At 57.3% G+C, this 54351-nt stretch carries 62 protein-coding genes and 1 pseudogene (1 of these 63 cut by a window edge); 18 read left to right on the forward strand and 45 right to left on the reverse strand.

Translation table 11 applies throughout. From position 1 onward, the window contains the following. The 3 genes from BN1124_RS06910 to BN1124_RS06920 all read right to left on the reverse strand — a co-directional run. A protein-coding gene (locus BN1124_RS06910) for an SEL1-like repeat protein (RefSeq protein WP_042640321.1) crosses the window boundary here: on the reverse strand, window positions 1-1600 show its 5' portion. 305 nt of this gene lie to the left of the window's left edge; 1600 of the gene's 1905 nt are visible here — the first part of the coding sequence; the start codon lies at window positions 1598-1600; its stop codon lies beyond the left edge, outside the window. 178 nt (window positions 1601-1778) lie between these two features. After that, the gene (locus tag BN1124_RS06915; RefSeq protein WP_042640895.1) at window positions 1779-2411 is read right to left on the reverse strand and encodes a P22AR C-terminal domain-containing protein; all 633 of its coding nucleotides are present in this window, start codon (window positions 2409-2411) and stop codon (window positions 1779-1781) included. Window positions 2412-2845: 434 nt separating this feature from the next. Then, the gene (locus BN1124_RS06920) at window positions 2846-3271 is read right to left on the reverse strand and encodes a GIY-YIG nuclease family protein (protein WP_042640323.1); all 426 of its coding nucleotides are present in this window, start codon (window positions 3269-3271) and stop codon (window positions 2846-2848) included. A gap of 259 nt (window positions 3272-3530) precedes the next feature. Here BN1124_RS06920 and BN1124_RS06925 point away from each other — a divergent pair, with 259 nt between their 5' ends. Continuing rightward, a complete protein-coding gene (locus BN1124_RS06925; protein ID WP_456236303.1) occupies window positions 3531-3728 on the forward strand; it encodes a S24 family peptidase in 198 nt (65 codons plus the stop codon). Between the two features lie 85 nt (window positions 3729-3813). Here the strand turns inward: BN1124_RS06925 and BN1124_RS06930 are convergent, their stop codons facing one another. From BN1124_RS06930 to BN1124_RS07010, 19 genes are all read right to left on the reverse strand, one after another. Beyond that, entirely contained in the window at window positions 3814-4377 is a 564-nt protein-coding gene (locus BN1124_RS06930; RefSeq protein WP_156128123.1) for a hypothetical protein, read from the reverse strand. 317 nt (window positions 4378-4694) lie between these two features. Next, complete coding sequence (locus BN1124_RS06935) at window positions 4695-5018, reverse strand: type II toxin-antitoxin system RelE/ParE family toxin (RefSeq protein WP_042640327.1); 324 nt, start codon at window positions 5016-5018, stop codon at window positions 4695-4697. Further along, on the reverse strand, window positions 4993-5223 hold the full coding sequence (locus BN1124_RS06940; protein WP_042640329.1) for a TA system antitoxin ParD family protein: 231 nt from the start codon (window positions 5221-5223) through the stop codon (window positions 4993-4995). Before BN1124_RS06940 ends, BN1124_RS06935 begins: the two co-directional genes overlap by 26 nt. A 181-nt stretch (window positions 5224-5404) precedes the next feature. After that, complete coding sequence (locus BN1124_RS06945) at window positions 5405-5746, reverse strand: hypothetical protein (protein ID WP_042640331.1); 342 nt, start codon at window positions 5744-5746, stop codon at window positions 5405-5407. After that, window positions 5743-6090 (reverse strand): hypothetical protein, encoded by a 348-nt coding sequence (locus BN1124_RS06950; RefSeq protein WP_042640333.1) that lies wholly within the window; start codon window positions 6088-6090, stop codon window positions 5743-5745. The genes BN1124_RS06945 and BN1124_RS06950 overlap by 4 nt, the downstream gene beginning before the upstream one ends. A gap of 1 nt (window position 6091) precedes the next feature. Next, window positions 6092-6304 carry a hypothetical protein gene (locus BN1124_RS06955; RefSeq protein WP_048822932.1) on the reverse strand — a complete coding sequence of 71 codons (213 nt, stop codon included), beginning with the start codon at window positions 6302-6304 and terminating at the stop codon, window positions 6092-6094. Then, window positions 6301-7110: a hypothetical protein gene (locus BN1124_RS21650; protein ID WP_231553609.1), complete on the reverse strand. Its 810-nt coding sequence runs from the start codon at window positions 7108-7110 to the stop codon at window positions 6301-6303. The genes BN1124_RS06955 and BN1124_RS21650 overlap by 4 nt, the downstream gene beginning before the upstream one ends. Before the next feature lie 7 nt (window positions 7111-7117). Further along, a complete protein-coding gene (locus BN1124_RS06960) occupies window positions 7118-8842 on the reverse strand; it encodes a replication endonuclease (protein ID WP_231553610.1) in 1725 nt (574 codons plus the stop codon). Beyond that, window positions 8839-9552: a hypothetical protein gene (locus BN1124_RS06965; protein ID WP_042640901.1), complete on the reverse strand. Its 714-nt coding sequence runs from the start codon at window positions 9550-9552 to the stop codon at window positions 8839-8841. The genes BN1124_RS06960 and BN1124_RS06965 overlap by 4 nt, the downstream gene beginning before the upstream one ends. A 433-nt stretch (window positions 9553-9985) precedes the next feature. Further along, window positions 9986-10207 carry a hypothetical protein gene (locus tag BN1124_RS06970; protein ID WP_042640335.1) on the reverse strand — a complete coding sequence of 74 codons (222 nt, stop codon included), beginning with the start codon at window positions 10205-10207 and terminating at the stop codon, window positions 9986-9988. Then, on the reverse strand, window positions 10204-10521 hold the full coding sequence (locus tag BN1124_RS06975; RefSeq protein ID WP_042640337.1) for a hypothetical protein: 318 nt from the start codon (window positions 10519-10521) through the stop codon (window positions 10204-10206). The genes BN1124_RS06970 and BN1124_RS06975 overlap by 4 nt, the downstream gene beginning before the upstream one ends. After that, window positions 10518-10700 carry a hypothetical protein gene (locus BN1124_RS06980; RefSeq protein ID WP_042640340.1) on the reverse strand — a complete coding sequence of 61 codons (183 nt, stop codon included), beginning with the start codon at window positions 10698-10700 and terminating at the stop codon, window positions 10518-10520. Before BN1124_RS06980 ends, BN1124_RS06975 begins: the two co-directional genes overlap by 4 nt. Then, window positions 10697-10882: a hypothetical protein gene (locus BN1124_RS21240; RefSeq protein WP_156128125.1), complete on the reverse strand. Its 186-nt coding sequence runs from the start codon at window positions 10880-10882 to the stop codon at window positions 10697-10699. The genes BN1124_RS06980 and BN1124_RS21240 overlap by 4 nt, the downstream gene beginning before the upstream one ends. Before the next feature lie 62 nt (window positions 10883-10944). Continuing rightward, complete coding sequence (locus BN1124_RS06985; protein ID WP_042640343.1) at window positions 10945-11385, reverse strand: hypothetical protein; 441 nt, start codon at window positions 11383-11385, stop codon at window positions 10945-10947. A 15-nt stretch (window positions 11386-11400) separates the two neighbouring features. After that, window positions 11401-11622, reverse strand: coding sequence for a hypothetical protein (locus BN1124_RS06990; protein WP_042640345.1), 222 nt, complete (start codon window positions 11620-11622; stop codon window positions 11401-11403). Then, window positions 11619-11843, reverse strand: coding sequence for an Ogr/Delta-like zinc finger protein (locus BN1124_RS06995; protein ID WP_042640347.1), 225 nt, complete (start codon window positions 11841-11843; stop codon window positions 11619-11621). The genes BN1124_RS06990 and BN1124_RS06995 overlap by 4 nt, the downstream gene beginning before the upstream one ends. Before the next feature lie 10 nt (window positions 11844-11853). Next, complete coding sequence (locus tag BN1124_RS07000; RefSeq protein WP_042640349.1) at window positions 11854-12363, reverse strand: phage regulatory CII family protein; 510 nt, start codon at window positions 12361-12363, stop codon at window positions 11854-11856. A 33-nt stretch (window positions 12364-12396) separates the two neighbouring features. Next, window positions 12397-12759, reverse strand: coding sequence for a hypothetical protein (locus BN1124_RS07005; protein WP_042640351.1), 363 nt, complete (start codon window positions 12757-12759; stop codon window positions 12397-12399). Between the two features lie 10 nt (window positions 12760-12769). Further along, a complete protein-coding gene (locus BN1124_RS07010; protein ID WP_042640352.1) occupies window positions 12770-12961 on the reverse strand; it encodes a Cro/CI family transcriptional regulator in 192 nt (63 codons plus the stop codon). A 119-nt stretch (window positions 12962-13080) separates the two neighbouring features. Here BN1124_RS07010 and BN1124_RS07015 point away from each other — a divergent pair, with 119 nt between their 5' ends. From BN1124_RS07015 to BN1124_RS07035, 4 genes and pseudogenes are all read left to right on the forward strand, one after another. Further along, window positions 13081-13767, forward strand: a complete 687-nt coding sequence (locus tag BN1124_RS07015; RefSeq protein ID WP_042640353.1) for a LexA family protein — start codon at window positions 13081-13083, stop codon at window positions 13765-13767. A 147-nt stretch (window positions 13768-13914) separates the two neighbouring features. Further along, a complete protein-coding gene (locus BN1124_RS07020) occupies window positions 13915-15249 on the forward strand; it encodes a hypothetical protein (RefSeq protein ID WP_156128127.1) in 1335 nt (444 codons plus the stop codon). 20 nt (window positions 15250-15269) lie between these two features. Further along, window positions 15270-16325 (forward strand): annotated as a pseudogene (locus BN1124_RS07025) (phage integrase). 331 nt (window positions 16326-16656) lie between these two features. Then, window positions 16657-17280, forward strand: a complete 624-nt coding sequence (locus tag BN1124_RS07035) for a glutathione S-transferase family protein (RefSeq protein ID WP_042640358.1) — start codon at window positions 16657-16659, stop codon at window positions 17278-17280. A gap of 183 nt (window positions 17281-17463) precedes the next feature. Here the strand turns inward: BN1124_RS07035 and BN1124_RS21245 are convergent, their stop codons facing one another. After that, window positions 17464-17628 (reverse strand): hypothetical protein, encoded by a 165-nt coding sequence (locus tag BN1124_RS21245; RefSeq protein ID WP_156128129.1) that lies wholly within the window; start codon window positions 17626-17628, stop codon window positions 17464-17466. Window positions 17629-18383: 755 nt separating this feature from the next. Between BN1124_RS21245 and BN1124_RS07040 the strand changes: the two genes are divergently transcribed. Together BN1124_RS07040 and BN1124_RS07045 are read left to right on the forward strand one after the other, a co-directional pair. Then, a complete protein-coding gene (locus BN1124_RS07040; protein ID WP_082041474.1) occupies window positions 18384-19016 on the forward strand; it encodes an Ig-like domain-containing protein in 633 nt (210 codons plus the stop codon). Window positions 19017-19303: 287 nt separating this feature from the next. Next, the gene (locus BN1124_RS07045) at window positions 19304-19591 is read left to right on the forward strand and encodes a putative quinol monooxygenase (RefSeq protein ID WP_042640361.1); all 288 of its coding nucleotides are present in this window, start codon (window positions 19304-19306) and stop codon (window positions 19589-19591) included. 121 nt (window positions 19592-19712) lie between these two features. Here BN1124_RS07045 and BN1124_RS07050 read toward each other — a convergent pair whose 3' ends face one another. The 4 genes from BN1124_RS07050 to BN1124_RS07065 all read right to left on the reverse strand — a co-directional run bounded on the left by BN1124_RS07050 (window position 19713) and on the right by BN1124_RS07065 (window position 22000). Next, window positions 19713-19961 carry a GlsB/YeaQ/YmgE family stress response membrane protein gene (locus tag BN1124_RS07050; protein WP_042640363.1) on the reverse strand — a complete coding sequence of 83 codons (249 nt, stop codon included), beginning with the start codon at window positions 19959-19961 and terminating at the stop codon, window positions 19713-19715. 126 nt (window positions 19962-20087) lie between these two features. Beyond that, a complete protein-coding gene (gene lpxH / locus BN1124_RS07055) occupies window positions 20088-20813 on the reverse strand; it encodes a UDP-2,3-diacylglucosamine diphosphatase (protein WP_042640365.1) in 726 nt (241 codons plus the stop codon). Between the two features lie 13 nt (window positions 20814-20826). Beyond that, on the reverse strand, window positions 20827-21513 hold the full coding sequence (locus BN1124_RS07060; RefSeq protein ID WP_042640367.1) for a DUF4269 domain-containing protein: 687 nt from the start codon (window positions 21511-21513) through the stop codon (window positions 20827-20829). Continuing rightward, on the reverse strand, window positions 21503-22000 hold the full coding sequence (locus BN1124_RS07065; RefSeq protein ID WP_033131199.1) for a peptidylprolyl isomerase: 498 nt from the start codon (window positions 21998-22000) through the stop codon (window positions 21503-21505). Before BN1124_RS07065 ends, BN1124_RS07060 begins: the two co-directional genes overlap by 11 nt. Window positions 22001-22211: 211 nt before the next feature. Between BN1124_RS07065 and cysS the strand changes: the two genes are divergently transcribed. Next, window positions 22212-23588 (forward strand): cysteine--tRNA ligase, encoded by a 1377-nt coding sequence (gene cysS / locus BN1124_RS07070; RefSeq protein WP_042640369.1) that lies wholly within the window; start codon window positions 22212-22214, stop codon window positions 23586-23588. 670 nt (window positions 23589-24258) lie between these two features. Here cysS and BN1124_RS21250 read toward each other — a convergent pair. From BN1124_RS21250 to BN1124_RS07075, 3 genes are read right to left on the reverse strand one after another with little or no spacing between them, the layout of a single operon-like run. Beyond that, on the reverse strand, window positions 24259-24705 hold the full coding sequence (locus BN1124_RS21250; protein WP_156128131.1) for a hypothetical protein: 447 nt from the start codon (window positions 24703-24705) through the stop codon (window positions 24259-24261). After that, window positions 24692-26374, reverse strand: a complete 1683-nt coding sequence (locus BN1124_RS20795) for a UvrD-helicase domain-containing protein (RefSeq protein WP_197066178.1) — start codon at window positions 26372-26374, stop codon at window positions 24692-24694. Before BN1124_RS20795 ends, BN1124_RS21250 begins: the two co-directional genes overlap by 14 nt. Window positions 26375-26392: 18 nt before the next feature. Continuing rightward, window positions 26393-28588 carry an AAA family ATPase gene (locus BN1124_RS07075; protein WP_042640371.1) on the reverse strand — a complete coding sequence of 732 codons (2196 nt, stop codon included), beginning with the start codon at window positions 28586-28588 and terminating at the stop codon, window positions 26393-26395. Between the two features lie 1469 nt (window positions 28589-30057). Here BN1124_RS07075 and BN1124_RS07080 point away from each other — a divergent pair. Together BN1124_RS07080 and BN1124_RS07085 are read left to right on the forward strand one after the other, a co-directional pair. Next, window positions 30058-31074 carry a sensor domain-containing diguanylate cyclase gene (locus tag BN1124_RS07080; protein WP_042640373.1) on the forward strand — a complete coding sequence of 339 codons (1017 nt, stop codon included), beginning with the start codon at window positions 30058-30060 and terminating at the stop codon, window positions 31072-31074. Between the two features lie 146 nt (window positions 31075-31220). Continuing rightward, window positions 31221-31508, forward strand: coding sequence for a hypothetical protein (locus BN1124_RS07085; protein ID WP_042640903.1), 288 nt, complete (start codon window positions 31221-31223; stop codon window positions 31506-31508). Window positions 31509-31651: 143 nt separating this feature from the next. On the opposite strand, the gene BN1124_RS07090 is transcribed toward BN1124_RS07085, so the two are convergent. From BN1124_RS07090 to BN1124_RS07120, 7 genes are all read right to left on the reverse strand, one after another. Continuing rightward, window positions 31652-31927 (reverse strand): hypothetical protein, encoded by a 276-nt coding sequence (locus BN1124_RS07090; protein ID WP_042640375.1) that lies wholly within the window; start codon window positions 31925-31927, stop codon window positions 31652-31654. 289 nt (window positions 31928-32216) lie between these two features. Then, window positions 32217-32999, reverse strand: coding sequence for a substrate-binding periplasmic protein (locus BN1124_RS07095; protein ID WP_042640377.1), 783 nt, complete (start codon window positions 32997-32999; stop codon window positions 32217-32219). A gap of 130 nt (window positions 33000-33129) precedes the next feature. Continuing rightward, complete coding sequence (locus tag BN1124_RS07100; protein WP_042640379.1) at window positions 33130-33627, reverse strand: GDYXXLXY domain-containing protein; 498 nt, start codon at window positions 33625-33627, stop codon at window positions 33130-33132. A gap of 85 nt (window positions 33628-33712) precedes the next feature. After that, the gene (locus BN1124_RS07105) at window positions 33713-34720 is read right to left on the reverse strand and encodes a DUF4401 domain-containing protein (RefSeq protein ID WP_042640381.1); all 1008 of its coding nucleotides are present in this window, start codon (window positions 34718-34720) and stop codon (window positions 33713-33715) included. An 83-nt stretch (window positions 34721-34803) separates the two neighbouring features. Further along, the gene (locus tag BN1124_RS07110; protein ID WP_042640383.1) at window positions 34804-35742 is read right to left on the reverse strand and encodes a DUF2157 domain-containing protein; all 939 of its coding nucleotides are present in this window, start codon (window positions 35740-35742) and stop codon (window positions 34804-34806) included. A gap of 249 nt (window positions 35743-35991) precedes the next feature. Then, window positions 35992-36549 (reverse strand): TMEM165/GDT1 family protein, encoded by a 558-nt coding sequence (locus tag BN1124_RS07115; protein ID WP_042640384.1) that lies wholly within the window; start codon window positions 36547-36549, stop codon window positions 35992-35994. A gap of 254 nt (window positions 36550-36803) precedes the next feature. Further along, window positions 36804-37133, reverse strand: coding sequence for a translation initiation factor (locus BN1124_RS07120; protein WP_042640386.1), 330 nt, complete (start codon window positions 37131-37133; stop codon window positions 36804-36806). Between the two features lie 119 nt (window positions 37134-37252). On the opposite strand from BN1124_RS07120, the gene BN1124_RS07125 reads away from it, so the two are divergent. The 3 genes from BN1124_RS07125 to BN1124_RS07135 are packed head-to-tail and all read left to right on the forward strand — an operon-like array spanning window position 37253 to window position 40039. Continuing rightward, window positions 37253-37480 carry a FeoA family protein gene (locus tag BN1124_RS07125; RefSeq protein WP_033131211.1) on the forward strand — a complete coding sequence of 76 codons (228 nt, stop codon included), beginning with the start codon at window positions 37253-37255 and terminating at the stop codon, window positions 37478-37480. A gap of 49 nt (window positions 37481-37529) precedes the next feature. Beyond that, window positions 37530-39800 (forward strand): Fe(2+) transporter permease subunit FeoB, encoded by a 2271-nt coding sequence (gene feoB / locus BN1124_RS07130; RefSeq protein WP_042640388.1) that lies wholly within the window; start codon window positions 37530-37532, stop codon window positions 39798-39800. Continuing rightward, entirely contained in the window at window positions 39797-40039 is a 243-nt protein-coding gene (locus BN1124_RS07135) for a FeoC-like transcriptional regulator (RefSeq protein WP_042640390.1), read from the forward strand. Before feoB ends, BN1124_RS07135 begins: the two co-directional genes overlap by 4 nt. 81 nt (window positions 40040-40120) lie before the next feature. Here BN1124_RS07135 and glgC read toward each other — a convergent pair whose 3' ends face one another. The 3 genes from glgC to BN1124_RS07150 form a co-directional block, all read right to left on the reverse strand. Continuing rightward, on the reverse strand, window positions 40121-41395 hold the full coding sequence (gene glgC / locus BN1124_RS07140) for a glucose-1-phosphate adenylyltransferase (RefSeq protein WP_042640392.1): 1275 nt from the start codon (window positions 41393-41395) through the stop codon (window positions 40121-40123). Window positions 41396-41674: 279 nt separating this feature from the next. Further along, window positions 41675-42814, reverse strand: coding sequence for a type IVa pilus ATPase TapW (tapW, locus tag BN1124_RS07145; protein ID WP_042640394.1), 1140 nt, complete (start codon window positions 42812-42814; stop codon window positions 41675-41677). A gap of 58 nt (window positions 42815-42872) precedes the next feature. Next, window positions 42873-43229, reverse strand: coding sequence for a DMT family protein (locus BN1124_RS07150; RefSeq protein ID WP_042640396.1), 357 nt, complete (start codon window positions 43227-43229; stop codon window positions 42873-42875). Window positions 43230-43342: 113 nt separating this feature from the next. Between BN1124_RS07150 and BN1124_RS07155 the strand changes: the two genes are divergently transcribed. From BN1124_RS07155 to BN1124_RS07165, 3 genes are all read left to right on the forward strand, one after another. Next, window positions 43343-44092, forward strand: coding sequence for a substrate-binding periplasmic protein (locus BN1124_RS07155; protein WP_042640399.1), 750 nt, complete (start codon window positions 43343-43345; stop codon window positions 44090-44092). 87 nt (window positions 44093-44179) lie between these two features. Continuing rightward, the gene (gene btuC, locus BN1124_RS07160; protein ID WP_042640401.1) at window positions 44180-45181 is read left to right on the forward strand and encodes a vitamin B12 ABC transporter permease BtuC; all 1002 of its coding nucleotides are present in this window, start codon (window positions 44180-44182) and stop codon (window positions 45179-45181) included. Further along, window positions 45174-45944, forward strand: coding sequence for an ATP-binding cassette domain-containing protein (locus BN1124_RS07165; RefSeq protein WP_048822933.1), 771 nt, complete (start codon window positions 45174-45176; stop codon window positions 45942-45944). The genes btuC and BN1124_RS07165 overlap by 8 nt, the downstream gene beginning before the upstream one ends. Window positions 45945-46058: 114 nt before the next feature. Here BN1124_RS07165 and BN1124_RS07170 read toward each other — a convergent pair whose 3' ends face one another. Continuing rightward, window positions 46059-47123: a 3-deoxy-7-phosphoheptulonate synthase gene (locus tag BN1124_RS07170; RefSeq protein WP_042640403.1), complete on the reverse strand. Its 1065-nt coding sequence runs from the start codon at window positions 47121-47123 to the stop codon at window positions 46059-46061. A gap of 153 nt (window positions 47124-47276) precedes the next feature. Here BN1124_RS07170 and BN1124_RS07175 point away from each other — a divergent pair, with 153 nt between their 5' ends. After that, on the forward strand, window positions 47277-47657 hold the full coding sequence (locus tag BN1124_RS07175; protein WP_042640405.1) for a diacylglycerol kinase: 381 nt from the start codon (window positions 47277-47279) through the stop codon (window positions 47655-47657). A 267-nt stretch (window positions 47658-47924) separates the two neighbouring features. Here BN1124_RS07175 and serA read toward each other — a convergent pair whose 3' ends face one another. The 4 genes from serA to BN1124_RS07200 all read right to left on the reverse strand — a co-directional run bounded on the left by serA (window position 47925) and on the right by BN1124_RS07200 (window position 52637). Next, window positions 47925-49157: a phosphoglycerate dehydrogenase gene (serA, locus tag BN1124_RS07180; RefSeq protein ID WP_042640407.1), complete on the reverse strand. Its 1233-nt coding sequence runs from the start codon at window positions 49155-49157 to the stop codon at window positions 47925-47927. Between the two features lie 311 nt (window positions 49158-49468). Further along, the gene (rpiA, locus tag BN1124_RS07190; protein WP_042640411.1) at window positions 49469-50122 is read right to left on the reverse strand and encodes a ribose-5-phosphate isomerase RpiA; all 654 of its coding nucleotides are present in this window, start codon (window positions 50120-50122) and stop codon (window positions 49469-49471) included. Between the two features lie 196 nt (window positions 50123-50318). Beyond that, complete coding sequence (locus BN1124_RS07195; RefSeq protein WP_042640413.1) at window positions 50319-50927, reverse strand: 5-formyltetrahydrofolate cyclo-ligase; 609 nt, start codon at window positions 50925-50927, stop codon at window positions 50319-50321. A 363-nt stretch (window positions 50928-51290) separates the two neighbouring features. Beyond that, the gene (locus BN1124_RS07200) at window positions 51291-52637 is read right to left on the reverse strand and encodes a Na+/H+ antiporter NhaC family protein (protein WP_042640415.1); all 1347 of its coding nucleotides are present in this window, start codon (window positions 52635-52637) and stop codon (window positions 51291-51293) included. Window positions 52638-52963: 326 nt separating this feature from the next. Here BN1124_RS07200 and dapB point away from each other — a divergent pair, with 326 nt between their 5' ends. After that, on the forward strand, window positions 52964-53776 hold the full coding sequence (gene dapB, locus BN1124_RS07205; protein WP_042640417.1) for a 4-hydroxy-tetrahydrodipicolinate reductase: 813 nt from the start codon (window positions 52964-52966) through the stop codon (window positions 53774-53776). Window positions 53777-54351 lie beyond the last annotated feature (575 nt).

The following is a 54351-nucleotide window of genomic DNA, read 5'->3' on the forward strand; positions in this document are numbered from 1 at the left end:
GCAGATAGGGTAATGGCCCCAACAGCCACGACAGGTCCTGAAGCTTTTCCTTATCTGGGGTGGTACCCAGAAGATCGTTGACTGCGGTCTTTAACTCATCAAACAACTGCTTGAGGGGCCCTTCTTCATCTTCGCCATGAATCTGCATCTCAGCTTTGATATAGACGACGCGATAGAAAGCTGCGCTCTCTTGAGGTGATTTCCCCGAATTAAGGAATGCTTGGTTATTTGCATCATTTGGGGCATCACCTTGTTTTTTTGACAACAGGTCGAACTCAAAAAAGTTGTCGATATTAAAGGTAATGGCACAGCCGCAGGCGTCTTCTTTTTGATGGTCTTTGCTGTAAAACCGCCACATATTCAGGCTGTCTTCCTCTGGCAGGAAGCACCCGACAAAGGCCGGTTTGCTTTCAACTGGAGTATGGCCAAGATGACGCCAGAGCAGCTTCCCTTCATTGGGGTCATTGAGCGCATTGATATGCCCCAGTCGTAGAGGGCTTTGCTCCAGTAACAGCGCATTGCCCACCAGCAGAGAGGTGTAGTGGGTCATGGTGAGCCCTGCTTTGACTTTCAGCTCGGCCAGGATGCGTTCCCGTATGTTGGTTATCTGGGGTGAACGTGCATGGCGCTTAGCTTGGTCTTGAAGTTCAATGGCTTGAAAACGGATCTGGGGTGAGGTATTTCGGGTAGCTTTGCGAAAAAGGGCTTGTGCCTTTGCATAGCTCTGCTTAACACCATCTCCATTCATATACATCTGGCCAAGATTGATGGTGCCCTGTCCATCTCCTCCCTTGCTAGCCTTGCGAAACCACTCAACCGCCGTGCGATAGTTTTGCTCTACCCCTCTACCCTCAGTGTATATAACCCCCATGTTGCACTGGGCCCGTGCGTTCCCTTCTTCGGTGCCCTTGAGGTACAACTCGATCGCCTTGCTATAGCTCTGTTCTACCCCTCGGCCTTCATCGTACATCCATCCCAGATTACATTGGGCATCAGAATCCCCTTTTTCTGCGGCTTTGCGATAATACTCGAAAGCCTTGCTGTCGCTTTGCCCTACCCCACAGCCTTGTTCGTACATAAGTCCTATAATGAACTGGGCTTTAACATCCCCTTGTTCGGCGGTTTTGAGGTACCACTTGAAAGCCTTGATATCGCTTTGCTCTACGCCTATTCCCTTCCAGTACATTATTCCCAGATTATATTGGGCATCAGCGTCCCCTTGTTCGGCGGCTTTGAGATACCACTTGAAAGCCTTGATATCGCTTTGCTTGACGCCTTCTCCCTTCCGGTAAAATGACCCCATATTGAACTGAGCTGCGGCGTGTCCTTGTTTGGCGGCTTTGTAATACCACTTGGCAGCAGTGTGAGCGCTTTTCGTTACCCCTTGGCCATCCTCGTACATAACTCCCAGATTGAACTGTGCATCTAAATGGCCTTGTTCAGCAGCCCTCTGATACCACAAAAGAGCTTGGCTATCACTCTGCTCAATGGCTTGCCCAAAATCGTATCGTTCGCCCAGGTGAAATTGTGCAGCAACATCTCCCCCCTCGGCTGCCTTTATCAGTGCGGTGATATCTTCTGGTAGTTCTGACCTATCCATATTCGATTACCCATGCTTTGTTGTTATACCAATCTACACCGATTTCCATATGCTGATTGACCACAACCTGCTGAAAATGATGCATTTATTGTAAATGTGGTTATCTTGCCTTAAGCCCTAAATATTGTCGATTGAAGGGGGCCAAGGCCCCCCAAGAATTTCACTGACAGGGTTCACATTACCAACCTTTTGTCATCGGCAGGCGGTGCAGGTGGGGGAGCAACCTGTTCCAGTCGCGGTTGCCGTGGGTGACGGGCTGAATATGGCGGGTCTTGTCGGCCAGGATGCGCTGGGCGGCGGCCAGGGTCATTGGGTATTCGTGGATGATGGAGTAGTAGGTACCAGCTTCGCGGTGTTCGGCGACATCGAGCAGGGGGTAGATGGCCTTGGCGGCGATCATCATCCGGTCGGCGGCGCGCCAGAACCACGCCAAGGAATGCAGTTCGTCATCGGTCAGGGTGGTGAGGGGCTGCGGGTGAGTGGCGGTTTCGCGGTCCAGCACATCGAGCACCCAGCGGCGGAACTCTTTGGCTAGCGCCGTGCGGGAGAACATGGCGATCAGATGGGCTCCACGCAGAGAAAAGATCCGGACCTCTTTCTCGCTGTTCCCATTGCCGAACCCCTTGACGGTCAATTTGACCGTCAAGGTCATGCTGGGGGTAAATTCGTCCGCATTGCGGCGATAGATGCGGCTCACGGCATCGTCACTGGCATAACCAAGGGCTTGGGCGATTTGTGGTGCGGTCAGCCAGGGTTGGCCGTGATGAGGGATAACGGAGAAGTAGGTGTCATGGAAGCTGATGCTGTTCATGGCTTGGATTCCTTTGCTGTGAAGGTAATCGCCACCATCGACGCCAATCATCTGGTGACGAACTGAGCAAGGTTGGCGTACCGGCAGCAAAGACCCGGCGCCCCGAAGGGCCCCTGCCCAGCCCGCCATAACTGAGATTGCGGGTACTACTGGGCCGCACAAAAAAACACGCAGGCGCGTGTTGTGCGCTTCACTGAGCGGGACGCCAATCCCGACAACGGATTTTGCCGTTGCCCGTGCAGTATCGCGCAACGCCGTGCGACCAGCAACACCCAATCAGCCCCAATAAGGCGGGATAAGCCACAATCACCCCGTCCAGCAGCACAACACCGCCGGCAGGGTACCGGTTCTACACAGGGAAGGGGACGTTAGTTTTGGCAGGAAGCATACACAGGGCGCACTGAGCGCCCTGAATGACTGGTCATAAACCACTCTTAAGCGATGGTAGGTTCAACAGTGAACTTCGAGGTAAGACGGGCAGTTTTTCCGGTGAGAACAATGGACGTCTCAGGGAAGTTAAATTCCTTCTTGTACTCGATGTTTACAGGTGGCTGATGGTGGAAGATCAATGCGGATTCACAGCGGTCCAAATCGCTCTTGGAAACAGCACCAAAGGAATAGCAGAGCTTCTCTCCTTTGTTGAGTTGTGCTTTCCATTTTTCCAATTTTTCATGGTTGGCGAGCCTGGAGTTAACATCCTCAGCCTGACCTATGTAGATGAGCTCTTTTATCGTATCTTTGCCGGTTTCAGTATTTAGAAGATAGCTATACACACAATAGATACCAGACTCGGTGGGAATGCTGCTTTTATCTGAATCCCGCAAATAACTGTCAAAGTATATTTCATATTTTTTTGCCATTACTCTTTTCCTTATGGGGCATAGGATATGACCCAAGATGGTTTGCTTGGATCGTGCATAGGCTACCTCTTTATGGTGTGTGGGTCACTTGTGAGTCTTGCGCGCTCGGTCACAGTATGTGGTTTCTGTTGAGGCTTGATGTCATTGTGACTATCAGAGTTAGAGTCGTCAGTGAATGGAGGAGCCAAACGCCGAACGGTGATCCTCTCTGGACTGCTTGCCATACTGTGTTTTTATACAGTTAATCGAGATGTCCCGCATGTTCGCTCAACCCGCCCCTGATGCTCCCTTGTTGGAGTTCCCCCTATTTCTCTCCCCCGTGGCCTGTGGCTTCCCGTCGCCGGCGCAGGACTACACCGAGCAGACCATAGACCTCAACCAGCTGTGCATTGCCCATCCGGCGGCAACCTACTTTGTACGGGCGGCCGGTGATAACATGTTGAGTATCCCTAGTTAGCACTAGCCGCGCACACCACATCAAATACTCTCTCAGATTTGTATGCTGACATTGGATTGAAATTAAAAATTTAGGCTCTTAATTTTTACTGAGATATCAATTTCTTCTCTAGCTCAAGTATGCGAGTTTGGTATTCCAATGCTTGCCTTTGATAAAGAGGGATGCTTTCTTGATCAAGTGGATTATCTATGGCGGAATGTAATATCCGTTCGATATTTGTTTTTTTCTGCTCAATCTCACTTAACTTATCAAGGATATTAGCGTTGGACCTACAGTTGTTGAGCTCAGTATTTGTCATTTTATACGCATCCTTCCATTCATCTAAAGCCTTGCTCCATTGTTCAACCCTATCATTGCATGATGCCAATCTTGTCTCCAACACTTTGTTTTTCAGAGTGATATTTGTTAAGTTATCTTGAAATGGTTTCATTTCGCTGCTTATGGTTTTTATTTTTAATTCTTTTTCTGAGATCATATTGTTTAGATCTTTTATCTTGCTATTTAACAGCTGTATTTGATTGTCTTTGCTTTCAACTCTTACCATCTCGCTAAATCCAAGACCGAGTCCAAATCCAGATGAGCAGCTAGCAATAACTATACTGGCGATAGATAAAGCAAAGTTGTCTTCTATCATTTTTTTAATATTCATAAGCAACATCCCCTAGTGTTTGGTGAGGACTGGAGAATATTATCTAGCGGTGAAAATTGGAAGTGATTAATCGCATTGTAGGTCGAAATTTTCTTAAGAATATATTCATTAATATTATTTAAATCAGTTGGTAATTGGCTTTTTAATATTCATTTTGGCAGGAAACATACACAGGAGGCGGGCCTGATCCTGCTGGGACGGTCAATTTGACCGTCCTGGCCATGTGCACACCCTGACCCTTAACCGCCCAATTGACCGTCAAGGGTCAGATTGACCACCCCGAGATAGAGAAATGGGCCGAGAGGGCCCATTTATGGTCAGCCGATCAGCTTCAAATCGGCTTTGCGACGCTCTTTGAGGGCGTCATAGAAGTTCTCATGAGGGCCAACGCTCAGCAGGTAGAGCTGCAGTTCCGCGTCTTTCCAGGAGTAGCCCAGCAGCACCAGCTGCCCTTTGAGCTGGAACTTGTGCACCCGCAGGTACGACAGGTCCCCCTTCTTCTGTTCTCCGATCTCGGGGTCGTCAATGATCCGGTCGATCTCGTCTTCCACTGCTTTCAGATCATTCGTAGGGAGTTTTTTGAGCTGTTTGGTGAACAGGCCAGACTCAAAAACCTCAATCTCGTGTTGTTCTTCTGACATAGCGGGTTACTTGCCCTTCTTTGACTTGCTCCGCGGCGAGCATCACGTCTTTGATGAAGCTGAAAGGCAGGTCCGGGTTGTCCTCGACCATACGGCCGATCTTGGCCCAGTACTCAATCTGCTTCGGCAAAGAGCGATGTGCGGCAGACGCGTGGATCTTCACGTCGGCGATGAAGTCATCGTCTAAGCGTACTGTTTGAGCCATGTTCATTCCCTATTTTGGTGTCGAATCATCGGTAAGTTTGGTTGTCAATTAGTTGGTTGGTTTGCGATTAGTCAGCTCTTGGGCTCGTAGTGAGTATATCTTTTACTCAAAAACGAGCAACAAATTGTCGCGTTTGGTGATAATTTGCTTCTCGCTATTCCAATGACCACCTTGTGACCGGTCACAGCGCCAAGATTCTACCTCCAGCTGTGTGCCAGCAGGTGGCCTCGCCCTTGCAGGTGCCTCCGCAGCCCTCCGGCAAGGCATAGTCGCAATTCGGGCAGGTCTGCATGGCCAGCGCCGCCTGTTGCTGCTGCCAGCGTTCCCAGTCGCGGCGCAGCAGGGTGCTGATGTACTCGTCGACGGTGTCGGGCTCACCAGATCCGGCTCTGGCGCGGCGCAGGGTCTCCAGTTGTTCGCGCTCGCGGATGGAGAGCGTCACCTCCACCCGCTTGATGCCGAGAGCTGCCTGCCGTTTACGCTGGGCCTCTTTGTGAGCCCTAGCATCCTTGGCGAGGGTCATGATGACCTCCTGGCATAGATGCCTCGGCGTGCCCGGGTGTCTTTGCCGATCTGGCGGTAATCGGACACTGGCTCTACTGGTCGTCGCGCCTTCTTCGGTGGAGTGATTGTATCGAGCTCGCCCTGGTAGAACGGGAACCAAGCATCCTCGAACCGGATGACCCGCTCCATTCTGTCGAGCAGCCGATCGCAGAGGTGGCATTCGGCTGCCGGCAGCTCATCGAATTCTCGGGTGATGGCGGCACGACCTGCCGATCCTGGCGGGTGCTGCTGGATTATGGGCCAGAGCCGCAAACAGTGCCGTTGCAGGCGCTCGATGGTGGCGCGGGTAATGGAGTCCTGCACGTTATTCTCCCTCCGCATAGGGTGACCAAGTCGGTTTTGGTGGCGCGTCGCTCGGGAACTCGTACTCATTCCGCTTGAATGTGGGGTTGAGCCAGTCACGGGCACCGGGATTCGCTTTGTCATAGTGGCAGCCCTCTGCTATCCACAAGATCTTGCCGGTGGTGCCGCACAAAATGGTGCCGCCGTAGGCGACGACGACAGGTTTTTTCTTCATGACAAGGCGTCCTCTTCTTGCTGATAGGCCAGCGCAATGGTCAGCGCCCTTTGCTCTGTGTTCAGCCCCTCTAGGCGGGTCAGCCGCTGGGCATAGTTGTGATTGCGCAGCTCGGCAGCTTGCGACTTAAACGCTTCTTCGCTGAGCTGGCCTACGCGGTGGGCACTTTCGAGTAGCGCCACGGCTCGTTCGACGGCGCGCAGAACGGTGTTCTCGTCGTGGCCATCGCCAATCTGTTTAAACTCGTCGCCCAAGCGGTTGTTGAGGTGGAGCAGTGCATCAGGCCAGAGTGCCAACGGCACAGGGGCCAGCCAGTCAGTGACTCGCAGAGTGGTATCGGGGGTGAACAGGGGGGACAGATCCTGATAACAAACCGCGCGTTTCTTGGCGTTGGCCTTTGCCAGCGCAGCCTCAACCTCAGCCTCCACTGGTGTCAGCATTCCCTTGCTGCAGTGTCCCGGTGCACTGGTTGCCCCAGGCCAGTTGCGACTCACAATTAGCCGATCACCGACCAGCCGCACATACTGGCCGCCTGCATTGATGATGCTGCCGTGCTGCAACAGGGCGTCATTGCTCTCATCAAGCCCCATTCGGACCAGCTCCTTAGCCAGAGCGGATCCTTTAACCCCCAATTTGGATCCTTTCGTACAGTTATTGATAAAACTCCGAGGGGGGCAGCTGCCGCTGCCTGACTGCAACTCGCTGCGCTCGCAGACTGCATGCTCGCGTTGCTCGCCCAAACCAGACCCGGTGGCCCCTTTGCGCACTATTTGCCAACCCTCGGTGCGGGTGATGGCGGTGGTCATGCCGATGTCAGTGATCACCCCCCATGAGCCGCAGCACGTCCTCGCCGTATTTATTGGCGGCTTCGTCCAGCCGCTTGGAGAGGCGGATAAGGTGCTCTTTGCGGGGCAGGTTGATGCCTCCCATGGCGTTGATGAAGTCGCCCCAGCGATTGTTGTCGACGGCGTGGCGGGCCGCCTCCAAGATGCAATCCCACTCGATGACTTCGTCACCCAGGCGGCGGAGCTCGCGCCACACGCTCACGGCTGGGCCGCCAATCTGCTGGAACTGGCGGATACGCCAGCAGCTCGCCCAGGCCGCCACGGCGATGGTGGTGTGGTCGACTGGCGCTTCGGCCTCGAAATCCATCCCGACCTTGTGGCCGTCGATGTTCTTGGCGATGTACTTGGCTATATAGCCGGTGGCGCTGCCCTGGGTAGGGTCTATCTCTTTCCAGTTCACCCGTGGGTTGATGGCCTTGATCACTGCCGTGCTGCTCACGTCCAGCAGCCATTTGATGCGCGGGGCCTTGTTGCGGACTTTCAGCTTGGCCAACTGGTCGAGTTGGTCGCCGTTCGGCATCTTCAATTCACTGCGCTCGGCATCGGTGAAGTGGTAGGCGAGCAGGGTCAGGAAGTCGCGCTGATGCTCAGGGTTGATGAAAAGTAAGCAGTGCCAGTGCGGGGTGCCGTCGTGGTGCGGCTCTACCACCCGAAAGCCGAAGGCCATGATCCCCTCGCGGGCCAGTGCGGCCCGAAAGCGGGCCCACTGCTTACACAGCAGACGGTTGGTCTCGGTCGGACTAGCGCCGTTGAACTTCTCGTTTTGGTAGGTCTTGTTTGTGTCTTTGCTGCCCTGGCGCCATGCGTGATAGCTGGAAGGGGCGGTCAGGGTGAGGAACAGGCCCAGCTTGCCCTGCTCCTGCGCCATGTCTTCAAAGCCACGCATCCGCACCATCAGTTCATGACGGCGGATCTCTGGGTTGGCGACCGAGCCCATCACAGCGTCGACCAGGTCAATCTCTTGCCCCAGCTCCTCGTTGACGGCGCTCATACCTTCCATCCATGCCTGCTGGGCAGCCTTGCGCTGGGTGAACTCGCGCACCGCGTGGGCGCTGGCGTAGGGACTGACTCCCTTACGCACTTGGCCGGTGAGGATGGCGATCAGCTCGCAGTAGACGGCCCAGGCGCGGTTGATTTTGCGTAGCCACCAGGACTCATCAAGCAGGCGTACCAGCAGGCTGGCGGCAGCGCCTTCGAACTTTTCTACAGATGGGTCCATGTCGGCCCGCTCAGCTTCTGTCAACTGGCGGCACAGCAGGCGACGTGCTGTGCTACAGGGGTCGATCGGCAGAGGAGGGCAGAAGCTCCATGCTTTAGCCTGAGCTCCCAGATCGGCCAGCAGCTTCTCGGCGTCCCACTCATGCTCGGTGCCATTGTTCAGCATCTGCTGGCAGCGGCGGGCCCACTCGGCAGCGACCAGCTCGCGGCGAACATCGTTGCGCAGGTCGATGACTGGGACAGGGAACCGGCTCTGAGCTGCGGAACAAACGTCGACCATGCGGCGCAGCCAGATGTTGGCGGTCTTGGGGTTGGCTGGGTAGCGGTGCAGGTAGGTTTTGGCCAGCGGCTTGGCAACGTGCCACTCGATACGGGCCAGTTGCTCGGCGGCGCCGGCCATATTGTCGGCATGGACTCCGACCAGGTAGTGCTGGGGTAGTTGGATGCCCTGCAGGTTGGTGATGGGGTCGTTCATGCAGCCGCCTCCATTGCGACTGCCGCCGCGACAACAGGTCCCCATTGAGTTGCCATTGCATCAGCCCACCCTCGGTAAGTTTTAGCGCGTGCCATGGCACGACCATCCCTGGGGGGCAGCCTGTTCTGGTCGCTATCGGTTTGGTTACTCCAGCGAGGCAATGTCCTCCCGCTTGGTTGAAGCATCATGCTAGGTTCCACTAGGGATGTAGGTTGAAGGTCTGGCAGTCCCTTGAGGGCCAACCCGGTAGTCTTGCTGGCATCGTGCCCATACTGGTGGGGCTGAATGATTTGGGTTGGGAAGTTTGAGCGGAACCCAAACCGGATCAAATCGAGGTGTTTGTTGAGTGCGCCAATCGCTGGGTTCTCGATGGCGATAAAAGGGATTGGAGCCGCTGCCAGCGCAGCCACAAAAGCCAATGCTTGCTCTCGGGCTGCTCTGCGGGCCTCTCCAACAAGAGTGCCTGGCTTAACGTGCTGATGGTATGGACCATCCCCATATGCCCACGCTGCAGAGCGGGTCAGATAGGTGCAGTCCGGATGGGCAATCATGAGATCCCAGCCCCATTCCATCACGCTCAGGGCATCACCACGGATATGTGGTCCCGGCACTTCAGAATCCACCATATCGCACGACCACGCATCGTGGCCGGCATTGATAAAGGTGTCGCGAATAACACCAAAGCGTTCGCATGCAATCAGTACCTTCATCTGCACACCCCACATTTGCCACTCGTGTATTCGTTCGGCTGCAAATAGCGACCACACTGGGAGCAAGTCGGTACCAGGTTCATGGCTTCAAGTCGCTCAGACCAGCAGGTGGCCTCGCAGAAAAACAGGCTGGTCATACGACCGCCAGACAGAAAGACAGGGAGCACATGGGCGAACTCACCGCAGCAGCTGCAGCGCATCGAGGGGCTAACCGCAGAGGCGACCTTCACGACGGTTTCACTGGCGGCACGGGCCAGCGGCCAGCAGGTTTCGACACAATAGGGGTAAGATCGGCGGCCGTGACGGCCGGTTACTGGCATGCAAACGGCGGTCTGCTTGCACTTGGTGCAAGGCTCCAGAGTGACTGGATTGCTGTTTGCAGGGCGTACGAAGCCCAAAGCCGGGGCAAGCCCGGCTGGTTTTTGATGGGTCATTAGATGGCGCCTTCGGTGTAGAGGGACTGGATTTTTCGGGATGCCTGGCGGGCGGAGAGACGAGCTTGGCGGCAAAGGGTCAGATGGGTTCTGGCCGGGGTGCGCTGACCATGGGGGCCATCAGTGCGCAGCTCGAGCAGGTCCAACTGCAGGCCGTGCAGGCGAGCCTCGGCGTTCAGCATCTTGGTGACCCACTGGTCGATCAGTTGTTGATGGCTCATTTGATGGTCTCCCCCAGTCCGTGCAGAGGCTCGCACTCTTCCCACCACACGGCGATCTCTCTGGCCAGGGTGACTTCACCACAACCCAGAGCTATCCAGTACACGGCGCGGATGGCGCCCAGGGCCAGCAACTCTCGGGTGATGTCACGGTTTCTCTTGGCATCACAGCCGGAGCTGTTGAACTCCTCTTGGGCTACTTCCCAGTGCTTGGTGAGCGGGCTGACCGGTGCCGGTGGCTGCATGTGGGTAGGGCCCGCCTCGGTGGTGCCCAGCGTGTCTTGCGGGGCTTCTAGCTCAAACAGGTCATTCGTCATAAGGCACCTCCTTCGACGTTACTGTAATCCGGCTCGTCGATGGCGACATGGCCAGCCTCTACACGGATGGAGATCCCAAGCTCGCCACAGCAACAGAGCGGGGCGGTGGGAACAAGGCGTGCTTCGTTCTCGGCAATCCACTGTTTCAGGCTGGCGAGGGTCATGATGGTTTGGCTCATATCTGCCCCACCTTTTTGTTCATGCACTGCCAGAGCGAATGCCAGGCATGGGCATTGATGGCATTAGCCAGTACGGCTTTATCGTCGGGTCGCTTGATGTGGCGGCGACCAGCGGCATGGGCCAGCTGGCGGCTTAGAGCCTTCACATTGCGTAGTGCGGTGGGAATCGCTACAGTTCGCATGTCAGTTACCTCAGTTGCTGATGGAAACCCCGCTGGTGTTCGAGCACCGATAGCGGGGTTTTTTATTGGCCGTTTCCGGCCACCTTTCTGACTACCGCCATGCGGCTTTCCAATATGCCGGCCTGCTCGTTGAGCTCGGCCCGGCGCTTATTCTCGTGTTCTGCCTGTTCCAGCTCGCTGCGGCTCGGTCCTTCGCTTCGGGTGGCGCGGTGCCACTCGCGGCGATGCAGCACGCCGCCATCAAACTGGTGCAGGGTTGCCAGCAGCTCGCCCAGGGCGAGGCGGATCGCCTCTTGTTGCTCAAAATCGAACTGGTCCAGCTCCCGCTCGGCGGCGGTGGTCGATACCCCGGCCGCATAGCAGATGACTGCCCGAGCCTTGATTGGCAGGCGTGACCAGCGGCTGGCCGCCCCATTGCGGCCGAACTGGGCACGCATCTCTGCCAGTGCCTTTTCGCGGGCGCTGGGTTGCTGAACGAGCTCAAAAACCTGTGCCGTGTTCATGTGGTGGCCCTCCGCTTATGCCTGCAGCAACTGGCTCAGCCAGTGCGGGCGAGGTTGTTGGCGTGGTGCAAAGCGCAGGGCCCCACGGCGGCCCTGGCTGTCCTCCAGATAGCTGCCATCGAGACGAGTGGTGTTGCGCATGACCGGCTCGGCCTGCTCACCCACAACCACGGCGCGGTTAAACAGCAAGGTGGGCAGCGGGATCAGCCCCGGCTGCTCGGCGCGAAGCTTGTTCATTGGGCCACCTCTCTCACGCGGCGGGGGACAAAGGGCAGCACAATGGCCGGGTTGGGCATGGCACTGGGGCTGATGGTCGCGATGATCTCGAACCCCGCCTTGAAGGTGTGGCCGCAGTCCACATTGCTGCATTGATAAGTAGCGATGCCGCAAAGCGGGCTCATCCGGACGGAGGTTCGGGTGCTGGCGCGGGCGTTGCAGTGGGGGCAAATCAATCTCATGTCTGGTCTCCTATGCGCCGAGGGTTGCGCGGGCCATGTCGGCAGCACACGCAAGACCAGGGACGGCTTGAAATTTGTTCTCGACCTCGGTGGCGATCAGCACCAGGTGCTCGACAGTCGCCATCAACGAACCGACCAACGCATTGCGCTGGCCCTTGGTGACGCGGCCTGATTCGAGAACATGCACAGCCTGTGCGCCAATACCCGCCACCTTGGCGGTCGCGTCGATCACGCGATGGGAAATCGGAGTGGTGTCGTTGGCGGGGGTAATGGCAACGGCCGTCAGGTGGCAATCAAACAGCAGGCCATCGAACAGGGTGTCGTCACCGGTGGCGCGGTAGAGGTCGATAAGGTCCGTGGCGGTCAGCTTGTGCCGCTCCTGCGCCGGGTTGAACTTGTTGCGCAGTACATCGGCGCTCATACCAATCTCTGTGGCCAGCTGGGTCAGGTTGTGTGCCTGCTTGAAGCGGTCACACGCGCTGACAAAGTGGCTGTGTAGGTTATGTTGACGGTTAGACACTTTCGGCTCCTGTTCGCAATCGCTACTGTGAGATCAAGCCACAGAGCGGGGATTGGACTTCTTGGTCAGCGCATTACTGGCAAGCCGGCGCCCGGAGTTCTCATGCACCAGCTTGAAATACTGCTCAGGCTCTCTGGCCATCTCGCGCCAGCGCACCAGATTGACCCAGGGTTGATCGCCCGCCCGCAGCTTGGGGATGATGGGAATGCGGCCATCGGCAATCATGTCTTGGGCGGTGCGCTTGGGGAGCTTGAACTTGTAGACGTCGAGCAGCATGTCCAGGAAGGCATCGAGCGGGATGGCCGGCAGTGACTGCAGGGCCAACCCTTGCTTGATGGCGGCCAACTCACGCAGTACCTCGGTGAAGGGCTCGGCAGAATGGTTTTCCATCGTCATGGCGATCTCCTTACTGCGCCGGGCGAGCAGAAGGTGCTGCGGGGTCGGCTTTCAACTGACCGCCGGTCAACACTTCGATTTGGTAGGCACGGCCTTTGGGGATGGTCTCATTCCACTTGCTGACAGCAACATCGGAGATCCCAAGGGCTTTGGCCGTCTCAGTTACTGTGCCGAAGTACTCTAGGACAGTGTTTTTCTGCATTTTCAAACCCTCTATTCGTCACCTAAGTGTTGGTTACGTCTAAAGGTAACTTATGGGTCGAAAAAAGGGTCAAGAGGTTTCGTTGCTTTAGTTACGTTTGTGGGTGGTAACTTAGGTTTATGGAAACTATCAATGACCGAATCGCTGCGCGCAGGCGTGCGCGGAAAATGAGCCAAGACGAGCTTGCTAAGCGCATAGGGATAACCCGTGTCTCAATAAGCAAGTGGGAATCAGGACTCAACCAGCCAAAAGGCCGCTATCTCAATGACCTAGCGGCTGCGCTGGGGGTGACGGTTGGCTGGCTGTTGACGGGTGAAGAGGGGGGAGCGGTAACACCAGCCTCCGAAGTCATACCCGGTTATCACAACGTCGAGCCGGCGGTGATTCCCCAGGGGAACCGTATCCCGATCCTCAGCTACATTCAGGCGGGTAACTGGCGCGAGATTTGTGAGCAGGCCACCACCTTCGACGGCAATATCGAGTATGTGACGGCCAGCGTCGATATCGGGCCCTGCGGCTTTGGCCTCTGGATCCGTGGCTATTCCATGACCCCGATGTTCAACGAAGGGGACCTGGTCATCATTGACCCCGATGAACAACCACGCCCAGGTGACTATGTCGTCGCCAAGAACGGCAGCGAAGAGGCCACCTTCAAGAAGTACCGACCCCGTGGCATTGATGAGAGTGGGCAAGAGGTCTTCGAACTGGTCCCCCTCAACGACGATTTCCCCACCATGCACTCCGACCGGCAGCACATAGAGATCATCGGCGTGATGGTAGAACACCGAATTTTCAGGAAACGATAGGGCGCTGATGCGCCCTTTTTTTCATCTGAAAATCTGTCACTCCAAGTGGTTTCCGTGTATGTGTGTCAAGATACATATTGTTGGTCTCATGGCTTGGGTCAGTAAGGAATAATAGTAATAATCTATCCATAACCAAATGGAGTTGTCATGAATCTTGACACTGGAATAAATAACTCAAAAATGTTAGTGCATATGGCGCTAAATAAATTTACATATCTTATTAATAATGATTCGATATCCCGCACCTTTTCAGGTTCAAACGTAGAACCAGCTCATACGGCAGGTAAAGAGTATAGTGAAAGGAATGAATATTTTAAAATAATGCTTGGCATTATCGATTCCATAAAGGTTAACTTTGGTGAGCTTGAGGGAGTTGTAAAAAATTCAATAAACAATAATTTCAGTTCGATAGCGCATGAAATGCTCATAGAGAATTATCTTGAATTGTTAGATGCTTTGTTGAAAAACCTGGTTGGAAGAAATATAAGAATCCATCCTGAGTTTGTTTCAGAGGTCCTATCTATTCAACGTGAGATAGTAAAGGTTCATGATTTTACAGTGCATGGTAAAAATAGCTTTAACAAAACGACGAAAGACTTAATATCAAGAATTATAGAGCAGGGGTTTCAGCTTGACGAGCATGTTAATGCGGCACGTTTAACTAAAATAAAGGCTGATAACAATGCCAAGATTGACCGTGAACTTGATGCGTACCGAGAGTCATTGAATGATAAAATCAATGAAATTTCAAACCAATATAGCGAGGGGCGCTCTGATTTATTGCAGTCTGTTGAAGATTACAAATATGAAATAGGGCATGTTGTCAATGAATCTAATAAATTACTAGACCAAAATAGAGACCAGTTGAAGTCTGTTTGCGAAAATATGATTAAGAAAGAAACCGAGATCGGTGTGTTAACAGAAGATACAGCAAAAAAATTAATGCAGGTGGATGGGTTGCTGAAAAAGACCAGCCAAGTTGGCATGGCTGGGGCATTCCAAAAACGACAAGAGAATTTAGCAATTCAAGTGAAACTTTGGTTTGTTGCGTTCATTGTTTTTTTAGCTTTACTGGCTTATGTTGGCCTTGATATTGTGCAGATTGCATTCAAAACACCGTCTGAAAATACAGATGTCTCAATGGCACAATTGATAGCCAAGTTGGCAGTGTCATTTCCTGCGATATGGGGAGCTTGGTTTTCTGCAAAACAATATAGCCACGCAAGCCAGCTGCAGGAGGACTATGCTTATAAAGTCTCAATTGCTATGACTTATCATGGATATAAAGATGAAGCCGGTCTTGTAGATGAGAAAATGAGTGAGAAACTTTTGGATAGCATGATAGCCCAATTTTCAGAAAACCCTGTTCGTCTGTATCAAAATAACAACAGTGCATCGGTATTAGAAGCCATGTTAAAGAACGACAAGCTATCAGATATTTTAAATTCGGCTAAAAATGGAGTGAATAGCTCTGCGAAGTAGCAGAGCCATGAGAATAGCAGATGAGTATCCGTAAACTCGACGACGGCAAGCCACTCCCCTGGATTGCCGATATGCGCCCAGGTGGCCGTGATGGTCCACGGCGCCGCAAGCGGTTCGCGACCAAGGCCGAAGCCACCGCGTGAGGGGCCTGGCAGCTTGAAGAGCATGCCGCCAAGCCCTGGTTGGGGGAGGGGGCGCCAGAGCGCGAGACTGACGATGCACGCCGGTTGGCGGATCTAGTCGAACGGTGGTACGGCTTGCATGGCCAAAGCCTGCGGGATGGTGAGCAACGCCGTTCCAAGCTGCTGTTGATCTGCGAGAGCCTGGGCAATCCGCTGGCTTGCGAGTTCACCGGCAACGACTTTGCCAAGTACCGGGAAGCGCGCCTTTCTGGGGCAGTGAGTGATCGCCGGGCGGCAACACAGGATGGCAAGGGGGTGAGTGCGTCGACGGTGAACCGGGATCATGCCTACCTGCGGGCCGTGTTCAACGAGCTCAAGCGACTGGGGGAGTGGACGGCAGAAAACCCGTTGGCTGGGATGCGGCTGTATCGGGTAACGGAGTCCGAGCTGGCGTTTCTGTACCCTGAAGAAATCAAGGCGCTGCTCGATGCCTGCGATTCAGCTAGCCACCCAGACTTGGGGATTGTGGTGCGGCTTTGCTTGGCCACCGGCGCTCGCTGGGGGGAAATACAAGACCTGAACCAGTCGCAGGTTGCCAACAACCGGTTGACGTTCACCCACACCAAGGGAGGTAAACGTCGAACCGTGCCCATCAACCAGGAGCTGGTTGACATCATCCCCAAGCGACGCGGCAAGCTGTTCAGTGAGTGCTACCACCACTTTGAATCGGCGATAAATCGGGCGGGGATTCAGCTGCCGGCAGGACAGAGCACCCATGTGCTCCGGCATACTTTCGCCAGCCACTTCATGATGAACGGTGGTAATATTTTAGTGCTGCAGAAGATACTTGGGCACTCGACCATCACCATGACGATGCGTTATTCGCACTTTGCCCCAGACCACCTCGAGGATGCTTTGCGGCTCAATCCGCTGACAGTGAACAAGCTGCGGTAGTGTCCACTTTTGATCCACACAGCTCACAGAACACCGCATTTTTCCGCATGATGGCGTGCACTTAAGTGACTGTTTTTGCGTAACTATTTGTTTTTAAAGGCCGAGAGCAGGCATTTAAAATCCCTCGCTTTTCGAGGCGTGCTGGTTCGATTCCGGCCTCGGCACCATTAAAATAAAAGGCTTACGAAGGCCACTAGAAATAGTGGCCTTTTTGTTTTTGGCCAATATCGCCAGAGCGGTGAAACTAGCCTGAGTGTCCGTTCGGATTTCTCCTTGACCGGCGCGGTGGCCTTCATGGAAGCTCATCTCTTTCCCATGGAAGGAGGAAGACATGTTACGGATACTGGGCAAGGCGTCGTCAATCAATGTGCGCAAGGTGTTGTGGGCCTGCGCCGAGATAGGTCTCCCGTTCGAGCGGGAGGAGTGGGGGAGCGGTTTTCAATCCACTCACAGCGCTGAATTTCTGGCGTTGAACCCGAACGCCATGGTGCCTGTGATCCAGGACGGCGACTTCACGCTGTGGGAGTCGAACACCATCATCCGCTATCTGGCGGCGCGCTATGGCGATGCCGCGCTCTATCCTACCGAGGCTCGAGCGAGGGCCATGGTCGATCAGTGGATCGATTGGCAGGCCTCGGATTTGAACAGTTCCTGGCGCTACGCCTTCATGTCCTTGATCAGGCATTCCCCTTCCCATCAGGACCCCGAGGCGCTCGGAGCGGGCTGTGTGCAGTGGTCCAGACACATGCAGATCCTCGAGCGACAGCTCGCATCAACCGGTGCCTATGTGGCGGGGAGCGGCTTCTCGCTGGCAGACATCCCCATCGGTCTGTCGGTCAATCGCTGGTTCGAAACGCCATTCGATCGCCCGTCATTGCCGGCAGTGAGCGACTACTACCAGCGGTTGAGCCGTCGACCCGGTTTTCGCCTCTATGGAAACAATGGGACACCATAAAGTGGACGGGATGGGGGCGGGAAGACTTTAAGATGATCTGCGTTGGCATTTGCCAAGTCCTCCGGCCTCGATGTCACCCAGAATATGCAGGGTGCAGGGTATAGGGCGTAGATGGTGGGGCAGTGAGCGCCGGCTCACTGCCGGCGCTCGTCTTACTTAGGCCCAGGGCATTGTTAAGGTGTACTAGGGCGCTTCGGATGGGTTGGTCAGGTAGCTACCACCGCCCATGCCACCGCCGCCGCCGTTGCTGCCACCATCGCCAGTGGGGGGCGGGCTAGTGCCACCGGAGGAGGCGCAACCGACCAGCAAGAGTTGTATTCCTATCAGGCAAATCTTCCAGCTTTTCATGACCATGTCCTCTACTGCTTGCTTGTCCAGTGGCCGGGCTGGACAAATCGGTCGAACTGAACAAGGCAACGCTGAGTTTAGTCCAGCTACCCCTCAGGCATGAGGCCGCCTCGGCCAAAGACTGCTGGTTGCCGAGATCCCTGTGAGAGGGCGATCTGGCAAGGCGGCTCCCAATACATCCCAGCTTTGCAAGCCGCTCGCCAGCAAGGGTGAGCGGCTATTTCCCTGCAGGCAATCCATCTGAGGCTATCCAACTCAATATCGGCGGAAGATAGGGCTGGATAGAACAAAAAAGACTCAAGCATCTGCTATGGCGCTGGCGTGGCCAATGGGGTCTCAATCCCCGCGATCCCTGCTTGCCGTTTCCCGGACCACCTGCCGCAACCTCAATCAACCCAGGCTCTATCGAATCAATCTGATAGCGCGAGGCTGCAGGGCAGGGTTATGCATGTCATGGAGGAAAGGGGGGATCAGGTTGGCAAGAAGATCGTCGGAAGGCAGTAGCCGAGCGGGGCTATGGCCCATGGATGGCTTCCCGTTTGGCGCCGTGGCGGCCACGCAGAGCGCTGAAAGCTGTCATACGCTTGACGCTTTATCACAAAGGAACCCCTCGCTTGTGCATCTGACGACGTCAGATCAGACAGGAAGACAATGAACGAACACCAACCTCAAGGAATCCATCATGAGTGTGCTCAATATGAGATATGTGCTCCTCAGCACAATGGCGCTGCTGCTAGGCATGTGATACCGAAACCATGGTGCCCGTCCCCAGTGGGAGCGGAGGGGGCAATGGCACGGGCACAAGGCAGATCACCAACCTGCAAATTACCCCCTCACAGAGCCGTATCCCGGCAGGATTGCAACAGCAGTTTATGGCAAAGGTCACCCTGGATGATGGCGCCATAACGGATGTCACCGGTGGTGTAAGCGTGCAGTGGAACAGCAGCGATGCCAGCATAGTCACCGTCGATGGGACAGGGCGTGCGACCGCGGTTGGGGCCGGGATAGCCAGCATCAAGGCCACGACGACCGAGAACGGCAAGGTATTGGAGGCCAGCGCCCGGTTGGAGGTGACGGATGCCGTGGTCACCGACCTGGCCCTGACCCCGACGACAGCCTCCAGCATGTCGCCCTCGGCGTCACAACCTATCGTCACCACCGTCTTTGTCGCCAATGGGACACTCTCTGATGGCAGCCTGCTCGACCTGACCAACAACCCGGCCCTGAACTGGATCAGCAGCGATGAGGCGGTTGCCACCGTCAGCAACACCGTCGGCGGTAAAGGGGTGGCGACCACCGTTGGGGCCGGCATCACCACTGTCACCGCGAGCGGGATACTCAATGGGCAGAACTTCAGTGCAACCGCAGACTTGACCGTGACCCCGTGACTGGCGTCGTGGTAACGGGTAGTACCTTACCAGTGTGACCATGACGGCAGGGCGCTGGCTCTGCCACCTCTTTTCCCCCTCCATTCTCTTCTCTCTTCGTTCCACTTCACATTGCGAGTCCGATCGGGTCAGGTCGTGCGCCTTGTGGCACCGCCATCGATCTTGCCGCGCCTGTCTGATCATGATGCATCGCCCCGGTTCCCAGCACAGCAGCGCTCGCGTCGGGCGGCGGGCTGGGCTAGAGTCGGCCTCCTGGATTGTCGTCAGGCTGAACAAGGAGACCACTTATGTTGAAAGTCATTGCGCAGGATTTTATCAGGCTGGATCGCCTCGAGGAGGTCATGCCCCTGTATCGGGAGCTGGTGGAGAAGACCAGGGCGGAGCCGCTGTGCCTCTCTTATGAGCTGTGCATCGATCAGAAAGATCCCGGTCACTTCGTGTTCGTGGAGGAGTGGCCAGACAGGGCGGCTCTGGATGCGCACTGCGCCACCGAGCATTTCCAGCGGCTGGTGCCCCAGATCGATCGGCATCAACGGCAGCCCGGCACCTTTCTGCTGATGGATGTGTTCGCCTGATGCCGCACTGAGCCGGCCATCAGGTTGGCGAGCGCCCATAAAAAATCCGAAACCCAAGGTTTCGGATCCTGGCCCAGCGGGGGCACACACAGTTTGTGCTGGAAGGGAGGCTCTTGGCCGTTTAGCTGCGTACCTTGTTATAGATAAACAGTACGATCAAGGCGCCGACGGTGGCGATAAGGATGCTCGGCAGATTGAAGCCGGTGACGGTGCCCATGCCCAGCAGGGTACTGACATAGCCGCCTACCATGGCGCCGATCACACCCAGGATCACCGTCATGAAGAAACCACCACCATCCTTGCCCGGCATGATCCATTTGGCCAAGATGCCGACGATCAATCCCAATACAATCCAGGTAATAAATCCCATTGCTTCATCCTCGCTGTGTGGAGAGATCTAGAGTATACGCAGCGGATCGGATTGTATCGCGGCCGGGGTCCCCGTTGGTCAGAAATGGTCATATGAGAACCTATCGCCCTCTAGGATGTCGACCGCTCACGAGAGTGTGCGGGTCTCCAGCCGCTGTCCTGCCGGCGAGCAGATCAAGACAGATCCCTGCTCGAACCAGTCTCCCAGCACGATGCGTCGCGCCCCCTTGCCGTCCAGCTTGAAGTCGTGGATGGCGGGCCTGTGGGTGTGACCGTGGATAAGGGTGTGGCAGTCGTGCGCTCGCAGCAACTCGTCCACCGCCGCCGGGGTGACATCCATGATGAACTGCTGCTTGCTGGCATTCTCCATCTGGCTTTTACCCCGCATCTTGCAGGCGATGCGCTGGCGACGGCCGAGGGGCAGGCGCAGGAACAGCCAACGCAGCCACTTCAGCTGGGTGATGCGGCGAAACTTCTGGTAGTCGACATCCTGGGTACAGAGCAGATCGCCGTGGCTGAGCAACACCCGCTCGCCGTAGAGCTCGATGATGCAGGGATCGCCGAGCAGGGTCATGCCTGCCCGCCTGGCAAATTGCCGGCCGAGCAGGAAGTCGCGGTTGCCGTGGATGAAGTAGATGGGCACCCCTTGCTGGCTCAGCGCGAGGAAGGCGTCCGCCACCTGGCCGTGGAGCGGGTTGGGGTCGTCATCGCCAATCCAGAATTCGAACAGATCCCCCAGCACATAGAGCGCATCGGCGCCGGGAGCGTCCTGCTCCAGGAAGTGCACCAAGGCGGCCGTCATGTCGGGCCGGGCGTTGCTTAAGTGGATGTCACTGATAAAGAGGGTGCTCATGAGGTCCAGGGCGTCATGGTAAGGGGTTGTCCTCGAAACGGGGGACATGGGTGAGGGGAGAAGATTGCCAGATGAGCCGATCCAGATCGACCCCTTCCAGTGTCAGCAGCGCCAGATAAGGATCGCCGGGCAGCCCCAGCAGCTGGCAGATGGCCGCCTCTCCCTTGAGCCCTTGCTCGAGGCGAAGGTGCAGCACAGCCCGATAAAATCCCCAGCCGAAGTGTTCGAGCAGGGCCGCCATCAGGCTGAGGTGGCGCCAGCCGTTGCGTGTTGCCAGGGGAGAGGGGGTGACATAGAGCTCGACGGGCCAGACTTCGCCATCGGGGCCGGTCAGCGTGCGCTCCAGCAACCATACCCGATCCCCCTTGTCGCTGGCCTGCCAGCCCTGAGGGGCAAGCAGGGCGGCCAGCTCGGCGGGGTCGCTATGTTGGCAGAGAACATCGAGATCGCTGCCCGGTCGGTCGAGCCCGATGGCGACCGTGCTCACCAGTGCGAGATCCTGGCAGAGGCGTTGCAACTCATCCCAGAGCCCAGAGGTGAGCAGGGCATGGGCCGAACGCTGACGCTCGTTGCCAAGCGTCAGATAGTCGAGACGGCGCCAGTTCTGGGCCAGGGGCGAAGGAGTGCCCCGCGCAGATGGAAAAACTGCGGCCGGGGCCGCAGTTTCGTCGCTACGCAGCAGACAACAATCAGTCGGCAAGGGTGACCTTGGTGATGACGACGTTCTCAACCGGTACATCCTGGTGCATGCGGCCGGAGTTACCGGTCTTGACGCCCTTGATCTTGTTGACCACGTCCATGCCGGCGGTCACTTCGCCGAACACGCAGTAGCCGAAGCCCTGGGTGGTCGGGGACTTGAAGTCCAGGAAGTCGTTGTTGTTCACGTTGATGAAGAACTGGGCGCTGGCAGAGTGCGGCTCGGAGGTGCGGGCCATGGCGATGGTGCCAATCTTGTTGGACAGGCCGTTGGCCGCCTCGTTCTTGATGGGAGCGCGGGTCTCTTTCTCTTCGAAGCCGGGGGCATAGCCGCCGCCCTGGATCATGAAGCCGTCGATGACGCGGTGGAAGATGGTGTTGTCATAGTGACCGTCACGGCAGTATTGCAGGAAGTTGGCCACGGTTTCCGGGGCTTTTTCCGCATTCAGAGTCAGGGTGATGTCGCCGTGGTTGGTGTGCAGAGTAACCATGATATGTCCTTTCAGTGATATGCGAGCACGAGTCGGCTCGCAGCTGTTGCATGGGTTGTGGCATAAAGTGGTGGCAATTCTAGCCCAACAAGGCCGCCCGGCATAGGGCTGACATGGCGTGAACGCCAGATCCGGCGCGTTTGCGCCTCGTTTTCTCCACCGGATGCGGTTAGAATGTCAGACCATTTTACTCACAGGCAGTGGTCATAAGATGCTGAAGATCTACAACACACTCACTCGTCAAAAAGAAGAATTCAAACCTATCCACCCGGGCAAGGTGGGCATGTATGTGTGTGGGGTCACCATCTACGATCACTGTCATATCGGCCACGGTCGCACCTTCGTCGCCTTCGACGTGGTGGCCCGTTACCTGCGCTACAGCGGCTATGAGCTGAACTACGTGCGCAACGTCACCGACGTGGACGACAAGATCATCAAGCGCGCCGCCGAAACGCGCGTTACCTGTGACGATCTGACCGAGCGGCTGATCGGCGACATGCACGCCGACTTCGATGCCCTCGGTATGGTGCGCCCGGACGTCGAGCCTCGCGCCACCCAACACATCCATGAAATCATCGATCTGGTCGAGACCCTGATCGCCAAGGATCACGCCTACGTGGCGGACAACGGTGACGTCATGTTCATCGTCGAGTCCTTCGCCGACTACGGCAAGCTCTCAGGGCAAGATCTGGAACAGCTGCAGGCCGGTGCCCGGGTCGACGTGGTGGATGCCAAGCGCAACCCGCTCGACTTCGTGCTGTGGAAGATGTCCAAGCCCGGCGAGCCGACCTGGGACAGCCCCTGGGGTCCGGGTCGTCCCGGCTGGCACATCGAGTGCTCCGCCATGAACTCCAAGCACCTTGGCAACCACTTCGACATCCACGGCGGTGGCTCGGATCTGCAGTTCCCGCACCACGAGAACGAAATCGCCCAGTCCTGCTGCGCCCACGGTGGCGACTACGTCAACACCTGGATGCACAGCGGCATGGTGATGGTGGACAAAGAGAAGATGTCGAAATCCCTCGGCAACTTCTTCACCATCCGGGATGTCTTGGCTCATTACGACGCCGAGAGCGTGCGCTACTTCCTGATGTCCGGCCACTATCGCAGCCAGCTCAACTACTCGGAAGACAACCTGAAGCAGGCCCGCGCCGCCCTGGAGCGGATGTACACCGCCCTGCGCGACTTAGCCGTGGTGCCCGCCGCCGGTGGCGAGGAGCAGGTGGCCCGCTTCAAGGAGGCGATGGATGACGACTTCAACACCCCGGAAGCCTACTCCGCCCTGTTCGACCTGGTGCGCGAGATCAACCGTCAGAAGGCCGAAGACCTGGCTGTTGCCGCCGGCCTGGGTGCCCGTCTGCGTGAACTCGGTGCCGTGCTCGGCATCTTGCAGCAAGACCCGGATGCCTTCCTCAAGGGCAACGACGCCGACGAGGAAGTGGCCGAGATCGAGCAACTGATCGCCCAGCGCAATCAGGCTCGTGCCGACAAGAACTGGGCCGCCGCCGATGCCGCCCGCAACCGTCTCACCGAGATGGGCATAGTGCTGGAAGACAGCGCCGGCAAGACCAGCTGGCGCCGTGCATAAGGCCGCTGGCTCTGTTGGAGCCAACCGGTTGACCCAATAAAAAACCGCAGCCCTTGGGCTGCGGTTTTTGTTTGTGCTTTTTTCCTCGGAGCCTCTTAAGCCTTTGCTGTCTCCGCTCTGATCCCCTCTCCCCTTGCGGGAGAGGGCCAGGGTGAGGGGAGCTAACGTCATTCCCTAGCGGAATGTCATCCAACGCCTACATGGCATGGCTTCGCCATGCAGGACGCGAGGGCCTTGCCCTCGACAGGGTTTCGCCCGCCCTTCGGGCTGGGGCGAGTGACTTTGGAAAGACCCGCTCTTTATTGGCAAATAACACCAAAGGTCTTCTCCCCCGGCAAACCGCCCGCTTCGCAGGTTCCCTCGTCTCGTCCAACGGGTCGGACGGAGCGCCGCAGACGGCACATCCCTGTGCCGACTGCGGCTGCGCCATCATCCCTGATGGCGCTCCTGACCCGTTGAACTCGACTCAGCGGTTTGCAGGGGGAACTAAAGCCGTGCCCGCCTGTGGCGTTATTTTTCTGGTCGACGGTTTATTACTCCGCAGGGGAAGAGCGGTGTAAGGGGTTGGCGAAATAGTTTTTTAGTGGGGGTAGAAGCGTGTTTGGGAAATCGAAATTAATACTGTAGCCTTGAGACGCAGTATTATTTTGGAGAATTAAATCGCCATAGGTTATGAACTTTTCCATGGTTCAATTTTTTTGAAGATTTTATTTAGACCACCTTCTATTTCATCAATATCATCTAAATAAAGAACCCATAAATTTTTAATCGCCCTTGAGCACGCAACATAAATTAAATTTCTAGTATTGAAAATATCATCATCATCAGGGGTGGGCAAGGTAGTTTCATCTGTTGATGCTCTATATAAGAAAAATTTTTTAAATTTATCCCTTCCTTTACTATTTCGACCAAAGCTATGTTCCATAATAATAGCTACATTACGATATTCTTCACCTTTCGTTCCGTGGTATGTGTGATATCTTATAGGGCCAGAAATAGTTTCGTTAATATAATTGACCCAGAGGGCCCAGGTTTCGAGTCTGATATTTAGAATGTTGTCGACTCTTGCTATCTCTAGGTCATCATTTTCATGCCCATCTTCACTACGGGGTAACATTAGTTACTTTCAGTAAATACTTTATAAATGATTGAATATTGTTATGTTTCAGTACGTCATCAAAATTTGAGCCCAAAAAAGAATTTATAAAAACATTTAAAGGGGGGGGATTGGGACTATCAATATAGTAGTTTGAAATTTCAGATAGGAAGCCACCTAATGTTATGGCTTTAAATGCACGCATCTTTTTTAGAAAATCACTAGCTTCCGAAAACTTAACTATTCTGCCCTTATCGCCAAAAAGTTCGTAGTATGTTGAATTATGATTATTAACCAATAAATAAAGATTGATTATCTTATATATGATTCGTATGGTGGGGTCTAATTTATCAAGTTCATTGGATAATAACTTTGTATTCAAATCATCATAATATATATTCTCTGCCAGTTTAAATGCATCATAAATATCACCAAATCCATTCATCTCAGCCATTAATTTGTTTGTTAGTACCAAACAGTCAATACCATCATCATCTCCAACTTGAACCATATACTTCTCTATAAATTTCTTTGCTATATCAAGTCGAGTCTTATCATTTTCAGGATATGGTGCGTAATAAAATATGACATTTCCTTGGTTCCTGCCATCATTGATTGGGACTTGAGAGATATCATCATTTCTTATTGCGTTAGCTGTATCGATTATTTGTAGGTGTGAACGGCGATTATATATTTTGGTTATGGTTTTTAAATCGCTATAAAGAGTTTCAAGCTTAATACCTATGCCATCAGGATAGATGGTCTGAGCAGTATCACCAAAATATCCTACTAACCAATCCCTTTTCTTATTGGTAGAGAAGTCATATATTAGCCTTATTAAATTCACTACATGTTTATTGGTGTCTTGGTATTCATCAATAAAAAAATATGGATATTTGTCAATAATCAATCTACTTAGCAATGGATAAGTATTAATGAGGCTATACGAATACTCTAATAAAGTATCGTGACTAAATCTCATTTTATCTAATCTATCTGCGTTAAACTTATTATCGTAAATGACCGCTGTATAGCCATTTTTATATGACTTTATATTTTCAATGCACTGAGTATATCGATCTTTCCTGTATATGCGCTTTGCTACTTCTTGAAATACCTTGTAGTTCCTTAGCCATGAATGGATTTTACTTTTACCGTACTTATCTTCAAAGGGTGTATAAGCGGCTTTGAAAGTTGCTGAATTTGAGTTTTGATGTGCATAATAAATTTCTTTGGTATTTCTGATTAGTTCGATACAAGAATTTTGGTCTTCTAGTGATAAAAGAGTAAAAAAACCAAGTTTGTCATTTGGATCACTCGATAACTCTGCATCTAGTTTCTCTAGTTCGCTACTGATCTTGCTAAGATGAATCAAGACAAGTTCTGACTGAAATCTTTGAATAATTGACCAGAGCATCTCATGTATTGTTGAAACTATAACAGTATCTGAATTTCCGAGTCGAGTTCTTATTTCATTTACAGCAACGTTAGTATATGTAATACATACCATTTGTTGATTATTATTGCGAAGGCGTTCAAAGTTATTTCTTAGTATATATTTCAAACATTCTATCAATGCATAGGTTTTTCCTGAACCTGCACCGGCACTAAATATGAAGCTATCATTTCTGTCTATGGTATCAAATAAGGTCTGAGTGACTTGAGCTTCATCTATTAATTTATTGGACATTGCCAACCTCATATAAGACTATTCTGATAATTTATTTTTTACCCAAGCAAACCCATCCAAAATATATCTAGGTAGTGTTGGGTAGCTATTGTCGTCTGAAATGATAGATTGATAGAGTAACTCACCAGAAAAGTCACTTTTACTATCTGAAAGTGCACGTTGAATTTCAAACGACCTGTGTTTCAATGCCTCGAAATTTATAGTACTTTTAGCTTTTACAATCTGATGATATGTGCGTGGCTTGCAGGACTCTAGAGCTGAATTTAGGATTGAGTTATTAAAGTTTTCAAGTATAAATGCTTCTTCCAAACTAGTTGCATAATAATCATTGATTATGTCTTTCTGAAAAACAACAAAAATATTTTCATCATTAATATAGCCTATATTTTTCAGATCTTTTTCTGCAGATACAGAAGGGTTTTTGTTCATGAAAAATTTTATAGTTGCATTTGTAGTCTGGAATCCATCCAAATCTTTTATCTGAGAGTAATTTATTTTTTCTTTAATTTCAGGTGTGTCGGCAATGTCTTTCTTATGTCCACAAATTATACAATCGTCATCAGATATATTATGGGGCTTGTTTTTTTGACAGGGAGACCTTTTAATATCTAAGTCCGTGATAATTAAACATGGGATTTTTAATTTTTTTGCTAATGGGAAATAAACTTTCCCATGCGCTCCATTTATATTAAAAATAGATATGTAGTTATTTTTTAAAATCGGGTCTTTATCTATGTAAAACTGAAGAAGGGTTTCTTCAGTTGCACCTTCAACAAAAATAATTGCATCAGCGAAAAATAGCTCGGAAACTTTATATTTTATATGTTTTTTAATAAATTTAAGATCTTTTCTATCGTCTAAATCAGCTGATATAACATCATCATTTAAATTTATAACGTTGGCTGATTTATCTATAATGTTGAGATAGTTAATGTTATTAAACGAGTTGCTGCTATGTATCTTACTATTGACAATGTGAGATGAGTGGGTAGTTATAGCTATTTGGCAATTTAATATTTTGCTATCCTCATCAGAACCTTTAGAAATTTCCAAAGCCTTTTGTACTGCATTATCAATTCTGTTGATGAAAAACTCTTGCATCTGAGGATGCATAAATGCTTCTGGCTCTTCTATAAACAGTAAATTAATAGAACTGTTTTGGCTATCTTTTTTATAACTATCAACATAGTAAATAATCTCGCCGATAATGTTTAAAAGATTGATGTAGCCTAGTCCAAACTGACTTTCAGGTATGTAATCGCCATTGTCAGAAAAATTATACTTTATTAGTTCTTTCACGACTTTATCATAAGTAACGTTGCCACTTAAATTCAAGTCGACATGGTTTTTATCCTCTATTTGTGTGAGCACAGATGAAACCTTATCACTTTTTGCCTTTATTTTTTCTGTTAATACTTGGTTTATACCACTGACTTCCGTTTTCAAAATTCCTTTGTTAGTTGAATCATTGTCAAACTGGAATTTAATAATCTTATTGAAAACCTCACTTAAAACACCATTTTTTAAATGCCTGTTAGCTTTAATTTCTCTAAGGTTAATTAGCTCTTTTAATGAAAACTTTTTCGCCTCATGTCCATTGGAGTTGTAGTATTTTATAGTGAAAAGTTTTTTCTCAGAGTCCTGATTTAGAAAATCAGATGATTGATCTAATAACTCGTAAAATAATTGAATGCTTTCATTGCGGCTTAAACTATGCATCTTGGAGTATTCAACCAGTTTTATTATTGCATCTTTATAAACTGATGCTTCAGTAATCTCTATTCTTATTTTTATTAAAATACTGTTCAATCCATCAGTGCGAGCCTGTGTATGGGCAAATTCTATTAAGCCAGACATAAGGTCGTTTTTATCCATGTCAACCACGACTTTAATAGTAAAAGCTAACTCTGGTAGGCTAATGTTTACATCATCTGTAGTAAGGTATTGATCGTGTAGTTCTGATAAGTAGTTATTATTGAAATCGGTAGAGCGGGGTTGCCGATTCTCGTGTATTAGTTTTAATGCATTGGCTATAGTTGTCTTGCCAGCATTATTTTTACCAATGATAAGCGTTGTAGATGGGCCAATAACTGACTTTGGATTATCTACATTTTGTTGCGTAGTGGTAATGTTACTTGGCTCTACAAATCTCACTAGATTGTTTTCGTTTCGAAATTTTCTGTAGTTTTCAATTTTAAGGCTCTCTAAATACACTGTAATCTCTCCTAATATATTGTTATATATTATTTCAGGGCCGTAGGTTCGATTAGAACGTTCGAGAAATAAGGTCGTTATCACTACTAAATACTCACTATCGGGCCTTCAATATAAAACTATTCCCCGATAGGGATGGATGCCGCTTGCTGTTGTACTTACAATGATTTTTCACCTATGAAACCATTTCGATGATGCCTGTTGCATAGGTGTGGCAATCTGATTCCATCATGGGGTGGGCGAGGGGTTGGTTCTGAGATAACACCCCTCCCGATCTTTGCCCCGAATAGACAGGGACTGTTACTGCGGTGCAATGCGCTGCGCTTATTGCCCCCTACGCCTGTTAACCGGGTTGGGTGTTGCCCCTGTTGTTCGCCGAGGTGAGTCCGTTTGTCCAGGCCGCGAGGCAGGACGCCGAGCGAGCGCCGCTGGGCCAGGGATGGCCCATCGGCGCGTGCCGTGGGACAAACGGGTGAACCGAGGGAACCCGACGCAGGAGGGCGAACAAGCGGGGGAGAAGACTTTTGGTGACTTTGGGTCTTTCCAAAGTCACTCGCCCAGCCGCGCAGCGGTGGCGAAACCCCGTCGAGGACGGCGTCCTCGCATCCTGCATGGGATAGCCATGCCAAAAGAGGCTAGCAACCCCTCACCCTAACCCTCTCCCGCAAGGGGGGAGGGGATCGCCTCGGTGCAATGCGCTCCGCTTATTGCACCCTACGTCTCTCCCGAAGGGGGAGAGGGATCGTTACCGCGGACGATTACGCTGCGCTAATCGACCCTACTGGTGAAGCCATGCCAAAAGAGGCTAGTGACCCCTCACCCTGACCCTCTCCCGCAAGGGGAGAGGGGATCGCCTCGGTGCAATGCGCTCCGCTTATTGCACCCTACGCCTCTCCCGCAGGGGGAGGGAATAATGACTGCGGACGATTAGGCTGCGTTAATCGACCCTACTGGTGAAGCCATGCCAAAAGAGGCTAGCAACCCCTCGCCCTGACCCTCTCCTGCAAGGGGAGAGGGGATCTCCTCGGTGCAATGCGCTTCGCTTATTGGCACCCTACGCAGCGGCGGGTGGCACCCGTCGAGGACGGCGTCCTCGCCCCTTGCCGCAGGTGCGGGATGCCGGGCTGGCATCCGCCAGAGTCGCTACCGCCCCTGGCTCTCGCTACCACAATGCGCCGCTGACCCTGGCATCGGAAAAAGGGGGCCAACGGGCACCCGCTACCATCCTACGGAGCCGGCTTGGCTCTATCCACGAAATTAGTGATGCCAATGTCAGAATTGAGCGGTTTTTTGCGCTGGCTCAACATTGTGGCCGCGAGCGAGTCAGATTGCCGGGAAAAGCCGTGGCGGCGGGCCGGCCAAAGTGTGAAGAGGCCCGGATTTCCCCGGCCCGGGCCCTTGCCCCGCTTGTGGGGGAATGCCCCCTTGGTTATGGTGTGCGGGTATGACATGCAAGCTGGGAGATGTGCATGGACAAAATATTGCAGGCCCTGTCGAAGCAGGTCACACAGGCGCGGGATCTGGAGAGCCTGACCCGGCCGCTGCTGGAGATGCTCGAGGCGGTGACCGGGCTGGAATCGACCTATCTGACCGAGATCGATCTGGGGGAGGGCAAGCAGAGCATTCGCTATGCCCGCAACGTGGCGGAGCTGCAGATCCCGGAGGGGATCACGGTGGACTGGAGCGATACCCTGTGTCGGCGCGCCATCGACGAGGGGCGAATGTATACCGACAACGTCGCCGACTGCTGGGGTGATTCGGATGCGGCCAGTGCTCTCGGCATTCGCACCTATCTGAGCAGCCCGGTGCGCACGCCGTCTGGCTCCCTCTATGGCACCCTGTGTGGCGCCAGTGCGGGGCAAAAGCCCCTGGTGGCGGGCTCGGAGCACCTGATCGCCTTCTTCGCCCGGCTGATCGCCGAGCACGTGGAGCGGGAGCAGTTGCTGCAGCAGTTGCAGCAGGCGAACCACGAGCTGTCGCGCCAGGCCCTGTGCGATCCCCTGACCGGGCTGCCCAATCGCCGGGCCCTGATGCACGAGCTCAACCGCCTGTTCTCTCTGTCGGAGCGGGCCGGCCACCCGGTGCTGATCGCCTTCATCGATCTCGATGGCTTCAAGGCCATCAACGACAACCACGGCCATGACACGGGCGACTTGCTGCTGCAAGCCGTGGCGCGACAGCTGGAGTCGGCCCTGCGCAGCGGCGATCTGCTGGCGAGGGTCGGGGGAGATGAGTTCGTCGCCGTGGGCATGGGGCCTCTCCATGGCGATGACAATGTCGATGCCGCCGTGCACTGTTTCCAGCGTCGGCTGTTCGAGCAGAGCGTGGTCCAGCTGCCGTTGACGCCCGAGGGCTTCTATTACCCCGGCGCCAGCGTGGGGGTGGTGGCGGTCGATCCTGCGCACACCAGCATCGACGACGCCCTGCGTCAGGCCGATGCGAGCATGTACGAGATCAAGCGCCAGCGCCGCGCGCGGGCTTCCTGAGAGGGGGTTGCCTGCCAAACCGGTAAGTTGAGCGAACCTAGCTCCTAGGGGAGGGGGAACATATGGCGGCGAATGCGCCGCACATTGCCGCCTTTTCGCCATCGATGTTAGGATGCTTGCCCCACATCAACCCGGATCTCTTCGCCATGGCAAACCGGTTTATCAGCAGTTATCGCGCGCTGGCGTCAAAAGCGGCCGCGCTCTTTGCCGAGCTCTCGGAGTTTCAGCAGCGCATCTGGGTGGTCAGCATCGTCAATGACGCCTACACCGACACCTTCATCGTCAACGAGGGCAGCTTCGAGGAGCCCATGCAGTGGATGATCCGCAAGGGATATGACGCTGGCATGGTGCAGCAGGTGGATCAGATGCGGCGCTCACAGGCTATTCAGATCGAGCTGGGCAGCGCCAGCCACCGGCTGATGCGGGTCAAATAGCCGACGCTCTCCCGACTCCTCGCCATTTTGCTTGAACAGGCCCCCGAGTGGCGCTCAAGGGACTAGGGAGGGTTACCATCCGCCTCACCCCATGACATCTTCTATGCCATTTCCGCTCGGAAGTGGTGTTCCCAGCTGCCTCTTCACGATTTTTCTGTGGTTCTCTCTGGTTTCTGTGCCCCCGAATAGATGCAAATAGCGGAGTTGTAGCCGTTATAGGCCACGGCGTAATTGAAGTCGCAGAAATAGGCCGGGTGCTTGGTGGCCACGGTGTCGCCTGCCTTGCATTGCTCCTGCATGCTTTCGACCAGGGAATCGTTGTCGGCCCCCAGACATGCCTTGCCGGTGGTCTTGTCGCCACATCCCGCCAGCAGGGCGCAGAGGGCGATCCCGGCTAACAGCTTCCATTGATGGTTCATCGTTGATCCTGACTGTTTGAACTGACGGGCAGGCGGTCTGTCTCGCCGTGCCGGGTTGCGGCCGCGCGCTGGGTCTTTGCCCTGAGCTGGCGGCAGATAGCGCGCCTATCTTACGGAGCCGGGACTGTCCAATCTACCCCCATGGCTGCTGCAAGTGCCTAAATCCTATGGTGTTATGAGCGATCTCAGGTGCTGGCGGAACATGGCGCGGCGAGCCGCGGGTTAACGCAGGCTCAGTGCATAGGAGTGAGCGGCAAGGGCGCCTTGCTGGTGGTGAGGCAGGCACTCTCTAGGGCGTCGGGAAGTACTTGTGCTGGAGCTGCAAAAACGCCTCGCTGGCCAGCACCTGGGTCAGGCCGCGCTGGAACTCCTTGACCAGCGCATCCTCGACGGGATGGCTGAAGGCGAAGCAGAACTGCTCCGAGCTCAGCACCCAGGCGACCTTGAACTGGGCGGGATCCAGCTGCTGGTTGTGGATCAGGTCCTGCATCGTGGTCTTGTTGGTGGAGACGAGATCGACCCGGCCCGAGGTGAGCATTCGCAGGGCCTGGGAGAGGCGGTTGGCTGCCATGATCTTCTGCTCATCGAAGCCGCTGTTGAGCAGGAGCTGCTCCCCCACGTCGGTGCGCACGGCGCCGATGTTGTAGCGCTGGGCGTCCTCCAGCTTGCCGATCTGAATGTTGCGCTCCGCCAGCCCCATCAGCACTATCTCGGCATAACCGATGGGGCAGGCCCACTTGAACAGGGGATCCCGCGCCTCGGTGCGGGCGGTGGAGAAGAGCACGGCGTTGGGTTTCTGGGTCAGCAGGTAGTAGCCCCTGGCCCAGGGCAGCATGCTGATCTCCTGCGGAGGGGTGCCTGTCTTCTGCCACACCAGTTGCAGCAACTCGACGGCCAGGCCGCTGGGCTTGCCGTCTTCGCCGGTGAAGTTATAGGGTCTGTACTCTTCGGTGAGGTAGTGCAGCTGGCCGAGTGCCGGGCTGGCCTGGGCCCTGCTTGTCCCGCCCCAGCAGGCGGCGGCGAGGGCGGCGGCGAGGGCGGCGACTGTGACCAAGGGTATCCATCTTCTCATCCCGACCATCCTGAGGCTGTGTGCGCACCTCAAGTGTAGTCAGGCCGTTCAGGCCGCCGCCCGCACGGCCTAAACGGCGCCAGCCCCGCGAGGGGGCTGGCGCATCGAATCGATGTGGGGAGAGGGGCGGCTACCAGGCCGCCCGAACATGGCCGATGGGCTTGAACTGCTCGTCGCGCAAGCCGACCAGCAGGGTCTTGCCATCGGCCTGCAACCTGAGCTCGCCATAGCGGGCCGCCTCGAACTGCTCCCCCGTCCCTTCCTCGAAGAAGTAAGCATCCGGCCCTATCCGCCACTGACCATCCTGACGGCGAGCCTGCAACAGGCGCTGATCCGCCAGGAGCGCCTGCGCCTTGCCGTCGGTTACCCAGTGCGCCACCTGGTGCTCATCGAGCCGGATGATCAGGGTATCGGTCGCCGCCTTTTCCTGGCCCAGGCTCACCAGCTGGCGCGCTATTTCGTAGTTCAGCCGCATGTAGTCTCCCTGCATCAGGGAGCGGGGATCGACGGGGGCGAGGCGCAGCAGCACCACCTCGCCGCTGCTCATGGCGTGCTCGAAACGCCAGACGCTGAAGTTGATGCCCGCCAGGATGGCGAGGCCGGTCAACATAAGGGCGAGGCGCCTCATGATGGTGCCCTCCCGTTCAGCATTTTCAGTCGTTGATGAGCCCCGATCAGCAGGGCGAGGCCAGTCAGCACAGGGGCGAGGCGGCTCATGATGGGATCTCCCTGTTCAGCATTTTCAGTAGCTGGCGAGCCCCGAGCAGCAGGGCCCCCGAGCCCAGCAGCAGCCAGGATTTGGTCATCAGAGTCAGCCCGAGATCGTAGTAATAGAGGGAGCCAAAGCCGAGCAACAGCAGGCCCGCCAGGGTCATCAGCCCGAGGCTGCCGGCATAGAAACCGAGCACCAACACCAGGGCGCCGGCTCCCATGCCGGGAATGATGGCGCTGATCAGCACCAGCGGCAGGCCATAGAGCAAGGGCAGCTTCAGTTTCACCATGACCCCGAGCAGCAGGGCCGCGCACAGCACGGGGTTGAGCCAGAGCGGCAGGCGGGAGAGCCCCAGCTCGTCGAGCACGCTGCCACCGCTTTCCCACAGCGGATGGTGCAGGCGGCCCAGCACCAGCAGGGAGAGGGCCAGCCCCAGGGTGAGGGATTCATAGAGCTGATGGCGGGTCGGTTGGCGCTCGGCCAGCAGCCAGCAGGCGGTGATCGCCGCCATCACCAGCGGCAGGGCCAGCAGTTGCAGGCCGAGGCAGGCCAGCCCAAGGGTGAGCAGCAGGGCGGCGGCGAAGCTGTGAAAAAGCCGCACCAGCCAGTGCTCGAATAGGGCGGCGATGCCCAACGAGAGCAGGCAGAGACCGAGCCAGAGGGGGGCCGAGTGCAGATCGATCCTGTCGATCAGGCCATAGAGCAGCCAGGCATCGGCGGCGAGCGCGAGCGCCAGCACGAACTGATCCCAGAGATCATTGCGTTTGGCCTGGCGGTTGAGGCCGAGGGCCGCGGCCATCAGGATGGCACCCATGACGAGGGCGTGGTTGGCCTCACGGATGAAGTCGTCGAAGGCCATAAACAGGAAGAACAGCAGGAAGAGGGCGGCTATCCAGCCCACCATGCCGAGCAGGAAGCGGCTCGACCAGTGGGGTTGATCGTCGAGGGGCGTCTCGCCCTCGACCAGATCCGCGGCCCGCAGCCGCTGCCAAGGAGTCAGCTCAGCCATGGAGCCTCCGTTGTTGCAAGGTGGTGGTTAGCGATGCCGCAGTGGTCAGGCTGGCGATGAGCCGGGATTGCCAGAGAGTGAGATTAACCATGGAGCCTCCGTTGTTGTTGCAGCCAGCGGCTGGCGACCACCGAGAGGCCGATGGCGATAAGGCTCAGCAGCAGGAAACCGTTCACGTCGGGCTCCATCCACTTGCCAAGGGCCGCAAGAATGACGGCGATGAGGCTCAGGCACCCCATGGCGAGCCCGGCGATGAATCTGTGGTGCCAGCGCAGATAGGCGGCGACGAGCCAGCCGATCCAGGCGGGCCAAACCCAGGGGGAGGCGGCATCGAACAGTGCCAGCAGGGCGAGCAAGGTGACACCGAGCCCGGCCGCCAGCCCGGCGAGCCAAGAGGGCATCAGCTTGAAGCGGGCGGGCACCAGCAGCAGCGCGCCCCAGAGCGCGGCGTTGAACAGGGTCAGGCACCAGCCGAGGGCCTGCTCATCGAACGCGAAGAAGAAGCCGAACAGGCCGAGCCGCCAGTAGAGCACCAGCGCCAGCTGGCCGAGCAGCCAACTTAAGGTCCAGAGCAGCGGGCTCATGCCGAGCGCCGCCAGAGGCAACAGCAATAGGGCCCAGGTGGCGAACAGCTGCCAGGGATCGGCGCCGGTCTGATAGGTCTGGCCCACCAGGGCCAGCAGGGCGCCTATGTTGAGGGCCACCGCCAGCAGCAGGGCCTGGCGAGGGGTGTCCGTCATGGGTTTGCGCCACAGCAGCACCAGCATGGCGAGCAGGGGCAGCTCCAGCAGGGCGAGGCGGGAGAGGCGACCGAGCTCCTGCCAGTTGAAGGCGACGAAGAACACCAGGCCGGCGCCCAGACACAGGCTGCCGAGCCAGAGCAGCAGCCTGTCGAACAGCCATTGCCAGCGCGCGCTTGCGGGGGGAAGGCCCATCAGCGCCAGGGCGGCCGGCAGGTTCGCCGGTGCGAGGCGGCCGCGTCTGACCCAGTCGAGCAGGGTCTGTCTTGAGGTGAGGTGCATGGCGAGGCTCCCAAGTGCCTGTCTGTGCTTGTGTTTGTCGCATTATGGCACGGTGCGGCGGCCCGGGGCAGACCCCGACCGGGTGGATGCGACAGTGGCCAGGTTGTGGGGAGAGCGGCATGGGCGGCCAGGGGGAGACAACAGGGAGGCACAAAAAAGCCCCGATCTCGGATCGGGGCTCGATGAGGCTGGCGCTCTGGTGGGGTAAGTCAGTGCTCACGCTGACCTCCCTACCTTATGAGGGCCAACTCAGACGAAGAGCAGGGTACTGACGCCGAGCCCCACGAAGAGCACGGCGCAGGCGATGCGGATCCCCTTGAGGGGCAGCTTGTCGGCGCCGAGCTTGCCGAGCATCACCACGGGCACGTTCGCCAGCATCATGCCGAGGGTGGTCCCCGTGATGACCTGAGTGAGGGAGTCGTACTTGGCCGCCAGCAGCACTGTGGCTATCTGGGTCTTGTCCCCGATCTCGGCGATGAAGAACAGCACGAAGGTGGCCATGAAGGGGCCGTACTTGTCGAGGGAACTCTCCTCATCGTCCATCTTGTCCGGCACCAAAATCCAGACAGCCATGGCGATGAAGGCCGCCGCCACCAGGTAGGTCATCACCTTGGGATCCAGCCAATTGCTGATGAACCCGCCTATCCAGGCGGCACCCGCGTGGTTGAGCAGGGTCGCCGCCAGCATGCCGGCGATGATGGGCCAGGGTTTCCGAAAACGACAGATGAGCAGCAACGCCAGGAGCTGGGTCTTGTCGCCAATTTCGGCGATGGCCACGCTCAGGGTTGAGGTTAACAAGGCTTCCATAAAAAATAACCGGGGGACGGAATTGTTATACCTATGACAAGCCTGCGCTATCCGTCCCCGGTATTGGCACTGGCCCGTCAAAGGTCTTGTCAAATCCGGCATTGCCCGGATCATCCTGACCATGGTGAGTTGGCACCAAGTATGTTGATCAGGATCGCGCGTCGGTGTTGGCTAACAGCGCAACCGGCGGCGAGACTACTCCCCCTCGATGGGAGCGGGCATTCTAGGGAAAAAGCCGAGAGGAGACAAGTGGATCAGCCGCCCACCAGCTTGACGCTGAAGCCGGCCTTCTCCAACTCGGCTTTGATCAGGTCCCGTTTATCCCCCTGGATCTCGATGATCCCGTCTTTCAGACCACCGCCGGTACCGCACTTCTTCTTGAGCAGGGTCGCCAGTGTTTTCTGCTGATCTGCCGGCACGCCGTGGATGGTGATGACGCCGGCGCCCTTGCGGCCCTTGGTCTCGCGGCGAATGCGCACCACCCCGTCGGTGGGGAAGGGAGAGGCGGGTTGGGCGCTGGTGGATTCCTTGATCATGCCGCCGTCCGTGCTGTAGACCAGGCGGTTGTTGTTGTCTGGGGTCATGGTAAATCTTTGTGAGTTAGCTGAGCGGAGTTTGATTTTACGCAAATAAAAGTTGGGGGCACAGCTTATAATTCCCCGACTAAAAGCGAATTATTCTTGTTTAACTTCAGGAGTCAGTCATGGTTCTTACGCAGTTGTCGCCGGGGCAGAGTGCTCGCATCAAGAACATGAACCAGTTGACGCGCCCGCTACGACGCAAGCTGATGGTGATGGGCCTGCTGCCTCAGACTGAAGTCATCTATCTGCGCACGGCGCCGCTGGGTGATCCGCTCCAGATCCAGTGCCAGGGCATCTGTCTCTCCATGCAAAAGAGCCTGGCGCAGCAAATAGAGGTGGAGGTGTTATGAACCCCTTTCAACAGCAGAGCCTGATACAACGCATCGAGGTTAAACCGGCATGAGCTACAACCTGGTTACCGTCGGCAATCCCAATAGCGGCAAGACCTCGCTGTTCAACGCCCTGACCGGTGCCCGCCAGCAGGTGGGCAACTGGAGCGGGGTCACCGTCGACAAGAAGATGGGCGAATTCTCCGCCGGGGGCCACGACTATCAGCTGATGGACCTGCCCGGCATCTACGCCCTGGCCAATCAGGAGGCGAGCCTCGACGAGCAGATCGCCAGCCGCTTCGTGCAGGGCCAGCAGCCGGACTTGCTGCTCAACGTCATCGACGCCGCGAACCTGGAGCGCTCCCTCTACCTAACCCTGCAACTGCGCGAGCTGGGCCTGCCCATGGTGGTGGTGCTCAACAAGATCGATCTGCTGCAAAAACGCCGGGTCACCATAGACGAGACCCTGCTCGCCCAGGCGCTCGGCTGCCCCGTGGTGTCGCTGTCTGCCCACAATCGTCAGCAGGTGGCGGCCTTCAAGGCGCAGATCCAGCAGTTCATCGGCAAGCCCCAGCCCGCGCTGGTGCTCGACTACGGTCAGCCGCTGGAGGCGGACATCGCCGAGCTTGAGACCCTGCTCGCCCCCCATCATCTGGCCACCCGTGGTCGCGCCCTGCGCCTGCTGGAAGAAGACATCGCCATGCAGGAGACCCTGCAGGCCGGTCAGCAAGCCGCGGCCAGCAACCTGGTGCAGCGTGCCCACAACGCCCAGGACATCGATCTGCAGCTGGCGGATCTGCGTTACGGCCACATCCATCACTGGGCCCAGCAGGCGTGCCAGCAGAAGGGCAAGCTCACCGTCGCCCAGAGCGAGTGGCTGGACAAGGCGCTGCTCAACCGCTGGATAGGCATCCCCTTCTTCTTGTTGGTGATGTACCTGATGTTCATGTTCGCCATCAAGGTGGGCAGCGCCTTCATCGACTTCTTCGACATCATGGGCGGCGCCCTGTTCGTGGACGGCATTCACCACCTGCTGGGGCTGGTGGATGCCCCGGACTGGCTGGGAGCCGTGCTGGCGGACGGCATCGGCGCCGGCCTGCAGACGGTGGCGACCTTCATTCCGGTGGTGGGCTGCCTGTTCCTGTTCCTCGCCGTGCTGGAGAGCTCCGGTTATCTGTCGAGAGCCGCCTTCGTGGTGGATGCCCTGATGCGCCGCCTCGGCCTGCCCGGCAAGGCCTTCGTGCCCATGCTGATGGGCTTTGGCTGCACCGTGCCCGCCGTGATGGCGACCCGCACCCTGAATTCCGAGCGCGAGCGGCTGATGACCTCGGCCATGGCGCCCTTCATGTCCTGCGGCGCCCGTCTGCCGGTCTATGCCCTGTTCGCGGTGGCCTTCTTCCCCGAATCCGGTCAGAACCTGGTGTTCGGCCTCTATCTCTTCGGCATCCTGGTGGCGGTGCTCACCGGTCTGTTCCTGCGCAGCACCCTGTTGCCGGGCAAGAGCGAGTCCATGGTGATGGAGATGCCGGACTACGAGTGGCCCCGTCCGGTGGACGTGGGGATCCGCACCTGGCAAAAACTCAAGGCCTTCATCTTCGGCGCGGGCAAGACCATAGTGCTGATGGTGGCGGTGCTGAGCGTGCTCAATTCCCTCGGCACCGACGGCAGCTTCGGTAACCAGGATCAGGAGAGCTCGGTGCTGAGCAAGCTCAGCCAGACGGTGACCCCTGTGCTGCATCCCATCGGCATACGGGAAGACAACTGGCAGGCGACGGTCGGCATCCTGACCGGCATCTTCGCCAAGGAGGCCGTGGTGGCCACCCTCAACAGCCTCTACGCCGGCAACACCGGGGATGAGGAGGAGAGTGAATACTCCCTGCTGGGCAGTCTGCAGGAGGCGCTCGCCACCATTCCCGCCAACCTGGCCGACATCGATCCGAGCGATCCCATGGGGCTCAAGGTGGGCGAGCTGGAAGACCAGCAGGCGGCCGCCGAGGCCCAGGAGGTCGACACCTCCACCTACGGCAACATGCAGACCCACTTCGACGGCATGGCCGGGGCCTTCGCTTACCTGCTGTTCGTGCTGCTCTACATGCCCTGCGCCGCCGCCATGGGCGCCCTGGTGCGGGAAACCGGTCGTCAGTGGGCCCTGTTCACCGCCGCCTGGTGCAACTACACGGCCTTCCTGTGTGCCACCGTCTTCTATCAGCTGGCCACCTTTGCCGCGCACCCCGAGCAGAGCCTGCTGTGGGTCGCGAGCTATGCGCTCTCCCTGGTGCTGCTCTGGTGGTTCGGCCGTCGCCACGGCGACATAGTCGCGCGCAAGGTGGTGACTCTATGATCTTGCGGGAACTGGGTGACTACCTCGCCGTGCAGCAGAGGGTGAGCAGGCGGGAGCTGGCCCGCCACTTCCACACCTCGGAGGATGCGGTGGAGGCCATGCTCGGCGTCTGGATGCGCAAGGGCCGCGTCGCCAAGCGGGAGACCCAGGTGTGCGGCGGCAGCTGCTGCGGCAAGAGCCAGGAGGTGATGTTCGAGTGGTGCGAGCCCGGCCAGATAGGGCTGGTGCAGCGCAGCTGAGGCGCCGCACCTCGAATGAAAAAGACCCGCCATCGGCGGGTCTTTTGCTTTCTGCATCCTGGCCAACCCCGTGGCTTGGGGTCATGTCAGTCTGGCCAGCATCTCCTGGGTGACCAGCACTATACCCTGCTCGGAGCGGTGGAAGCGGCGGGCGTCTTCGCAGGCGTTTTCCCCCACCACCAACCCTTCCGGCAGGATGCAGCCCTTGTCGATCACCACCCGCCGCAGCCGGCAGCCGGCCCCGATCTCGACCCCGGGGAAGATCACCGCCTGATCCAGGGTACAGAAGGAGTCGACTCGCACGTTGGGGAACAGCACCGAGCTCACGATGAAGGAGCCGCTGACTATGGTGCCGCCCGCGAACATGGAGTTGATGGCCATGCCGTGCTGGCCGTGTCTGTCCTGCACGAACTTGGCGGGGGGCATCATCTTCTGGCTGGTCCAGATGGGCCAGTCCTGATCGTAGATGTCGAGCTCCGGGGCGACGGAGGCGAGATCCATGTTGGCCTCCCAGAAGGAGTCCACCGTCCCCACATCGCGCCAGTAGGGGTGCTTTTGTGGGCAGCAGCCGACGCAGGAGAGGCCGAACGGATGGGCGTAGGCGGTGCCCTCCCTGACCACCCGCGGGATCACGTCCATGCCAAAATCATGGTGGGAGGCCTGGTTGGCGAGATCCTCTTCCAGCAACTGGTAGAGATACTCGGCCTCGAAGATGTAGACCCCCATGGAGGCCAGCGCCGTATCGTCCTTGCCGGGCATGGCCGGCGGATCGGCGGGTTTCTCGACGAAGGCGTTGATCTTGCGATCCGCATCCACCGCCATCACGCCAAAGGCGCTCGCCTCGGTACGGGGTACCTCGATGCAGGCCACCGTCACCCTGGCCCCCAGGTTGACGTGGTCGAGCAGCATGGCGGCGTAATCCATCTTGTAGATGTGATCCCCCGCCAGCACCACCACATATTTGGGGCCGTGATCGCGAATGATATCCAGATTCTGATAGACCGCATCGGCGGTGCCGCGATACCAGTTGACCTCGTCAACCCGTTGTTGGGCGGGCAGCAAGTCGATGAATTCGTTCATCTGATAGCGCAGGAAGGACCAGCCAGATTGCAGGTGACGCAGCAGGCTGTGGGACTTGTACTGGGTGACCACGCCGACCCGGCGGATCCCTGAATTGATGCAGTTGGAGAGCACGAAATCGATGATGCGGAACTTGCCGCCGAAATGCACCGCCGGTTTCGCCCTGTTGTCGGTCAACTGCTTGAGGCGACTGCCACGCCCTCCTGCGAGAACCAAGGCCATGGTCTCGTTCAGCAACTGTCTGGATTTTGCTGTATTGGCAGGTTGTAACAACATTGAATACCCCTTTATTGATATACCTCCTCATGGTGCCTCCTTTGAAGCCTGTGTGAAAGGGTTTTCATGCGGGGGCGGGATTCAAATTAATTATTTTGTCATTTATGTGATCGAGGGGCATGGCAGAGAGGGCGAGGGTTCACCCTGTGGGCGTATGGCGTATGGCGTATGGCGTATGGCGTATGACGGGGCGTGCGTAGGGGAGAGTGAGAGAACCCACCCCCGCCATGGCGGGGGTGGGTTCAACGGGGGGCAGTGCTTGACGAGAACGGGTCCTGACTAGAACAGGTCGTTGTTATCATCCTTGGTCGGCTCCAGGCTCCAGCCGCTGGCATCGGCGCTGTTGGCGATCTGTCCCTTCTCCTTCCACAGCTTGATCTTGAGGCGCAGGTTGTTGGCCGAGTCGGCGTTCTTCACCGCCTCTTCCTCGTCGATCACCCCTTCCACCACCAGATCGAACAGGGTGCCGTCGAAGGTGACCATGCCGAGGGCCTTGGATTTCTCCATGATCTCCTTGAGGCTGCCAAATTCCCCGCGCTTGATGAGGTCGCGAATGGTGTGGGTGCCGAGCATGATCTCCACCGCCGCCCGGCGCCCGCCGTCCGTGGTCTTTACCAGCCGCTGGGAGACGAAGGCCTTGAGGTTGTTGCCCAGATCGTTGAGCAACTGCGGGCGGCGCTCCTCGGGGAAGAAGTTGATGATGCGATCCAGCGCCTGGTTGGCGTTGTTGGCGTGCAGGGTGGAGATGGCGAGGTGCCCGGTCTCGGAGAAGGCCAGGGCATGCTCCATGGTCTCGCGGTCGCGAATTTCACCGATGAGGATCACGTCCGGCGCCTGACGCAGGGTGTTTTTCAGCGCCGCGTGGAAGCTGCGGGTGTCCACCCCTACCTCCCGCTGGTTGATGATGCTCTTGCGGTGGCGATGGACGAACTCCACCGGATCCTCGATGGTGATGATGTGGCCGCTGTGGTTGCGGTTGCGATGATCGATGAGGGCCGCAAGGGAGGTGGACTTGCCCGAGCCCGTGCCGCCGACGAACAGCACCAGGCCCCGTTTCTCCATGATGGTGTCGAGCAGCACCGGGGGCAGTTTGAGATCCTCGAAGCGGGGGATCTCGGTCTTGATGTTGCGCGCCACTAGGGAGACCTCGTTGCGCTGCTTGAAGATGTTGACCCGAAAGCGGCCAATCTGGGGCAGGGAGATGGCGAGGTTCATCTCCAGCTCCTTCTCGAACTGCTGCTTCTGCTCGAGATCCATGATGCTGTCGGCGATCCTGGCCACCTCGCCCGGCTCCAGCGGTATCTCGTTCAAGGGGCGCAGGGCGCCGTTGAACTTGGCGCAGGGGGGCGCCCCGGTGGAGAGATAGAGATCCGAGCCATCCTGTTTGGCCAGGGTCTGTAGCATGTCGCGCAATTCCATGTTTTGCCTCGTCACTCAAAGGGATGCGGTGGTTGTCGATGTGCTTGAGTGTACCCTGTCAGGCACCGGTGAGTTTCTCGCGAAACACAAAAAATACCGCCCCCATGATGCAGAGCCCGGCCCAGAGGTAGTCCCACTTCAGATCTTCTTTCAGATAGAAGACGGAGAAGGGCACGAACACCGTCAGGGTGATCACCTCCTGCAAGATCTTGAGCTGACCGACGCTGAGCACTGTGTGGCCGATGCGGTTGGCGGGCACCTGCAACAGGTACTCGAACAGCGCGATCCCCCAACTTATCAGGGCGGCGATGATCCAGGGCTTGTGGTTCATGCTCTTGAGATGGGCATACCAGGCGAAGGTCATGAAGACGTTGCTGCAGATCAGCAGTCCTATGCTGGTGACGATAGGGTTCATTAGGTTCTCCTTTGAAATCAATGCATTTTATCTCGACTCCATGGGTTTCCATAAGTGGGGCTTGAGGGTATTTTTGTCTCACAAGGATGGAGCAACAATAAGGCTGGAGATGGATGGGCAAGACAAGCTGGGGAGTGCTTGGTCTGTTGTTTGCCTGCATGGCGCCCGTTACCTCTGTGGCAAAGGGCGCGCCGACCCTGACGGTGGTCACTGATGTCTGGCCCCCGTTTCGCATGCTGGCGCAGGACGATCAATTTTACGGCCTGGATATCGATATCCTGCGCCAATTGCAGGCCCGCAGCGGCATCGCGCTCGAACTCAAGCGGGTGCCATGGGGACGGGCCCTCAAGCAGATGCAGACCGGTCAGGCCGACCTGATGATAGGGCTGGCCCATACCCGGGAGCGCGCCGCCTTCGTCGATTACCTGCAACCTGCCTACTATCAATGCCGGCCCGCTTTCTATGGCAAGCCGGCGGCGGTGGCCGCCCTGCACCGCTATGAGGATCTCAAGGGCAAGGAGGTGGGCTTTGTGCTCAACTCGGCCTATTTCGATCCCTTCGACGATGACAGCCAGATCGACAAGCACGGCGTCCCCACCGAAGACCAGTTGCAACGCATGGTGGAGCGCGGCCATCTGCCGCTGATGATAGGCACCGACTGCCAGGTAGATTACGCCCTGAGCCAGCGCAACGACGCCGGCCTCGTCAAGGCGGACTATCGCCCGCCGCACCCCGTGGTGCTCTATCTGGGCATGAGCAAGCGCTCACCTCATCACGGCCTCGGGCCCGCGCTGGCGCAGGCGCTGCAAGAGATGGTGGCAAGCGGCGAGGTAGAGGGGCTGGCCAAGGCCTACCACCCTTGACCTTGGGTGGTAACGCGCTGTTATCATGCAGCTTTCCTGCTGGCTCCCCACTCGGGTGCCGAGCCTGTCTCATTTCGGGGATCCCGCGTGTATCTCGCTCTCATCCATCGCCAGCGGCGCTGGCAGCGCCACTGGCTGCTCGCCCTGTCGCTGCTCACACTCTCACTGTTCTTGCTGTCCCTGGCCTGGGGAGAATTCCTGCTGCTGCCCTGGCAGCCGCTGGGTGAGCTGGAGCGCCACATTCTGCTGGAGCTGCGGTTGCCGCGCGCCCTGCTGGCCCTGCTGGCGGGGGCGGCGCTCGCCTGTGGCGGCGCCGTGCTGCAGGTGATGCTGCACAACCCGGTGGCGGAGCCCGGCCTGCTCGGCGTGTCGAGCGGGGCTGGCCTTGCGGCCATGGTGGCGATGGCGGTGGCCAAATCCCTCGGCGTCTATCTGCCGGGCTGGGGTTTGTCCCTCGCGGCCTTCGGCGGCGCCCTGCTGGTGACCATGCTGTTGATCCGGCTGGCGCGCCGGGCCCGGCTCGGCCACGCCAAGTTGCTGCTGTTCGGGGTCGCCATCGGCATCCTCACCAACGCGGCCATGACCTGGCTGATGTATTTTGCCGACGACGCCTCCTTGCGCGAATTCATGTTCTGGATGATGGGCAGCCTCTCCTATGGCAGCCAGCAGCTCGCCTGGTGGTGGCTGGTGTTGCCGCTGACGCTGGGTTGGCTCTGTTGGCAGGGCAGGGCCTTGCAGCAGCTGCTGCTGGGGGAGACCCAGGCCCGGCTGATGGGGCTGGACGTGGACAGGGTGCGGGTGCGGCTGGTGCTGGCAGTCTGCCTGCTCACCGGCATGGCGGTGGCCCTGTGCGGGGTCATCGGCTTTGTCGGGCTGGTGGTGCCCCACCTGCTGCGACTCTGTGGTGGCAGCGATCAGCGCTTCCTGTTGCCCGCCTCGGCCCTCGGCGGCGGCGCCCTGCTGCTGGGCGCCGATCTCATCGCCCGCTCGGCCCTGAGCGCCGGCGAGCTGCCCATCGGCGTCATCACCGCCTCGGTGGGGGCGCCGCTCTTCATCTACCTGCTGCTGAGGCAAGACGCCCATGCCTGACCGCTCCCACAACGTGCTCGCAGCCCGTGCGCTGGCCATCCCCGAGCGGTTGGCGCCGCTGGATCTCACCTGGGACGGCGGCCAGCTGGTGGCCCTGCTCGGCCCCAACGGCAGCGGCAAATCGACCCTGCTCGGCGCCCTGGCCGGTATCCTCCCCGGAAAGGGAGATGTGCTGCTCGAAGGGCAATCCATCTCGCAGATAAGCTGGCCTGAGCTTGCCCGGCAGCGTGCCATGCTGCCCCAGCGCCAGCCCCAGCTGTTTCATATCCCGGTGTTTCAGGTGCTGAGCTTAGGGTTGGATGAGACAGCAGCGCCTGAGCTGCGCAATCAGGCGGTGGCCGAGCTGTGCGCGGCGCTCGAGCTGGAGGGGTTGCTGGCGCGAGACTTCAGCCGCCTGTCCGGTGGCGAGCAGCAGCGGGTGATGATCGCCCGTACCCTGCTGCAGATCTGGCCCGGCCTCAATCCGGCGGGGCGGGTTCTGCTGCTGGATGAGCCCCTGGCGGGGCTGGACTTGCACCATCAGCTGGCCCTGTTGCGCCTGCTCAAGCAGCTGGCCCGGCAGGGGTTGCTGGTGGTGCTCGCCATTCACGACATCAATCTGGCCATCGACTGGGCGGATCGCATCCTCTGCCTGCAAGGGGGGCAGGTGGTGAGCGAGGGGGGCACCGAGCTTATCGACGAAGCCTTGCTGGCCCGGGTGTTCCAGATAAAGACCGATCGCATCGAAGCGGGCGGCCGGGTCTGGTTTATGCCGAGCCTGTGAGGGGGATGGTGCAGAGATAAGGCGGCAGGGGCGATGAGCTAAGCGTCATCGGTCGTTATCAAAAATAAGGGGCCGGTATCAGTGATACCGGCCCCTTCGCATTGGTTTGATTGCTCAGGCTTTCTGCTTGTCCAGCCGCACCTGGGCGGCTTCCGCCAGCATCGCCAGCAGGGTCTCGGTATCGGCCCAGGACAAACAGGCATCGGTGATGCTCTGGCCGAAGGTGGCGGCGCAGCCGTTCTCCACGTCCTGACGCCCTTCCACCAGGAAGCTCTCGGCCATGATGCCGGCGATGCCGGTGCGGCCACGGCGCAGCTGATCGCAGATATCCTGCGCCACCAGCAGCTGGCGGCGATGATCCTTCATGCTGTTGCCGTGGCTGAAATCCACCACCAGCCGCTGGGGCAGGCCGACATCGGCCAGAGCCTCGCACGCCTCGTCGACGCTGGCGGTGTCGTAGTTCGGCCTGTGGCCGCCACGCAGGATCACGTGGCCATAGGGGTTGCCGGCGGTGCGGTAGATGGTCATCTTGCCGTCCTTGTCCGGGGAATAGAAGATGTGGCTGTGGCGGGCGGCGCGCACCGCATCGATGGCGATGCGGGTGTTGCCGTCGGTGCCGTTCTTGAAGCCGACCGGGCAGGAGAGGGCGGAGGCCATCTCGCGGTGCACCTGAGATTCGGTGGTGCGCGCCCCTATGGCGCCCCAGGTGATGAGGTCGCTGATGTACTGGCCGGTCACCATGTCGAGGAACTCGGTGGCGGTGGGCATGCCGGTCTCGTTGATGTCGACCAGGAGCTTGCGGGCCAGTTTCAGCCCCTCGTTGACGTCGAAGCTGCCGTCCAGACGGGGATCGTTGATGAGGCCCTTCCAGCCGACGATGGTGCGCGGCTTCTCGAAATAGGTGCGCATGACGACGCACAGACTGCCCTTGTACTGCTCGCGCAGGGCGTTGAGGCGCAGGGCATATTCGTGGGCGGCGGCGGGATCGTGGATGGAGCAGGGGCCGACGATGACCAGCAGGCGCTGATCCTCACCGGCCAGGATGGCTTCCACGTCGCGGCGGGCATCCAGCAGGTTCTGGGCGATACGGTCGTTGATGGGGAAGGCGTGCGCGAGTTCGCTCGGAGTGATCAGGGACTCCAGGGGGCGGGTGCGCAATTCATCGGTGTGAATGGACATTCGACTCATTTCTCGAGTGGGTGATGTGGGCGGTCGCCTGATGGCGTGCCGAAAAGGCAAAGGGATAAAATAAAGCAAAAATCCCCTGATGGAAACCTTCAAGGGCTCTGCTAGGATGTGAGCCCAAAAGCCATTCCAAATGAGGTAGTTATCGTGGCAAAGCCAGGCGCGACCGGGGTCACTCGCATCATCAACGCAACCGGTTACAGCATGAAGGGTCTCAAATCGGCCTGGATTAACGAGGCGGCCTTCCGTCAGGAGCTGGTGCTGATCCTGTTGTTGATGCCGCTGGCCTTCTGGCTCGGGGACTCCCTCAACCAGACGTTGCTGCTCATCTCCATCAGCTGGCTGGTGGTGATCGTCGAGGTGCTCAACTCCGCCATCGAGGCCGTGGTAGACAGGGTCGGCTCCGAACACCACGAGCTGTCGGGGCGCGCCAAGGATCTCGGCTCCGCAGCCGTCTTTATCGCCCTGGCCCTCAACGCCCTGGTGTGGGGCGCCCTTATCGGCCGCAATCTGCTGGGCTGGTGGTAGCGCTTTCGGTATCAAGAGGAACGGGGAGCTCGGTGGGGCATAACCTGTTCGGCTGGTGGTAGGTTAGGCCTCATTTTCTATCACGTATTTCCCCTCTCCCTTTGGGAGAGGGCAGGGTGAGGGAGGCCTCTTCTCCCCCTCATCCCCAGCCCTTCTCCCGCGAGGGGAGAAGGGAGCAGAAGAGACCGATAACATCCAAGCTCCGCAGCATAAAAAAGCCCGTCATCGAGACGGGCTTTTTGCTGGTCGAGCACCGGGCTCAGCGCATCAATGCAGGATCCGGGCACGGATGGTGCCACCGATCTCCTTGAGTTTGGCGAGGGCCTTCTCGCTGTGCTCGGTCTCCACGTCGATCACCACGTAACCGATATGGCTGCTGGTCTGCAGGTATTGACCGGCGATGTTGATGCCTTCGTCGGCGAAGATCTGGTTGATCTGGTTCATCACCCCCGGCTGGTTGCGGTGGATGTGCAGCAGGCGGCTGGAGCCCTTGTGGCCGGGCAGGGAGACTTCCGGGAAGTTGACGGCGGAGAGGGTGGAGCCGTTGTCGGAGTACTTGACCAGCTTGTTGGCCACTTCCAGCCCGATGTTCTCCTGGGCTTCCTGGGTGGAGCCACCGATGTGCGGAGTCAGGATCACGTTGTCCAGGCCACGCAGCGGGGTCAGGAACTCCTCGTCGTTGGACTTGGGCTCGGACGGGAAGACGTCGATGGCGGCGCCGGAGAGGTGACCGCTCTTGATGACGTCGGCCAGGGCCTCGATGTCCACCACTGTGCCGCGGGAGGCGTTGATGAAGATGGCGCCGGGTTTCATCATGCGCAGCTGCTCGGCACCGATGAGATCCTTGGTGGAGGCGGTCTCCGGTACGTGCAGGCTGATGACGTCAGACATGTTGAGCAGCTCCACCAGATTCGGCACCTGGATGGCGTTGCCCAGCGAGAGCTTGTTCTCGATGTCGTAGTAGTAGACCTTCATGCCGATCATCTCGGCGATGATGCCAAGCTGGGTACCGATGTGGCCGTAGCCGATGATGCCGAGCTTCTTGCCACGGGCCTCGACGGAGCGGTTGGCGAGCTTCTCCCAGACGCCGCGATGACACTTGGCGTTCTTCTCCGGGATGCCGCGCAGCAGCAGCAGGATCTCGCCCAGCACCAGTTCGGCCACGGAGCGGGTGTTGGAGAAGGGGGCGTTGAACACCGGGATACCGCGCACATGGGCGGCGTCGAGGGCGACCTGGTTGGTACCGATGCAGAAGCAGCCGATGGCGACCAGCTTGCCGGCGGCATCCAGCACCTTCTCGGTGAGCTGGGTACGGGAGCGCAGGCCGACGAAATGCACGTCGCGAATGCGCTCGATCAGATCCTCTTCCGACAGGGAAGTCTTGAGATACTCCACACTGGTGTAACCGGCGGCACGGAAGGTTTCCACCGTGTTGGGATGGACTCCCTCCAGCAGCAGCACCTTGATTTTATCCTTGTCCAGCGAAAACTTGGCTGTCATGACGATCCCTCTATTGTTTTAAAAACCTGTGCAGGTATGCGGTGTGAAGAAAACCGTAAAGTAGCAAAAACGTTTGGGAGAGGGAATATTTGTGACGAAAGTCAAATTCTTTGATGTTATCAACGTTTGTTGTAAACACTGATTTGCAACTCGTTGAGGCATAAACAGAAACGGCGCCATCAGGCGCCGTTATCGTTGCATCAAGCCATTATTGGGTGACGACCCCATCCGGAGTACCGATCAGTACCACGTCTGCACCACGGTGGGCGGAAGACAGATCGTTGGTGACCGCGCCGACCATGGCAGATGCCTTATTGGGTCACGACCCCATCCGGAGTACCGATCAGTACCACGTCTGCACCACGGTGGGCGAACAGGCCGTTGGTGACTACACCGACGATGGCATTGAGCCGGGTTTCCAGCCCCTTGGCATCGTGAATGGCCATCCCCTTGACGTCCAGGATGATGTTGCCATTGTCGGTGACCACCCCTTCACGCCACACCGGGTTGCCACCCAGCTTGCGGATCTCGCGGGCCACGTATTCGCGGGCCATGGGGATCACTTCCACCGGCAGCGGGAAGGTGCCGAGCACCTCGACCGTCTTGGTGTTGTCGATGATACAGATGAACTTGTCGGCCACGGCAGACACTATCTTTTCGCGGGTCAGGGCAGCGCCACCGCCCTTGATCATGTCGCGGCTGGCGTTGATCTCGTCGGCGCCATCCACGTAGACGGAGAGGGCATCGATGTCGTTGAGATCAAACACCTGAATGCCGAAGCCCTTGAGGCGCTCGGTGGAGGCGATGGAGCTCGATACTGCGCCCTTGATCTCGTCCTTCATGGTCGCCAGGGCGTCGATGAAGTGATTGACGGTGGAGCCGGTGCCGACCCCGACTATGGTGCCGGGAATCACGTATTTGAGCGCAGCCCAACCGGCCGCCTTCTTCATTTCATCTTGAGTCATGATGGATCCTTTGGGAAAAAGCGGGCGCATTATATCCAAGCCTGCCCCCGAGGGCGACCACCTGGCTCACGTTCTGGCCCTAAAAACCCCAAGATGTAAATCGTTTGCCTGTTTATCGTTCATGGGGCCGTGCGGCAGTCGAAAATATCGCCAGATATGGGTCGGGCAGTGGCCCTGACCACCACAATCCGCGGACTCAGGAGAAGCGCCAGCAACGAGCTGGGGTGATGATCTCGGGCAGCGGCACGTCCCACTGCTCCTTGGGCACCGCATCCACCTGCTGGCAGTCGTGGGCCAGTCCAAGGGGTCTCGGGCCCCGTTTATGTTCGTGCCAGTCGGCCAGGGTGCGATCGTAATAACCGCCTCCCATGCCGAGCCGGTTGCCTGCCGCATCGAAGGCCACCAACGGGGTGCAGATGATGTCCAGGGCGTCGTGGGGGAGCACCTGCGACAGGTCGAGCTCGGGCTCGGGAATGCCGAAACGGTTGCGGGTCATGGGGCTGGTAGGGGTGTAGCGCTGGAACAGCAGGTGGCCCGGGGCGTCCGGGTGCAGCACCGGCAGGAACACCTCCTGTTGTCGGCCCCAGAGCCACTCAATGGCGGGCAGGGGATCGAGCTCGCCGTCGTTGGCCAGATAGAGGGCGATGCGGCTGGCCGCCAGGATCTGCGGGTGCGCCTGGAAGCGGACCACCAACTGGGCGGCGGCGGCCTGCTGCTCGGCCGGGCTCAGGCTCTTTCGGCGCTGGCGAATGAGTTGACGCAGGGATTGTCGCTCATCGGGTCTATCGGTTTGGGTATCCGGCATGGGGGCTCCTGTGATGGGGCGAAAAGGCTGGGGTTACCTTAACAAGGGCCATCCGGGATGGAAAGCGGGGCAGGGGGAGAGAGGGGGGCTGGTGGCTCTGTCTGGCCAGTGACGGGCGCTGCTTGGTACAGCGCCCGGTATCAAAGAGTGGCGACTCAGGCAGCTTGGCGCTGCTCGGTGGCACTTCTCGTCTGATGCTTGATAAAGACCGCAACTATGGCAGCCAGCGCCAGTGCTCATCAGCGATAGAAGCTGATGTTCAGGCAGCTTGGCGCTGCTCGGTGGCGCTTCGGGTCTGATGCTTGATAAAGACCGCAACTATGGCAGCCAGCGCCAGTGCTCATCAGCGATAGAAGCTGATGCTCAGGCGGCTTGGCGCTGCTCGGCGGCGCTTCTCGTCTGATGCTTGATAAAGACGGCGACCAGAGCAGCCAACGCCAAGGCCATGGGATAGAAGCTCATGCTCACCACCGCTAGGGGTGAGAGCGCGAAGATGGAGCCGAGCAGCAGCGCCTGGGCGCCCCAGGGGATGAGGCCCTGTACCACGCAGGAGAAGATATCCAGCATGGAGGCGGCGCGGCGCGGGGTGACCCCGTGCTGCTCCGCCAAGTCCCGTGCCACCTTGCTGGCGACTATGATGGCCACCGTATTGTTGGCTGTGCAGAGGTTGGTGAGGCTCACCACCCCGGCGATGCCGAGTTCAGCCGCCTTCTCGTTCTGCTCACCGTCGTGGGCGCGGGTGAAGCGGGAAATCAGGGCCGCGATGCGGGCGCTGATCCAGGCCAGCCCCCCCTGGCGCTCCATCAGGGCACCGAGGCCGCCGATCAGCATGGAGAGCAGGAAGATCTCCTGCATGCTGGTGAAGCCCTGGTAGATATCCTTGCTGAACTGACCGAGGGGATAGTTGCCGACCAGGCCGACACCACCGGCGGCCAGGATGCCGAGCCCCAGTACCACGAACACGTTCATCCCCGCCAACGCCAACACCAGGATCAGCAGGTAGGGGGCGACCTTGAACAGATCGGCGCCAGCGGTGGTGGCCGGCGCATCGCCGGTGGAGCCCAGCAGCAGATAGAGCAGGATCACCAGCACGGCGGCGGGGGCGGCAATCTTGACGTTTTCCCGGAACTTGTCCCTCATCTCGCAGCCCTGGCTGCGGGTCGCGGCTATGGTGGTGTCGGAGATGATGGAGAGGTTGTCCCCGAACATGGCGCCGGAGAGTATGGTGCCCGCCATCAGCACAGGGTCTATGCCGGTCGCCTGGGCGACGCCCAGCGCCACCGGCGCCACGGCACCTATGGTGCCCATGGAGGTGCCCATGGCGGTGGCAATGAAGGCCGAGATGAGGAACAGGCCGGGCAACAGGAACCAGCTCGGGATGAGCGAGAGCCCCAGCGCGACAGTGGCATCCACCCCGCCGGTGGCCTTGGCCACGGTGGCGAAGGCGCCCGCCAGCAGATAGATGAGGCACATGGCCATGATGTTGCTGTCACCGACCCCCTTGAAGAAGGTCTCGAGGTTCTTGTTGAACCCCTCTTTGCCCAGCATCAGCGCCAGCATGACGGCGGGCAGGGCGGCCACGGGGGCGGGCAACTGGTAGAAGGCGAATTCGACCCCTTGCAGGGTCAGCCAGGTGCCGGTACCGATGAAGAGAGCAAGAAAGACCAGCAGGGGCAGCAGGGCCCTGGCACTGGGTTGGGTCTGGATCATGTGTTCCTCGAAACTTGAACAATGACCTCCTGTCGCGGCCTGTGTGAACCCGAATCAGCTCGGGCACAGGGTGGGCATCCTGCCGCTATGGGGTGCCCACGGTAGTGAGTCGGGGCCATTCGGTCAAGATAGACGTCCAGATGGACAATATTTTTATCTCTCAATTCCGCTGAATTGATTAAATCTGTTCAATATTCGGATTTTAATGAAGTATCCCGTTTATTAATCGGTGCTAAAACGGCGGCCACGACGGGCTTTTCAAAGGGGACGCGGGCTGGTAAAACGGTCGTCTTTCCATAAAACAAACAACAGATGAGAGGGTGGAGATGGACAATCCGATCCGTGTGGCCGTGATGGGCTGTAATGGTCGTATGGGCAAGGTGCTGCTGGAAGCCATCACCAACGCCGAGGGCGTGGTGGTCGGAGCGGCGCTGGAGCGACCGGGCTCTGTCGTGATAGGTCTGGATGCTGGCGAACTCAACGGCCTCGGCAAGCTGGGGGTGCTCATCAGCGACAGCCTGGACAAGGTACGGGATGAGTTCGACCTCATCATCGATTTCACCCGCCCCGAGGTGACCCTGGCAAACCTGGCGTTCGCCCTGGCCCACGGCAAGCAGATGGTGATCGGCACCACAGGTTTTGACGACGCCGGCAAGGCCGCGCTGCATCAGGCCGCCAGCCAGATCGGCATCGTCTTCGCCTCCAACTATTCGGTCGGCGTCAACCTGGTGTTCAAGCTGCTGGAGCAGGCCGCCAAGGTGATGGGGGATTACACCGACATCGAGATCATCGAGGGTCACCACAGACACAAGGTGGACGCACCGTCCGGCACTGCCCTCTCCATGGGGGAAGTGGTGGCCAAGACGCTCGGACGTGACTTGAAAGAGTGCGCCGTCTACGGCCGCGAGGGGATCACCGGTGAGCGGGATCGCAACACCATCGGCTTCGCCACCATTCGCGCCGGCGATCTGGTGGGGGAGCACACCGTCATGTTCGCCGACATCGGCGAGCGGGTGGAGATCAGCCACAATGCCTCCAGCCGCCTCACCTTCGCCAATGGTGCCGTGCGGGCGGGCAAGTGGCTCAAGGCGCAAGGCGCCGGGCTCTACGACATGCAGGACGTGCTCAATCTGAAATAAGGCGCCAGTGCGCGGACGAGGGCCATGCCCCTGGCCGTCTCGGCGCCGCCCCTGTTGCCAAACCCCGGTTCGCCGGGGTTTTTCTTGTCTTTTTGTATAAATCCGGCTTAAGCGCCAATTTTTCTTCGAAGCCCACTAAACTCTCACAATCATCAATCCTCCCTGGTTTTCCATTGCGAAGATGTCATCAAAGGGTAACGGGATTGAGCCTCCATTACCCCTGTTCACGCATTTATTTACATGTCTCAAAACAGACTAAAAATTCAAACAAGGAAAAACGTTTTCTATTTTATGGGGCCAATCTTCTGTCGTTAAATGGCACTTAAGATGCTTGATGATTTATTTTTTAAAATTTCATATATCTGTTTTCAAAGTAATAAATTTCTGTTTTTGTACGTTGTGCGGCATGGGGTGCCACTTTGCACGCTGGTTTTGGCTTTTCTTTTGGGGGAGGGGGTTGCAAAGCGAGTTAGTGCATAGATAATGGGTAATGTTGCTTTTTTATTGAATTTAGATGCATTTAAAACGAGAAAAGACGTTGAAATGCGATCATTTTTAAGTAGAATGCGCCCAAT

The sequence above is a fragment of the Aeromonas eucrenophila genome (assembly GCF_000819865.1).
GTDB lineage: Bacteria > Pseudomonadota > Gammaproteobacteria > Enterobacterales > Aeromonadaceae > Aeromonas > Aeromonas eucrenophila.

What these genes read in the sequence shown, in the direction of transcription:
- BN1124_RS06915 (WP_042640895.1), bottom strand. Translation starts at nt 2,411, where the DNA reads ATGAACAGCATCAGCTTCCATGACACCTACTTCTCCGTTATCCCTCAT.
- BN1124_RS06920 (WP_042640323.1), bottom strand. Translation starts at nt 3,271, where the DNA reads ATGGCAAAAAAATATGAAATATACTTTGACAGTTATTTGCGGGATTCA.
- BN1124_RS06925 (WP_456236303.1), top strand. Translation starts at nt 3,531, where the DNA reads ATGTTCGCTCAACCCGCCCCTGATGCTCCCTTGTTGGAGTTCCCCCTA.
- BN1124_RS06930 (WP_156128123.1), bottom strand. Translation starts at nt 4,377, where the DNA reads ATGAATATTAAAAAAATGATAGAAGACAACTTTGCTTTATCTATCGCC.
- BN1124_RS06935 (WP_042640327.1), bottom strand. Translation starts at nt 5,018, where the DNA reads ATGTCAGAAGAACAACACGAGATTGAGGTTTTTGAGTCTGGCCTGTTC.
- BN1124_RS06940 (WP_042640329.1), bottom strand. Translation starts at nt 5,223, where the DNA reads ATGGCTCAAACAGTACGCTTAGACGATGACTTCATCGCCGACGTGAAG.
- BN1124_RS06945 (WP_042640331.1), bottom strand. Translation starts at nt 5,746, where the DNA reads ATGACCCTCGCCAAGGATGCTAGGGCTCACAAAGAGGCCCAGCGTAAA.
- BN1124_RS06955 (WP_048822932.1), bottom strand. Translation starts at nt 6,304, where the DNA reads ATGAAGAAAAAACCTGTCGTCGTCGCCTACGGCGGCACCATTTTGTGC.
- BN1124_RS21650 (WP_231553609.1), bottom strand. Translation starts at nt 7,110, where the DNA reads ATGACCACCGCCATCACCCGCACCGAGGGTTGGCAAATAGTGCGCAAA.
- BN1124_RS06960 (WP_231553610.1), bottom strand. Translation starts at nt 8,842, where the DNA reads ATGAACGACCCCATCACCAACCTGCAGGGCATCCAACTACCCCAGCAC.
- BN1124_RS06965 (WP_042640901.1), bottom strand. Translation starts at nt 9,552, where the DNA reads ATGAAGGTACTGATTGCATGCGAACGCTTTGGTGTTATTCGCGACACC.
- BN1124_RS06970 (WP_042640335.1), bottom strand. Translation starts at nt 10,207, where the DNA reads ATGAGCCATCAACAACTGATCGACCAGTGGGTCACCAAGATGCTGAAC.
- BN1124_RS06975 (WP_042640337.1), bottom strand. Translation starts at nt 10,521, where the DNA reads ATGACGAATGACCTGTTTGAGCTAGAAGCCCCGCAAGACACGCTGGGC.
- BN1124_RS06980 (WP_042640340.1), bottom strand. Translation starts at nt 10,700, where the DNA reads ATGAGCCAAACCATCATGACCCTCGCCAGCCTGAAACAGTGGATTGCC.
- BN1124_RS21240 (WP_156128125.1), bottom strand. Translation starts at nt 10,882, where the DNA reads ATGCGAACTGTAGCGATTCCCACCGCACTACGCAATGTGAAGGCTCTA.
- BN1124_RS06985 (WP_042640343.1), bottom strand. Translation starts at nt 11,385, where the DNA reads ATGAACACGGCACAGGTTTTTGAGCTCGTTCAGCAACCCAGCGCCCGC.
- BN1124_RS06990 (WP_042640345.1), bottom strand. Translation starts at nt 11,622, where the DNA reads ATGAACAAGCTTCGCGCCGAGCAGCCGGGGCTGATCCCGCTGCCCACC.
- BN1124_RS06995 (WP_042640347.1), bottom strand. Translation starts at nt 11,843, where the DNA reads ATGAGATTGATTTGCCCCCACTGCAACGCCCGCGCCAGCACCCGAACC.
- BN1124_RS07005 (WP_042640351.1), bottom strand. Translation starts at nt 12,759, where the DNA reads ATGACGATGGAAAACCATTCTGCCGAGCCCTTCACCGAGGTACTGCGT.
- BN1124_RS07010 (WP_042640352.1), bottom strand. Translation starts at nt 12,961, where the DNA reads ATGCAGAAAAACACTGTCCTAGAGTACTTCGGCACAGTAACTGAGACG.
- BN1124_RS07015 (WP_042640353.1), top strand. Translation starts at nt 13,081, where the DNA reads ATGGAAACTATCAATGACCGAATCGCTGCGCGCAGGCGTGCGCGGAAA.
- BN1124_RS07020 (WP_156128127.1), top strand. Translation starts at nt 13,915, where the DNA reads ATGAATCTTGACACTGGAATAAATAACTCAAAAATGTTAGTGCATATG.
- BN1124_RS07035 (WP_042640358.1), top strand. Translation starts at nt 16,657, where the DNA reads ATGTTACGGATACTGGGCAAGGCGTCGTCAATCAATGTGCGCAAGGTG.
- BN1124_RS21245 (WP_156128129.1), bottom strand. Translation starts at nt 17,628, where the DNA reads ATGAAAAGCTGGAAGATTTGCCTGATAGGAATACAACTCTTGCTGGTC.
- BN1124_RS07040 (WP_082041474.1), top strand. Translation starts at nt 18,384, where the DNA reads ATGGTGCCCGTCCCCAGTGGGAGCGGAGGGGGCAATGGCACGGGCACA.
- BN1124_RS07045 (WP_042640361.1), top strand. Translation starts at nt 19,304, where the DNA reads ATGTTGAAAGTCATTGCGCAGGATTTTATCAGGCTGGATCGCCTCGAG.
- BN1124_RS07050 (WP_042640363.1), bottom strand. Translation starts at nt 19,961, where the DNA reads ATGGGATTTATTACCTGGATTGTATTGGGATTGATCGTCGGCATCTTG.
- lpxH (WP_042640365.1), bottom strand. Translation starts at nt 20,813, where the DNA reads ATGAGCACCCTCTTTATCAGTGACATCCACTTAAGCAACGCCCGGCCC.
- BN1124_RS07065 (WP_033131199.1), bottom strand. Translation starts at nt 22,000, where the DNA reads ATGGTTACTCTGCACACCAACCACGGCGACATCACCCTGACTCTGAAT.
- cysS (WP_042640369.1), top strand. Translation starts at nt 22,212, where the DNA reads ATGCTGAAGATCTACAACACACTCACTCGTCAAAAAGAAGAATTCAAA.
- BN1124_RS21250 (WP_156128131.1), bottom strand. Translation starts at nt 24,705, where the DNA reads ATGTTACCCCGTAGTGAAGATGGGCATGAAAATGATGACCTAGAGATA.
- BN1124_RS20795 (WP_197066178.1), bottom strand. Translation starts at nt 26,374, where the DNA reads ATGTCCAATAAATTAATAGATGAAGCTCAAGTCACTCAGACCTTATTT.
- BN1124_RS07080 (WP_042640373.1), top strand. Translation starts at nt 30,058, where the DNA reads ATGGACAAAATATTGCAGGCCCTGTCGAAGCAGGTCACACAGGCGCGG.
- BN1124_RS07085 (WP_042640903.1), top strand. Translation starts at nt 31,221, where the DNA reads ATGGCAAACCGGTTTATCAGCAGTTATCGCGCGCTGGCGTCAAAAGCG.
- BN1124_RS07090 (WP_042640375.1), bottom strand. Translation starts at nt 31,927, where the DNA reads ATGAACCATCAATGGAAGCTGTTAGCCGGGATCGCCCTCTGCGCCCTG.
- BN1124_RS07095 (WP_042640377.1), bottom strand. Translation starts at nt 32,999, where the DNA reads ATGAGAAGATGGATACCCTTGGTCACAGTCGCCGCCCTCGCCGCCGCC.
- BN1124_RS07100 (WP_042640379.1), bottom strand. Translation starts at nt 33,627, where the DNA reads ATGAGGCGCCTCGCCCTTATGTTGACCGGCCTCGCCATCCTGGCGGGC.
- BN1124_RS07105 (WP_042640381.1), bottom strand. Translation starts at nt 34,720, where the DNA reads ATGGCTGAGCTGACTCCTTGGCAGCGGCTGCGGGCCGCGGATCTGGTC.
- BN1124_RS07110 (WP_042640383.1), bottom strand. Translation starts at nt 35,742, where the DNA reads ATGCACCTCACCTCAAGACAGACCCTGCTCGACTGGGTCAGACGCGGC.
- BN1124_RS07115 (WP_042640384.1), bottom strand. Translation starts at nt 36,549, where the DNA reads ATGGAAGCCTTGTTAACCTCAACCCTGAGCGTGGCCATCGCCGAAATT.
- BN1124_RS07120 (WP_042640386.1), bottom strand. Translation starts at nt 37,133, where the DNA reads ATGACCCCAGACAACAACAACCGCCTGGTCTACAGCACGGACGGCGGC.
- BN1124_RS07125 (WP_033131211.1), top strand. Translation starts at nt 37,253, where the DNA reads ATGGTTCTTACGCAGTTGTCGCCGGGGCAGAGTGCTCGCATCAAGAAC.
- feoB (WP_042640388.1), top strand. Translation starts at nt 37,530, where the DNA reads ATGAGCTACAACCTGGTTACCGTCGGCAATCCCAATAGCGGCAAGACC.
- BN1124_RS07135 (WP_042640390.1), top strand. Translation starts at nt 39,797, where the DNA reads ATGATCTTGCGGGAACTGGGTGACTACCTCGCCGTGCAGCAGAGGGTG.
- glgC (WP_042640392.1), bottom strand. Translation starts at nt 41,395, where the DNA reads ATGTTGTTACAACCTGCCAATACAGCAAAATCCAGACAGTTGCTGAAC.
- tapW (WP_042640394.1), bottom strand. Translation starts at nt 42,814, where the DNA reads ATGGAATTGCGCGACATGCTACAGACCCTGGCCAAACAGGATGGCTCG.
- BN1124_RS07150 (WP_042640396.1), bottom strand. Translation starts at nt 43,229, where the DNA reads ATGAACCCTATCGTCACCAGCATAGGACTGCTGATCTGCAGCAACGTC.
- BN1124_RS07155 (WP_042640399.1), top strand. Translation starts at nt 43,343, where the DNA reads ATGGGCAAGACAAGCTGGGGAGTGCTTGGTCTGTTGTTTGCCTGCATG.
- BN1124_RS07165 (WP_048822933.1), top strand. Translation starts at nt 45,174, where the DNA reads ATGCCTGACCGCTCCCACAACGTGCTCGCAGCCCGTGCGCTGGCCATC.
- BN1124_RS07170 (WP_042640403.1), bottom strand. Translation starts at nt 47,123, where the DNA reads ATGTCCATTCACACCGATGAATTGCGCACCCGCCCCCTGGAGTCCCTG.
- serA (WP_042640407.1), bottom strand. Translation starts at nt 49,157, where the DNA reads ATGACAGCCAAGTTTTCGCTGGACAAGGATAAAATCAAGGTGCTGCTG.
- rpiA (WP_042640411.1), bottom strand. Translation starts at nt 50,122, where the DNA reads ATGACTCAAGATGAAATGAAGAAGGCGGCCGGTTGGGCTGCGCTCAAA.
- BN1124_RS07195 (WP_042640413.1), bottom strand. Translation starts at nt 50,927, where the DNA reads ATGCCGGATACCCAAACCGATAGACCCGATGAGCGACAATCCCTGCGT.
- BN1124_RS07200 (WP_042640415.1), bottom strand. Translation starts at nt 52,637, where the DNA reads ATGATCCAGACCCAACCCAGTGCCAGGGCCCTGCTGCCCCTGCTGGTC.
- dapB (WP_042640417.1), top strand. Translation starts at nt 52,964, where the DNA reads ATGGACAATCCGATCCGTGTGGCCGTGATGGGCTGTAATGGTCGTATG.